Genomic DNA, 55,331 nt, shown 5'->3' with positions numbered 1-55,331 from the left:
GACTGCATAAAAACTCTATTTTTCAATGCTAAGTTTTGGGTGCTAGAACGCTTTCCCACGTAAGCCCCCATGTTTTTAGATAATCCCCACTCTGGCCTTGTTTCAGACCAATCTATAGCTCTTATAAAGATTTTGTCTGGGTTGTCAGCGTAAGGTAGGAGCTTCGCCCTTTCTTCTCTGGTTTTTTGAGATGCCAGTTTAAAATCTTCTAACACCTTTTGAAGATAGGCCTTATGAGATGGTGGTACAAAGTCCAAATCGTAAAGTTCCAATTCATCTGTAGTAGTATCGTGAATACCCGGTATAAAGATAGTATCCTCTGGTATAAATATACCTTTTAGAGCCAGGGCTTCTTTTATCTCTTTTCTATTTGCTATTCTTGCTAATACTCTTACATTGGCAAGACCGTTGTTGCCTCCACATGCACCACAATCAAGGGCAGATTCAAAGGGGTTGTTGTCGGATGTGCTTCCATGACCAAACAAAAATACAAATTTAGGAAAATCCTTCATAAAACCAATAAGCTTTAAGAAGTTGTAAACCAAGCTAACTTGCTCTTCTTTTGTATACCCTATCATAGATAGTTTTTGTTTTTGGAAAAGGTAAGCGTCTTTTGTAATACCGTATTTGGATTTTAAAAGCTCCAAAAATTTGGTATCAAAGGATTTAGCTTTACCATATAAAATAGCGTCAAGGATTTCCAGGGCGTCTTTATATTTTAAATTTTTCTTATACTCTTCATGATAGGCCTCTTGGATCCTTTCAGCAAAGAATCTTTTTGCATACTCTTCTATCTCTTGGTCAGATAGCTTGTCTATAGTAAAGGTTGTGTCTGGTTTCTCTGCTTTTACGTTTTTCATAAACTTTTGGGTAAGCCTAGGAAATAGAGTTTTGCCAAAGAGGTTTATTCCAAACAACCATCCCATTGCCTCTACCATGAAAAACGGCGTATAAGGGTTGTTTTTCAAAGAATCCAAAATCTTTTTGAAGGTGTAGCTTATGTTTTTCTTCTGCTCATACTCTTTGTGGTCATCTTTTGGTAGCTCTAAGATTATCTTCTCAGGTTTCATAATAACTGGACATGAGTAAATTTCATGACCTTTGTCAAACTCTATAAAAGCTATGGGAGTACCGAAAAATCCTGCTACTCCATAGGTGTTGTAATGGCCAAACCTTTCCAAGTTTCTTCTTATGGCTTCTGATCTTACGTCTATACAGAAAATAGCTGTAGCTAAATTTGTCTTTATCTCTTTCTCTTTGGCCATCAAAAACTCTTTAGACAAATCCTTTATGTAAGAGTCTTCCAATGAGACAAGCCATATGTAGCCTTCTTCCTCTTGTAAAAACTCCGTTAGTCTTAAAAGCTCTGCTAGACCCTCGTAGTCAATGCTCATAGCTTGTACTACGTTTTGTAGCAAAGAGGCTCTTTGAACTTCCTCGTAGTGTATATACTCTTCAAAAATAGACTTGTAATTTTTGCTAATCTCCATTTGGTCTACAAATTTTGGGTGTAGCAAGTTTTTGGCTTTTAAAAGCTTCAACGCTACATAGTAAGGGTCTTTTGAAACAATGGCTTTGAAATCGTCAAAACTCTTTGCGGGGGCTTTCTTTAAGTATTTGTTTTCATAGTAAAGCCTTAATCCAAGGTAAGCCATCATGGAAGATGGATATTTTATTTGGAAGTAGTAATCTTGAGATTCGCTTCTATACTTTAGGAAAGATGACCATCCAAAGTCTTTAACAAAGTGATTTAGTATGTATCTTTCAGGGTCCTCAGGGTTTATAAGGCTTAAATGCTTCTCGGCAAAAGCTTCTTCGTCTTTGCTATCTACAATGCCTTCATAGAGTTTAAACGCTTCAAACATACCCCTTTCTCTTTCTGGCATTGACATAGTGGTTTGACCTTCATCCACAAATCTTCCTACAAATTCCACTATCTCTTTTTCTATGATATCAGTATAGTTTTTATCAAATATAGCATCTACTATTTCACAAAGGAGCATATCCTCTGTTAACTCTCTAATGAGCTTATATACGTTTGTATCTTTTTTGCTCTTTACATAGTACAGTATATCTTCGTTTAGGTCTTTTGGTATCTCCTTGTATTCATCCAAAGAAGGGCTTATGTCCACCATATATTTTTTAGCTTCTTGGAAATAGTTTGGAAGCCCTATATTCTTAAGTTCTTCCATGAGATTGTCTTCAAAGATATCCTTTTTGATGATGCCCTCTTTGTAAAGCTCTACATAGTAAGAAGATGGCATATATACTTTTGCTCTAAAGAGTTTAGAGGCTTTTTTCAAAGCATCTCTAAAAGGCATATCTTCAAAACCCATCAAAGGATTTCTAGATATAAAAGTAGTCATGGGCCAGTAATAAGGTATAAGCTTAAGAGCGCTTTGGAATGCATTTCTTATCATAACAACACCTCCATTAAACTATAAAAACCTGCTAAGGTAAGCACCAAAAATAATGCACTAAACACCAAAAGATAAGACTGAGCTATGTCTTTATATTGTACTAGCTCGTTTGGTTTACCAAAAAGCGATTTGCTCATTATTCTAAAAGCCATAAAAAAGTTGGCAAAAAATACCCAACCCATTATCAAATATCCATCCAAGCTAAGATGGGATTTGACTATATCAGCTGTTATTATTAAAGCGTTTGCAAAAGGTGGATACAACCCAAGGTTCATAAGAGAAAACCTTAAAAATAGCGCAAGTTTTGGAGCTTTTAATACGAGACCAGTGATAGAATCTATATTTGCACTACCAAAGGTTTTGTTCATATAAAGAGCTATAAGGTATAAAGAAAACGCGCTCAGTATCATTGAGCCAAAGTAAAGCTCGAACATCCATTTGTCTTTAAAGATAAACAAAGCTACCACATTTACAAAAACAAAGTAATAGCTTAGCTTTATTAGGTTTGTGGTCTTGTAGGATAATAAGAAGGTTAGCACCGATGTTAAAAATGCTATACCTTCAATCGTTTTATACACCATGTCGTTTTGAAGAACATCGTCAAAGTGATAAACGCCAAGCCCAACAAAAGGTAAGGTTAAAAGCGCAACACCGTACCTTTTAAAATCTTTTACCAACAGATAGTAGGGTATCAAACCCATAAGCAACAAGGCTAAGTAAAACATACAACACCTCCTTTTATAGAAGTCTAAAGTACCTTATGAGAAGGTCTGGCAAGAAAAACCCTCTTGAGAAGATTTTGTAAAAAGACCATCTTAGCTTTTCAAACCTTGTACCAGAAGTATCTTTGTAAGATTGATAGTATATGATAGCCCAACCAAAGACTATTATACCTATCAAAATGCCAAGCAACACCAAAAGATATGGCATAGAAAGGCTAGCCGCCTTGTAAAACTCTACGTACTTAGGGCCGTATAGATACTCTTCAAAGGTGGTACCCATAAACTCATAAGTCAACACTATAAAAACGAAAGATACTATAAGACCTAATATTGTTTTCAAAGAAGTGTTTTTTGATACTTTGAAAAAGGATAGGAAAAGCTGAGCACTCGTTAGCCAGCCAAAAGCTAAGAATATAATACCTGCTTGGAATTGAAACTGCACTCTATTTATGAAAAACTCTATGAGTGTAAAAAGTACTATAGGTATTATGGTAAATATTGCTACAATTTCACCTATAGTCTTTCTGTTTTCCTCTGTTTCCTCTGAAAAGAGCTTGTAAGATAGATTCTTTGGAATGTTTGGATCTTTTCTGGCAAGATGTATAACGTTTCCAGATTCTAAGAAAAGGGATGCCTTAAATATACCGTGTACTATAAGGTGATATATTGCTACACTAAAAGCCCCTATACCAGCTTCCATTATCATATACCCCATCTGACCCACGGTAGAATAACCCAATGAACGCTTAATATCTGGTTTTGATAGCATCACCACCGAGGCGGCTATAGCTGTAAGTATCCCGAAGAAAAACGCCGTATTTAGAGCCACAGAAGAAGATAGGTAAAGATAGGGTATCTTGTTTAGAAGTATGCCACCAGCGTTCACTATACCAGCGTGCATCAAAGCTGATACTGGAGTTGGAGCTTCTGAAGTGTAAGGAAGCCAGAAGTAAAAGGGTATTATAGCTGATTTTGCCATAGCAGAAGCCACAAACAATAGAGCTATTGCATTTACCATGGTGCTGTGCTCTATGTTGGTTTGCCAAATATTATAGAGCTCTTGTAAGTTTAGGGTGTGATAAACTTTGTAGGTGAGTATTGTGCCAAGTAAAAATAGAAAATCCCCTATCCTATGCACTGTAATAGCCCAAGAACCAAACCTTACGGCGTCTTTTGATTCTACCCTAAAGGATATCAAAAAGTAAAGACTAAGGCTTAGTATCTGCCAAGCTATAAACATCACCACAAGGTTGTTTGCCATTATCATAAAGTATATGGAGCTAAATATGAAGTTTAGGATGATAAAAAATCTCTTATACCCTTTTTCATCCCACATATAGTTTGAAGCGTACTTTCTTATTACGAGTCCTATCAAAGCTACGTAAGGCACCAATATAGAAGAAAGATGGTCAAATACGATAGTGTTGTAAAACCCAACAATCACTTTGTGAAACATGAACTCATAGGCAGTCCCCAAGAGACTTATAATGGCTATAAGCCCAGAAAAGAACATGCTTATTCTCGGTATAGCCCTCTTGTCATCCACAAAGGATATCAGGGCTGCAATAACAAGCGGGATAAACGGTATGGACACTATCATCTCCATAGACTTTACCTCCTTTTTGGTTTGTAAAAATCTATGCTTATATGGTTTTTTGTCAATAGTTCAAATATGATACAAGACATTGTCATATCCTTCTTTTGCCTTTAAAATTAAGCAGCCCGCTTTTGATATAAAACATTCTTTATGATATATATCTTATTATAATAGTAAAAACAAAAAGTTTTAAAAATGTTTTTATTAAAAGCTAAAGACCAAAAATTAAATAAAATAAACGTCAAAAACAAAAGATAAAAACAAAATTTTTAAGATTTTTAAAGCGATATAAAATTTTACTAAGGTAAAACGCTATGTTGTAAAAACTACGTTATAAAAAAGTTGTAATTATTTTATTTATATATTAAAAACTCTTTATACGTTCTAATATTTTAAGATAGCCTTCTTTTAAATCCCCGAGATCAAACCTAAACCTATCTTTATCTAACTTCTCTCCGGTTCTTTTATCCCAGAGTCTACAGCTATCAGGTGATATTTCATCTATCAAAATAATTTCATCATCTTTTGTTTTGCCAAATTCAAGCTTAAAATCTACGAGGGTTATGTCAAGTTGGTCAAAAAACTCTTTTAAAATGTCGTTTACTTTTAAAGCAGTTTGTTTCATAAAAGCTATCTCTTCTTCTTTAGCTAGATTAAGAAGTTTTACATGCTCTATACATATAAGGGGGTCGTGAAGCTCGTCAGATTTGTAAAAAAGCTCTACCAAAGGAGGATTCAGCAAGGTTCCTTCTTTTATGCCAAGTCTTTTGGAAAGGCTTCCAGCGGCTATGTTTCTTATCACCACTTCTACATCGAAGCGTTTTGCTTTTAAAACAAGCATCGAGTCTTCTGATAGTTTTTTTATAAAATGGGTTTTTATGTTTTTTGCTTTTAAAAGCTCAAAAATAAAGGATGTAATTTCTAAATTTATATGTCCTTTGCCAGAGATGTTGTCTTTTTTTATGGCATCAAAAGCTGTAACGTCGTCTTTAAACTTTATTATGTAAGTATCTTCATCGTTTTCATAGACTATTTTAGCTTTGCCTTCATAGAGTTTGTTCATGATTCTAGCATAGATATTCTAAAAGATGCAACGTTAGCGTAATAGCTGTTGGGGAATGCTTTTAGTATCTCGTTGTATAAGGTTATAGCTTTTACTTTGTTGTTTAGTTTTTCGTAGGATTCCGCTTCTAAAAGAAGTGCTGAAGGTTTGTTGAAGGCGTTATTTGGAATAGTGTTTAATATGCTGATAGCTTGCTGGTATTTGCCCTGTTTGTAGAGGCCGTAAGCGGCTCTTTCTTCGTATAAAAATTTGGCTGGTAGTGTTTTGGCTTTTGATGAGATATCTTGAGATATGGCTACGTCGTTTATTGGTATATTTGCTAAGGTAGATATGCCTATTTCATAAGACATTGCCAAAAGTGCCATCGGGCTTTTAGAATAGTTTTTGGCTACATATTGGGCTTGGTTTAAAGCTCCTTGGTAGTTTTTTTGCTGCAAAAGCTCATCTACTTTAGAGAGTTGATAGCTGGCGGCGTAGTTGTATTCTTTTTCGTGCTTTTTCAAAAAATAAAATCCAACGCTTACAAATATAGCAGTAAGGATAAGGGATATAACACTGTATATCTTACTTTTGCTCATTGGATGCCAAAGCCTTGTTTAAAAGTTGAGTGACTCTTGATACTCTTCTTGCGGCTTCGTTTCTATGAATGGAACCTTTAGAAGCAGCGTGCTGTATCATACTTACTACAAAAGGAAGCTTTGCTTTGGCAGTTTCTAAATCCTTTGCCTGTATAAGTTTCTTAAAGTTTCTTATGGCAGTTTTCATCCTTGATACATGCAAAGCGTTTATCTCTCTTCTTCTTTCATCTCTTCTTGCTCTTTTAGCAGCTTGTCTTTTGTTGGGCATACCAAACCTCCTTAAAAGTTAGTAATATATTATAACAAACAATTTAGTCGTTGTCAAAGATAATCTCTTCTTGTCCTATCCTATAGTACGGATATTCCCAAGAGGAGTAATAGTAAGGAGTATAAGCTTTAAACTCACCAGCGCAGGTATCCACCGCTTTAAAAGTTGGGCTTAAACCTTCAAGTAAATTTTCTATCTCTTTTTCTGTTTTATTAAATTTCTTGGCAATCTCTTTGTTGGAAAAGCCCAATACTTTTAGCTCAAATACGCTTTCTTTATCAAAGGGTATATCCTCTTTATAAGTATCAACAAGTTCTTTTATCTGATATAAAAACCATTTATCTATATGGCTTACTTCATGTATTTTATCTATTGATATACCTCTCATAAAAGCCTCTTTTATGTAGAAAATGCGTTCAGGGGTTGGTATCCTTATGTTTGTCAGAAGCTCTTCGTAAGAAAAAGCTCCGTAATCTTTCATGAAAAGATAAGGGTTGTCAATTTCTAAACTTCTTATGGCTTTCATGAGAGATTCTTTGAAAGTCCTTCCTATAGCCATTACCTCGCCTACAGATTTCATCGTAGTGCCTAAAACTTTGCTGGATTCTTTAAACTTTGCAAAATCAAACCTAGGTATTTTTACCACTACATAGTCAATGCTTGGCTCAAAGCTTATAGGTGTATTTTTTGTGATATCGTTTTTTATCTCGTCAAGAGTATAACCTACCGCCAAAAGAGCTGCCACTTTTGCTATGGGAAACCCTGTGGCCTTTGAAGCCAAGGCTGAGCTTCTTGAGACCCTAGGGTTCATCTCTATAACGTAAAAATTATCGCTGTTTGGGTCCACTGCAAATTGAATGTTTGATCCTCCAGTATCTACACCTATTTTTCTTATAATAGCAAGGCTAGCATCTCTAAGCATTTGATACTGTTTATCTGTGAGCGTTTGGGCTGGAGCTACAGTAATAGAGTCCCCAGTATGAACGCCCATAGGGTCAAAATTTTCTATAGAACACACTATTACTACATTGTCTTTTGTGTCCCTTATAACTTCAAGCTCAAATTCCTTCCATCCTATAAGGGATTTATCTATAAGCACTTGATGTATTGGAGAAGCCTCCAAAGCTGCGCTCAATTTTGAAGGAAATTCTTCTAAATTATAAACTATAGAACCGCCTGTTCCCCCAAGAGTAAAAGCTGGTCTTAATATAGCTGGAAAACCTATATCTTTTATAGAGTCAATACCTTCTTGAAGAGAGTTTACTATTGCATTTGGTGGGACTTTCAAACCTATTTCTTCCATGGCTTTGGCAAAAAGCGCTCTATCTTCACCTCTTTTTATAGCTTCATAGCTTGCGCCTATTATACCAACGTTGTATTTTTCCAATATACCAAGCTCGTATAAATCTTTTGCCAAGTTTAAGGCAGTTTGACCGCCAAGGGTTGGCAACAAGACATCTGGACGCTCTTTTTTTATAATCTCTTCTAATATTTCGGTGGTTAGGGGTTCAATGTAAGTTTTAGTAGTTAGTTCCTCATCTGTCATTATGGTGGCTGGATTTGAATTCACAAGTATAACCTCATAACCTTCTTTCATTAGAGCTTTACAAGCTTGGGTACCTGAGTAATCGAACTCCGCCGCTTGGCCTATAATTATAGGACCGGCTCCTATTATGAGTATTCTTTTGATATTGGTATTTTTTGGCATAAAAATTATTATACTATACTTAATCTGTTGATATAACCTAAGCTCTTTGTATATCCTTTGAAGTATTTTGCTTTTTAACGGCAAATCTACCTATAAATATAGATATTTCATAAAGGGCTATGAGGGGTAAGGCCATGAGGATTTGAGTAGAAACGTCAGGGGCTATCAAAGCGCCTATGAAAAATGCCACCACTATAAAATATTTTCTGAAGGATTTTAGTTGTTTGGTGGATACAATACCAGCTCTTTGAAGCATGAATAAGAATATTGGCATTTCAAAGGCTATCCCAAAGCCAAGTAGCATTTTTAGTAAAAAGTTTATATAGAGCTCTGCTGAAAGCATGGGTTTTGCTCTAAGTTGGCTAAAGCCAATACCTATTAAAAATTTAAGAGCCATTGGAAGTACTGCGAAGTAAGCAAAAGTAGCACCCATCACAAAAAGCACCAATGAGAAGAATACCAAAGGAAAGACAAGTTTCTTTTCTTCTGGATAAAGGGCTGGTTCTACAAATCTCCATATTTGATAAAGTATAATGGGTATGGATAGAATGATGCCTACTATTACAGATATCTCCATCATTATAAACAAAGGCTCAGTAGGCGAAAGAGTGATTAGCTTCATGCCGGGATAGTATATATCTATGGGGTATTTTAAAATCTCAAAAATATATCTTGCGTAAAAAAAACTTATGGCAGAAAATATCAGTACCGCTGCTATAGATTTAAGTATTCTCTGTCGTAGTTCCTGAAGATGCTCCATCAGGGGAGCTTTCGGAAGTTCCTTCTCCATCTTTCTTTTCCTCGGTGTTGGTTTGTTCTTTTTCAAGCTCTAAAACTTTTTTGTTCACACTTTCTATGTAAGCTTGCATCTTTATTTCGTCTATAAACTCCCTTGCTTTTCTAGTAAACTCTCCTAACTTTGTAGCCACGTCCATCATTTTTTCTGGTCCAAGCACTATATACGCTATGACAAGTATTATTATTATCTGGCCTAAATCCATAGTATTCTCTCTACCTGGTTTCCAACAAACATCCATAGTATGGCGCCAATAGACAAAAACGGGCCAAAGGGTATATAGTATTGCATATTTTTATTTTTTATGATTGTGGGTATACTAACTAAAAGTCCTATAATAGAACCAAAAAACATGGCACCTAATACCATATAGACCCCGCCAAAAGCCCCTATCATCGCTAAAAGCTTTATATCACCTATGCCAAGCCCTTCCATCTTTCTTACCTTAAGATAAATATAATATATTGAAAACGGTAGTAAACCACCAAATAAAATTCCTAGTATAGAGCTTTTAACATCAACGAAACCATATGGAGTTAAGGAAAACAAAAGGCCTATCGCCAAGCCCCCGTAGTTGAAACTATCCAAAAGTATAAACCAATCAAGGTCTATAAAAGACTGTACTATTAGTATTGAGCCAAACACCAACGCTTCTACAGTTTTTATAATGTCTTTTATGTTTAAAGCTGATATATCTTGACTGTTTTTTATATAAAAAGCATAAACACAAAGGCTAAAGTAAAGACCAGTAAGAGCTTCTACCAAAGGATATCTAAAGGGTATCTTGGTTTTACAACTGCTGCATCTTCCTTTCAAAAAAATATAAGAAATTATAGGTATGTTCTCATAGGCTTTTATCTTGTGTCCACAGGATGGACATTTGGAACCTGGATAAATTACGGATTCACCTCTTGGAAGCCTGTATATAAGGACGTTAAAAAGGCTTCCAAATATGGTACCAAGTATAAATGACATAAATAGTATGAAAAGTGTCATATCTTTAATATTCTTATTTTGGCTAACATGTCAAGCATAGCTTTTGAGTAATAAACATTTGAAAGAAAAGAGGCTATAGTACCTATGGTTAGGGTGGTAGCAAAACCTTTTACAGGACCACTGCTAAATTGAAATAAAATTAAAGCTGCCACAAGGAGTGTGGCGTGTGTATCGTAAACGGCACTCAAAACTCTTTTATAGCCGTATTCTATGGCTTTTCTTAACGTATTGCCCCTTGCTAGCTCTTCTTTTATACGTTCAAATATCAACACGTTTGAGTCCACCGCTATACCCATATTGAGTATTATACCTGCTATGCCTGGTAATGTAAGAGTGGCTCCTAAAAGCACAAGACCAGCCCAAAGAAGAAGCCCATTCATTACAATGGCTATTGTGGCGGTTATACCAGCTGTTTTATACCTTGATATAATAAGAAATACCACAAAAAGAAATGAAGCTATACCAGCGTATATACTTTGTTTTATTGCGGCTTTTCCAAGAGTAGGTCCTACGACAGCGTCTTGAAGTATATGTAGCGTAGTGGGTAATGCTCCGGCTCTTAAAATAGCTGCTAAATCCCTTACTTGGTCAGGTGTAAAATTGCCGGTTATTTGCCCTTGGTCTGATATTCTTGAACGTATAACAGGAGCGGACATAACCCTATTGTCAAGGACTATTGCAAGTCTTTTTCCTATGTGGCTCTCGGTAAAATTACCAAATATTTCAGCGCCTTTAGAATTAAGTTCAAAACTAACCGCTGGGTTGTTGAAACTATCTGTGCTCTCGTAAGCGGTTTTTAAGTCAGCACCTGTTATAATAGGTTTTTTCTTTACCAAATACCACTCGTGGCCGTCTTTTGATGGGAGGATTTTTTCATCTGGTTTTAGCTCTTTTTGCAATGCATCTAAAGAAGGTGAAGCGTCCACCACTTCCATTAGCTCTAGTTGTGCAGTTTTTCCAAGGACTTTTTTAGCTCTTTCCAAATCCATAACACCGGGTAATTCCACCATAACCTTAGAGCTACCAAGTCTTGTTATTACAGGCTGTACTACACCAAGCTGGTCTACTCTTCTTCTTAAGACTTCCACCGTTTGAGTGATGACGTTTTCTTTGATTTGGCTAAGATACAAAGAACTAAATCTAACCTTTACTTTAAGAGGAGATACCCTTGATACATCTATTCTGTTGGTATAGTATTTTTTTAAAAGCTCGTAAACTTTTTGGTAGTCGGAAGCATTTAAAAGATCTATGTATATACCATCTTGAGAAGGTGTAACATCTAACACGTTTATGTGGTTTTTGATAAAAAGCTTTGATATATCTGAAGCTGTGTTTTCGTATTCTTCTTTTATGACTTTTTCTATATCAGGGGCTAGCACCATGCTTATGCCCCCTTTTAAATCAAGGCCTAAGTTAACAGGCTTAAAAGCCACCACCAGTAAAGAGCCCACAATTATAAAAAGACCTATAAGTATGTTTACAAAGATGTTTTTTGGCATATCTACCCTTTACACCCTAAGTCTATAACGCCAAAACTATCTGATCGTTTCCTATACAATATTTTTACCTTACCATCCTTTATATCCATAAAAGGTAAAAACATCATATGATTGTCTGTTAGTTCTAAAATGGCATCTTCTACGCTCATTGGTTTTTCAACGTAAAAAGTTTCCTCTATTATAAAGGGTTTAGTTTGCTCTTGCTCTTCGACTTGTTCAAACGTGGTTTCATGTATCCCTTCTTTGGCTTTTGAGCTTTTGCGACGATAGTTTAGTCTTCTCTCTTTTAATTTTAAAAGCTGACGCTCTATTTCATCCATCACCCTATCTATTGCGGTATATACATCCTTGTCCTCTTCCCAAGCGTGCACTGTACCACCGCCGTTGTTTTTTATGTATATATCCACATCAACTCTAAAGATAGAGGTTTTGTTTATGTTGTCGTCTGTATGTTTGGCTCTAGCGCTTGTTATAGTGACCACTGTCTCTATTTGGTCTTCTCCGGTTTCTCTTAAAAGCCTTTTAAACTTTGATAATTTAGACTCTACGAAAGCCTTCAGATGGTCTGTAATTTCAAAATGCTTTCCAATAAATTCAATTTGCATATCTATCCTCCTTTAAAATTGATAGTAATTGTACCACTTTCCACAGGTCCATTGATGGGTTCAAACCTAAATCTTCTCACATAGTTTACAACTTCTCTATCAACGTATGCTATGCCACTTCTTTTTAGGATTATTACCCTTGTTACATATCCAGATGGTGATACAAAAATCCTCAAAACCACTGGTGCTGGAAACTCACCTGCTCTTATGATAGGGGCTGGAGGTGCATATATAAGCTTTCTAGAACCCTCATGAAGGTAAGAGCCTCTGGAGCTTATGGTAGCACTTATGTTGCCTATTTGTTTAATGGCTCCTTCTATATCAGTCTGAGCTTGTTTTCTTTGAGCTTCTATTTCTTTTTCTAAAGAAGATAATACGCTTACATTTTTTGGTGGGGCTTTTGGTGGATGATGGACTACTGGTATTTTTATATCTCCTTTTTGAAAAACTTGTCTAGGTCTTAGTGCGCTGGTTTCAAGATGATGAGAACCTATAGATGGTTTATAGCCTTTTGCTGGACTCAAAGGCTTAGAGTAGACTTTTTTCATATGAAACTTTCGTAGTTTTATGGGTTTTGGTGGTGTGGGTACCTCTTTGGGCGGATTTATTAGTTCTACTTTTACAGGTGGGTTTTGATATTGACTTAAAAGAGGTCTCATGGTAAAAAGCATAGCAAGACCAGAGAATAAAAATATGTTTATTAGTATAGATACTACAAAAAACGGTATCTCTTGGGCGTCTTGCTTTAAGTCCATATTAAATATTCTAACATATTTAAATATTTTTAAAAAGAAAATCCTCAAAATTGGAAAAAGAAGATTGTTTGAATTCTAAATATCTGGCTTTTAACCAAAGTTGTATTATAAAACTTTTTGCATCTATGTAATCATGCTTTAGTATATTTTCTATGCCTTTTATACAGCACACCTTCGTATATTCTTTTTCTTCTTCGTTGCCAGCCATCTTTTTGCAAATATGTTTTATCTCTTCTTTTTTGGCTTTTAAAAATAATACATATAAAAATACCTCCTCTGAAGAATCCCCAATGCTAGGATATAAAGATTTTATGAATATTGGTTTTGTTTTTAAAAGCGATTTGTATAAAAGGCTGGTGTCCTCTATGCCAAGCTCTTCTACTATCTCTTTTTTTATGGTATCTTCTATTGATTTTTCAAGGTCGTTGTATTTTATGGAATCTATAAGACCTGCTACTATTTCTTCTGCTTCATCTAATATTGGGTACCTAAATTGTTTAACATTTAGTTGATATATATCGTCTGCTATGGCAAAAACGCCAATAGCTACGGCTTTTTTTCTAAGCGTTATAACTCCTTTGTATAGATTTTTAAACTTTACAAACACTTGAACCCTTCCAAACTCTTTGCCGAAGCGTACCGCATCTTTTCCGTAGATTTTTATATACTCTAAATTTCCTTTATCTTTTAGCTTGTTAAACCAATCCCAGAAGATATAGTTTGATTTGTCTACAAATGCTTTAAGTTTTTTATCTGAAAAGCCAATAAACTTTACATGCTTCAGGTTCATTTGACTATTCTGGCATCAGCTCCGAGATAACCCGGTATGCCAAACGTTTGATATAAAATCTTATAACGCGGTGTATCGTATTCCCATACTGCCATTCTAAGGGGTATTCTAAATATAAGCTTTGGTTTTAGGCTTTTGGCATCTTTTATAAAAAAAGAAGGTGGTGGTAAAATTTTATTTTTGATACTATACTCTTCATAGCATATATTTTGATTGTTAAAAAGAGCGTATATGGTAAAGCCTTCTTTTTGTATTTCCAAAGCTCTGCTGGCTTCTGGTGTTTGGGATTTGTTTACGCTAAGAATTTTAACGTTTTTATACTCTTTTAAAAATTCATCGTAGGAGTCTCCAACATATCCAAAAGCTATTCCCATTAAAAGCCCCAAAACTAAAAAAATCTTCATAAAATCCTCCTCAACCTATCAGAAAAACTAGGAGATTTGATATTTTGAGAGGCTATTAAAGGCATGTTAAAGCTAGAATCACCATAAGTTATTATTAGGTTTGCTATTATTTCGTTTTGCTTTATGGGAAATTTTATATCTTTTATAGGTTCTATAGAATAAGATATTTTCATTCCCGGATATACCACAAGGTTAAAATCTTCTGAAGCCAAAAGAGGTATTTCTTTTTTGTCCCATGGCACCTTTATAAAGCCTACTTGCTCATTTTTTGATATGAGTTTTTGCTCAGACACTTGAGTTTTAGCGGTATCTATAAGTGTTATAGCATCTTTTAGAGCGCTTGTAAGAGGAGATTTACCAGAAGCTCCAAAAATAACCCCAAGTATATCGATATTGCCTTGCTTTGAATCAAATACAAAGTTTGCACCTGCTGGTAAAGAAGAGCCTGTTTTAACGCCAACTATGTTGTCTTTGCCAAGGTCATAGTTTACATTGTATTGTATACCTGCCACTGGTAAGTTTACCTGAGGCATAGCTACTATATGCCTAAAGGTTGGTATTTGCATGGCAAGCTGAGTTAATCTAAACTGGTCTACTGGGCTACTTACAGTACCAGCGTTTGCACCGGCTGGATCTTCGTAGTGAGTATCTTTTAGCCCAAGAGCTTGAGCAGTTTTATTCATTTTATCTACAAAAGCCTTAACGCTACCGGCATCCCATCTTGCTAAGATATAAGCAAAGTTGTTGGCAGATGGTATCATAAGTCCCTCTAATAGCTGTCTTTCCGTTAGTTTTTCGCCTAAGCTTACTTTTACCACAGATTGACCATCTTTTTTGAAGGCTTCGTATTCATTAACTTCTTTTTGAGTGATAGTAAAGCTAGGGCCATCTTGTCCTATGGATAAAGGATGGTCTTTTAAAATAATGTACGAAGTCATTATTTTGGCTACGCTTGCTAGTGGCCACTGTCCTTGGTTTGGGGTTTTTGCTATTATGCCGCTTTGAAGAGTTCCTATTACACCATACCTTATGTCGGTAGGCCAAGATATGCTAAAAGCTCCGGGTATTTGTTGATTTTTTAAAGTAAGCCTAAACTCTGGCTTAGGCCAGCTTCTAAAAAGCTGAAAAAACACATAAAAGACAAAGACCAACACCAAAAGAACGACTATGCGTTTAAGGTTCTTATGTTTTGAAGCTTCACTCTCGTTGTAATACATGAGATTATTATAGCAGACTCTTAGGCGTTGATTTTTTCATATTTTAAAAGCCACAGTATGACGAGCCCAGATAACAATACAAAAGCACCGAAAAACTGCTCTACAGTGATGTTTTTAAAGATAACGTGGCTTGTGCTGTAATACCCTACCACTACGCTTGTAAATCCATAAAATATGAGAAATATAGAAAAAAGTTCTCCTGGAAACCTTTCCTGCTTTTTTATTATATAGTAAATAAGCAATATGCTATAAATTATAAATAGTGTACCATACATAAATTGTACTGGATAAAATGGGATAGAGGGTGGTGCTATTTCTCCAAACTTGTATACTATGTAAAAGAACGGGAATTTCTTTAGCATGTGAAATCCTGGAGTTACGTCTACTTCGGAAGATACTGGTCTTCCAAAGCCAAACCCTACAAAACCAGCAGATATATAACCAAGTCCAAGGGTTAGAGAGCCTACCACAGATGTTATGTCTAGGGCTTTTAGAATGGGTATGTTGTAAAACCAAGCCACTAGCACTACACCAAGTATAGCCCCTACTAAAGTCCCATAATAATCTACCCCGCCGTTCCATATCTGGAAAATACCCAATAAATTTGGTATCTGATCATGGTTTTTGACAATGTAAAAAAACCTTCCTAAAACGATACCAGATAAAGTGCCTGCCAAAAATATGTTTTCTGTTTGAGACTTTAGTATACCAATGTGCTTAGATATCTGTAGAGCTAGCACATAGGATATAAAAAGGGATATCGTCATCATAAGCCCAAAGCTAGATAGAGCAAATCTGCCAACGTTGATATAAAAAGGCATCAGAGTTTTTTCCAGATTGTACCAGCTTTGGTATCTTCAAGCTTTATGCCTTGTTTTAAAAGCTCATCTCTTATGAAGTCCGCTACTTTAAAATCTTTGTTCTCTTTGGCTAAGTTTCTGGCGTTTATCAGAATTTCTAAAAACTCTGTTGATATGTTTACGCTTGAAGCAGGCTCCAAAGTTTTTAACGTTGTGCTTAAGGTGTTCTCTTCTAAAAGCCCAAAAATATCTTTTAACGTTTGTTTTAGGCTGTTGGCTAAAAATATATATCCTTCAAGCTCTTTTGGCGTGATATAACCCACTTTAAAACTTTCTGTCTTTGTTCTATTTAATTCTCCTGCTGCATTAAACACGTGGGCCAAAGCCAGCGATGTGTTGAAATCTTCCGATAGCGCTTTGTAAAATTGTTCTTGGGTAGTTTTTTCTAGGCTGTAAAAATCTATGTTAAGAATTGGGTTTCCTTCTTTTGCTATGGCTTTTAGTGGTTCTATATCTTCTACGGCGCTTTTTAACCTTTCGTAAGCTTTTTTTGTTTCTTCCATTTTTTCAAAAGAAAAATCTAAGGGGCTTCTATAGTGAGTGAAAAGCACTAAAAGCCTTAAAACATCGGGATGATATTTTGTATATATGTCCTTTAACGTGACAAAGTTGCCAAGGGACTTTGACATCTTTTTGCCACCCACTGTTACAAGACCGTTGTGCATCCAATATCTGGCAAAAGGTTTACCTGTTATGCTTTCTGCTTGGGCTATTTCGTTTTCGTGATGAGGAAATACAAGGTCTATGCCCCCAGCGTGTATATCTATCGTCTCGCCTAGGTGTTTAAATATCATAGCTACACATTCTGTGTGCCAGCCAGGTCTTCCGTAAGACCAAGGGGATTCCCACCCTGGTTCGTGGGATTTTGAAGCTTTCCAAAGGGCAAAATCTAATGGATTTTTCTTCTTGGAGGAAGGCTCTATCCTAGCACCTGCTTCTAGTTCTTCTGGACTTCTTTTGGAAAGTTTTCCATATTCTTTAAAGCTATCTATGGAAAAATAAACATCTCCATCGCTTTCGTAGGCTTTACCAACCTCTATTAGCTTCGATATGAGAGATATAATCTCTTCCATGTGTTCTGTAACTCTTGGCTCAACGTTGGCAGGTTTTACATTTATCGCTTCCATGTCAAGGTAATAGCTTGCTATATATCTATTTGCTATGCTCATAAAATCTTTGCCTTCTTCGTTGGCTTTGTTTATAATCTTATCGTCTATATCCGTGAAATTTCTTACAAACTTTACCCGGTATCCCAGCTTTTCAAGGTATCTTCTAAAAGCATCGAAAACTATAAGGCTTCTACCATGCCCAACATGAGAGTTATCGTATACAGTTACACCGCAGGTGTATATGTTTACCTGAGGAGGATTTATCGGTACAAACTCCTCCAAACTAGCGCTAAGCGTATTGTAAAGTACAAATCCCATACTTCTATTTTAACCCAAAATACAAACTATGTTAAAATAAAAGTATGGATAAAAAGAAATTATTTTTTATATTGAGTGGGGTGTCTATTTTGCTTAGTTCTTGTGCACAGCCGGTGCAGCAAGGTCAAAATCCTATAGCTATGTTGCAACAACAATACCAATACCAGCAACAAGAGATAAACGAAATAAATAGAAGGCTTGATTCTTTGGACGAGTCTTTGGCGAAGCTTAGGGTAAAGCTTGGTCTTTCTGCTTACAACAACATAACAAAGCATTTAGGTGAAGAACAACCACCACCTATAAATGAAAATCAAGAGCAGCCTTCAAGCTTAAGCTCTTTACCGGCTATAACACCATCCAAAGGTATTAGGCATCTTTCTAACACTGTCACTATTATAAATTCTACTGCTCCACCTCAAAATACAGGTTCTTCTTCAAATTTGAAGTCTTTGATATCCAATACACCTCAAACACCTCAGGAGCTATATGGAGAGGCGTATAAATATTATCAATCCGGACATTATCAAAAAGCTAAAAGTCTTTTTAAGGAGTTTATCCTAAAGTATCCGCATTCAAAACTTACAAACAACGCATACTATTGGCTTGGTATGAGCGAAAAGGCTATGCATCACAACAACGAAGCTTTGGCTATACTGCTTTCTTTGATAGATAAGTGTAAAAAAGGAGAACTCCCCTCCTGTGACAAGGCACCGTCTGCTTACTTCTCAGCCGCTAACATATACAAAGAGATGGGTCAGAAAAAGATGGCTGTTAAGCTTTATAAAGAGCTCATATCTCTTTATCCTGATAGTATAGAGGCGGCGCTTGCAAGGTCTGAATTAGAAATTCAATGAACAGAGAATACTACGGCTTTCTTGTAGGCGTTGGTACACTTGCTTTTTTGTTGTCATTTAAATTTATAACCCTTTTAGGTTTGATCATACTAAGTTTTTTTGTGGCAAAAGAGCTAAAAGATACATCGAAGGCAAGTACAAATATTTTCCTAGCCCCTATTATAATGCTTATTAGCACTTACAATTTGGCTTACGGTTTTTTGGCTATTTTTTTAGTTGTGTTTTTGGAGCTTTTAATATCAAAAAACATAGATTTTTTTTATAAGAGTTTTTTTATACTAAACTTAAGCTCTATACTTCCAAGTTTTATATATAAAGTTAAAGAACTTGGAAATCATTACGTTTTAGGGCTTCTTCTTAGCGTTTGGATACTTGATACTATGAGTTATTATATAGGTAAAAACTTTGGCAAGCACAAGTTAGCTCCAAGCGTATCTCCCAACAAGACTATAGAAGGTTTTATAGGGGGAAGTACTTTTTGCATTTTGTTTGATATATTTTACTTTGGTTTTTCTAAAGGCCTTATTGTAGGGATAGCTATAAGCCTTGTGGGGGTTTTTGGTGATCTTTTTAAAAGCCTAATAAAAAGGCAATACAATATAAAAGATTTTTCAAATGTCTTTGGACCACATGGTGGTTTTCTCGATAGGTTTGATGCTCTTATGTTTAGTGCCGTTGTATTTTATATGATAAATGCGTCCCATTGACGTGGTTTTAACAATACTTCTTATTCAGATAATAGGTCTTGTAGGAGTTTACAGCTCTACTTACACCAACTATGGGTTTCAATATGGGCTTTTTATAAAACAGCTTATATATATAATATTTAGCTGGTTCATTATGTATGGTATGAGCAAAGTAAAGTTTTCCTCTGTTTTATCGGTAGCTCCTTTGATATACGGTATAAATTTGTTTCTTTTGATAGCGGTTATGTTTGTGGGTAAAACCGTATACGGAGCCAAAAGGTGGATAGGGATAGGACCATTGGGTATACAGCCATCGGAGTTTATGAAAGCCTCCGTTATACTTATAGTGGACTATATAATTTACATAAGCCCCTATCTAAAAGCCCAAAAAATCTTATATATACTTCTTAGTATAGGTATCCCTTTTCTTATCATATACAAGCAACCAGACCTAGGCTCAGCGGTAATAATGCTTCTTCCAGTTATGTCTTTAGTATTTTTTGCTAAATTTCCAAAAAACTTTTTTAGATATGCGATACCAACGCTCATAGTTATACCAATTGTAACTTGGCATTTTATGAAGCCATATCAAAAAGAGCGTATCCTCACCGTGATAAACCCAAAAGCCTACTACGCAAAAGGTGGTTATCAGCTTATACAGTCAATAATATCAATAGGTTCTGGTAGGATATTTGGCAAGGGATTTTTGAAGGGTACCCAGTCGCACCTTCTATTTTTACCAGAAAGGCATACAGATTTTATATTTTCTGTAATAGCAGAAGAGTTTGGCTTTGTGGTATCGGTAGTTATATTGCTACTTTACTTATACTTGGTTTTAAGGCTTTTAAGCATATCTTACTATTTGAGGTTGTATACAGAAAAAATATTCGTTGTTATGGTGGCATCTTTTATATTTTTCCACTCTTTAATAAATTTAGCTATGGCTATGGGTATAATGCCTGTGGTAGGTATACCTTTGCCTTTTATATCTTACGGTGGAAGCAATATAGTGGTTAGCTCTATTCTTCTAGGGCTTTTCTTTTCTATAGTAAATAGCCACAAAGAAGTGAAGTTTAGCTTACTATCCCATGATAAGATTATTCATTATGATATAGGTGAATGATAAATATAATAAATATTTAAAAACTTATAAGAAAAAATTAACTAATGTCAATAAACAGATAATATATGATGGTATGTATTATAGGAGGTGTTAGGTATGGAAATAGAAAATCAACATGATGCTAAAGATAGGCTTTTATCATCTATTGTTAGAATAAGTAATCAGCTTTTGGAAACCATCGACAAAGAATTACAAGAAATTAGCTTGCTGCAGGAAAGCGCTTATGAGGACAAAATAAAGGATAAGGATTTTGTGGTCACTATAATAGATGTGGTAGAGAGCCACAAGATATATGTTAAAAACTTTTTCTCGGTGTTAATAGATAATACGGACTGGGTGCCTCTTGATTATACTGAATGCAAATTTGGGAAGTGGTATTATAGTGTAAGCGAAGAAGATGTAAAGTCTAAGTATGGTGATAAAGCGCTAAAATTGTTTAAGAAGATAGGTGAATCTCATAAAGAATTTCACGAAATAGGTAAAACAATACTTAAATATTATAGAGAAAATAACCTTAGAAAAGTATTGACGCTTATAACCGATTTATCGGACAAAAGTAGAGACATGGTCTACAATTGTATAGCTTTTGCTCAAGTAATATAATATATATCATTTACAATATATTGTATTTATGGTATACTAAAAAACCTATAAGGTAGTCCCCATCGTCTAGCCTGGCCTAGGACACCGGCCTTTCACGCCGGCGACGCGGGTTCGAATCCCGCTGGGGATGCCATCTTAAAATAAATTATCAAGTATCTTTTCAAATCTTAAAAGAATGATAAAAAACTATTGACTTTTTGGGCTTTTATTAAATATTTTATTTATCCTATTTTTGGAGGCTTTTATGAGAGAAGATTGGAGCCTAAGAAGCAGCTGGTCTAACAAAACCCAAATGCATCTTGCTAGGCAAGGTATTATAAGCGAAGAGATGCGCTATGTGGCGAAGGTGGAAGGCCTTCACCCAGAGTTTGTTCGTCAAGAGGTAGCCAGAGGTCGCATGATTATACCTGCCAATATAAATCATAGACACTTAAAACCAATGTGCATAGGTGTAAACTCGAAGGTTAAAGTAAATGCAAATATAGGAAACTCTAAGCTAGCGTCTGATATACCACAAGAGATAGAAAAAGCCAAGCTATCTATAAAATATGGCGCTGATACTATAATGGATTTATCTACTGGCGAAGCTATCAAAGAGACAAGAGAAGCTATTATAAACGCTGTAGATGTGCCTATAGGAACTGTGCCAATATATGAGGCTTTTAAGATAGCAAAAAATAGAATAAAAGATGTTACAGAAGACCTGATATTGGATGTAATAGAAGAGCAGGCCAAGCAAGGCGTATCTTATATGACAATACACGCTGGTGTATTGAAAGAGTTTATACCTCTTACTACCCATAGGGTTATGGGTATAGTATCTAGAGGTGGTGCTTTGATGGCCCAATGGATGTTGGAGCATGGAAAACAAAACCCCCTTTATACAAACTTTGATAAGATATGCGAGATATTTAAAAAATACGACGTATCTTTTTCTCTGGGAGATGGCTTGAGACCAGGCGCTATAGCGGATGCTTCCGACGAGGCCCAGCTTTCTGAGTTGATGGTGTTGGGTGAACTCACTAAAAAAGCGTGGGAGCACGATGTACAGGTAATGGTGGAAGGTCCAGGGCACGTGCCTATGAATCAGATAGAGTTTAATATGAAAATACAGCAAAAATATTGCCATGAAGCGCCATTTTACGTGCTTGGTCCTTTGGTAATAGATGTGGCTCCTGGGTACGATCATATAGCTTCTGCTATAGGTGCTGCGATGGCCGGTTGGTATGGTGCTGCGATGCTTTGCTATGTTACACCAAAAGAACATTTGGGATTGCCTAACTTAGAAGACGTAAAGCAGGGGTTGATAGCTTACAAGATAGCCGCTCATGCTGCTGATGTGGCCAAGGGCTTGCCTGGTGCTAGGGAATGGGACTTAGAAATGTCTAAGGCAAGGTACGCTTTTGATTGGAACCGTCAGTTTGAGCTTGCTATAGACCCAGAAACTGCCAGAGCGTATCACGACGAGACGCTTCCCCAAGAGGGTTATAAAACCGCTAAATTCTGTTCTATGTGTGGTCCAGAGTTTTGCTCTTACCGCATATCTCAGAATGTCCAAATGGACTTTGAAGAAAAGCTAGCCGAGGGTACATGGCAAACTCCTTAGCGAGGAGCATGACCGGCTTTGCTCATAAGAGTTTTGATGTTGATGGCTTTAGCATAGTTATAAGCATAAAATCTTTAAACGGGAAGGGTCTTGACATAGTTGTTAAGATTCCTTCCCCTGAGCTTCAATTTTTAGAACCATATATAAAAGATTATATAAGAAGCTATATATCAAGGGGTACTGTGCTTATCAATATAGATGTTAAGCAAAGGTCTGATATAGAGCACATAAATGTTGAGCTTTTAAAAAATATAATAACAGATGTAAAAAATACCTGTATTGCTCTCAATATAAATATTTCAGAGGACAAAGTTTTTGATATAGCAATGGAAAATTATAAAGCTTCTCAAGAAAAAAAGGAGCAAGACAAAGATTATATCATGAAGCTTTTTGAAGAAACCTTTGAAGAGTTAATGTTTTCTAAAGAAAAGGAAGGGGCATTTTTAATAAAAGATATAAAATCTCGTGTGGAGCTTTTAGAGAAATATTTACAGCAAGCAAAAGATATGTTTAAGGAATATGAAAATTTGATGAAAGAGAAGCTTTTGGAAAAAGCAAAAGCCTTTAACTTGGAAGAGCAAAATCCTATTGTTATAAATGAGCTTATGTTTTTGCTTCAAAGGCTTGATATATCTGAAGAGTTATCTCGCATAGAAAATCATTTAAATCATATGCTTGAAATATTGAATTCTTCTAATGTAGAAAAGGGCAAAAAAATGGAGTTTGTAGCTCAGGAACTTCACAGAGAAATAACTACGATGTCAAACAAAGTTCCAGAACTATCGCGAATAGCGGTGAATATGAAGTATGAAACGGATAAAATAAAGCAACAATCGGCAAACTTAGAATAAAGGAGAGGTTATGGAAAAACTTGAACTACCAAAAGATATGAAGGATAAGATATTAGCCACCTGCGTAAACAAAGTTCTATGTCTTGAAGCTATGAAGTATGTATACCTTGTTAAAAAAGAAGATGGCACTCTTGATGTGGCAGAAGAGTTTGAGAATACCGATTATCATGCTCTTTGGTTTGTGGTGCTTTCTGTGGTAAACAAGGCTAGAAGACTTCTAAATGGCGAATCCATCGAGGATATCTAATGCCTTACGTTGTAAGGGTAAGGAAGAAGTTTAACGCGGCTCATTTTCTTACTTACTACAAAGGTGCTCCTGAACCTCTTCATGGACATACGTTTGGTATAGAGGTGTTCATAGAGGCTGACAGTCTGGATAAAGGCGGCATAGGAGTGGACTTTGTGGATATAGACAACTATCTTGACGATATATTGCCAGACTATAAACTTTTAAATGATATATTTGATTTTTCTCCAAGCGCAGAAAATTTAGCTAAATACTTCTTTGATATACTAAAAGCCAAATACAACGTTAAAAAAGTAATAATATGGGAAACGGAAAACTGCGGTGCTGAATATTACGAATAGTCAAGCCTCTATTTTTGACTTTAGGGATTCAACTTTTTGTTTGAGCCTACCGGTCTTATTGCCTTTTCTGTAGTCTATAGCCATATTTACATATATTCTATTGGAGTCTTCTTTCATCACCTCAAGGCCTTTTTTCACTATATCAAGAAGAGGCTCTATGTCGTTGCTTTCTATCATAGTAGCCATTGGGGTGATAACATAATCTAATCCAGATTCATGGATTATCTTGGATACTTTGGAAACATATTGACTCAATGACTCACCTTTGTCCACCGGAAACATGCTTATAGATAGTATATAGCTCATCGCTTGCCTCCTTTTATATGTGCTTTTAAAATTTAAAGTGCTTTATCTTAAAAGCCATGATAAAGAGCATTTATACCATATAATCTTTGAAATCAAAATAGAAAAATCTTACAAGCTCGTTTAGGTCTTTTTGCATAGGGTATAAAAGCCTTTTTAACTTCTCATACATATCAAATATAGCGTCTTGGTTTTTGCTGGCTTTTACCCATCTTGGTAATACAACATAAACATAGTAAAAAGCTATTTCTATATCGGTAAAGGTTTCCATTAAATCTTTTACTAAAGTTCTACAAAATTCAAACAAATCTACGCTTTGGCAAGCCTCCAATAGATTTGGTATGGCATATGCTACGTAGCTTATGAGAAGGTTCTCGGAAGTGTAAATATCTTTTTTTATTTTTTTAGAGGCGTAAAAAAACATCTTATTTTCTTTGAGCCTTTCTTTTACTTGTTCTGACTTTGCTACTTCTATAAAATCTACTATATAACTATCCAAGGTTTGGACGTATAACGTGACATCGTTTAAAGAGGTTGAAAGCTTAAGGATGCTTGATAACGCTATAAATACCGCTTGTAGCAACGCTTCGTCTTGCTCGTATCTTTGCTTTAGGTTGTTAAAAAGCGCCTCAAAATAATTTTTAACCTCTTCTGAATACCCTTTGTAGTTGTTAATATGAAATAGCACATAGTATGGTGCTACGTACTTTATAAAAGTTTTTACAGTTTCTTTATCGCCTGTTTTGTAGATGTCTATAAAGGCGTTGAAATCTCTTATGGTTTCCATGGCAAAAGCTTCTATATCGTTTTTGTGTTTAATGTATATTTCTACATAAGCCCCAAAAACATTTTCTAAAAACAACAAAACTTCTTGGTTTACTATGCTTCTATAAAACTCTATTATATTTGCAAACTTTGCAAGGTCGTTTTGGACGTTTAATCTTTGAATGTTGTCTATCATCAAAGGTATTAGGAACCTTATTATCACAGAAGGAAGACTGTTGTCTATGACATCTTGTCTATCTATAGCCTCCAAGATTTTCTCAAAGTTGCCTTTCGTCTTTGCTTTTGACATAACTGATTCAAGCAATTTTAATATGTGTTTTTTGTTTCTTTCGGCTTCTTTTACATCAGGGTCTAAGGATTTTAATGTGCTTGGCTCTGCTTTTAGAAGTTTGACAAACACTACATATGCATGGGCAAGAAACTCATATAGATTTTTCATACCGTTTTTAGTTTTTCCCCATTCCAAAAACGTAACATAGAAGAAATCTACATCTTCTTTATCGTTTGGGCTGAATCCAAATTGCTTTATAAAGCTAATTGTTAGTTTGTAAGCGTATTCTTGTTTTGACTCTATTTTAAAAAGTTTTTTTATAAGGTTGATTAGCCAGTTCATAAGTATATCATACCAAATTGGCAATGTCTTCTTCAAATCTCTTTAAAATAGTTTCTTTTGAAAACTTGTTTTTGTAAATATAATAGGAATATTCTTGGGCTTTTGATAGTATATCCTTGTCTTTAAAATAAAGAACGGTTTTTTTCATAATCTCTATATCGGTTGGGTTTACCAAAAATCCGTTTTTACCCTCCTCTATCGCTTCTTTTATACCCCCTACGTAAGAACCAATTAAAGCACAGCCGTTTGCTAAAGCCTCTATCGCCACCCTTGATATAGCCTCATCGTACTTTGATAAGACAAGCACTATATCGGCATCTTGGTAGTATGGATAAGTATCTTTTTGAAATCCTGCAAAGCTTATTCTTAAGTTGTTTTCTTTGGAAAATGCTTTAGCATCCATAAGGGCATCTCCGTCACCTACTACCGTAAACTCAAACTCTTTGTAAGGTTTTAACTCTTTTGCAAGATATAAAAATTCCCATACACCTTTTGATTCGGTTACTTTGCCTATGAAAAGAAGTTTTATGGCATTTTTTGGAGGTTTTTCTACCTTACCCTCATCTACAAGGTTATAAAGGACTTTTACTTTGTTTTTGTCTACACCTTTTGATACGAGCTCGTCCTTTAGCTTTTGACTTACAGCATAGACGATGTCCATTTTTGATAGTATTAGCTTTGCTACAAGCGGATTTTTTAGATTTTCCATATGCCTAAAAGCGATTACTTTTTTTCTTAAAAGCTTTGAAACCAAAAGCCCTATTTCGTATTCTTTGGCGTTGTTTACCACTAATATATCGTGGTTTTGGGTTTTTAAAAAACTATATATATCTTTAAAAGCTTTTATATCAAAAGAATAGTTTGTAGTGGTATAGCATTTTTTAAAACCTTCCGTATGTTTATCTACAAAATTGTCTTTTGAAAGGCAGAGAGTTATATCAAAACCGCGTTCTTTTAGGGCTTTTACAAAGCTTATGCTGTGGAGTTCTATACCACCAAAGTTTGGATTTTTGTTGGTGGCAAGCCATAAAATCTTTTTCATTTTGAGAACTTGTCATACTTAAAAAATTCCTTTAAAAGCCTTTCAATTTTATCTACGGTCTTTTTTATCTCATCTTTAGTGATAGCGTACGGCTCTTCCACTAGCCATGTTTCTCGCCTTTTGTGTGATATGATGTATGGGCATGTTTTGTCAAGCTTGTCACATATTACAACCAACACGTCTAAATCTTCATAAGGTATATCCTCTAAAGCGTTGTTCTTAAAAGCATAATTTAATCCTTTTTCTTTTAAAAGCTCCAAAGTGATTGGTTGTATCTCGGTGTCTGGTTCTAAGCTTGCTGAGTAAACTTCTGCTTTTAAGCCCAGTTCTTTTAATATCTTTATGGCTAACGCCTCTGCTATGATACTTCTATTTGAATGTTTGTCGCACACAAAACCTATTTTCATACTTATATTATAACGTTTTTAGGCTTTTAAAAGCTTAGACATAGCTATTTCGTCGCAGGATGGAAACTTAGAACAATTTATGCACTCTCCCCATATTTTGTGTGGCAAAGTCTCTTTTTGTATAAGTTTAAAACCCATCTTTTTAAAGAAGTCCACTTGGTATGTGAGTACAAAAACGGTTTTTATGTTGTAATACGCTGCCTCTTCTAAACACTTTTCCACAAGGGCTTTGCCTATACCCTTTTTGATGTAGTCTTTTATCACCGCCAAAGATTTTATCTCTGCCAAATCTTCCCATACTATATGAAGAGCGCAGGCTCCCACCACTTTTTCATTATCAATTGCTACAAAAAAATCTCTTATATTTTCATATATTGAGCTAAGTGACCTTGGTAACAATACACCTTCTTTGGCATAATCGTTTATAAGCTCATGTATATATGGGGCATCTTTTATTTTTGCTTTTCTAATGTCCACTCCAGATACTCCTTTAAGACGGCTGCGTTGTTTTGAGGTTCTTTTGAAGCGTATAAAAGTGTTATAGTGTTTTGCTTGGATAAATCTAGAAGTTCTTTTATGTCTTTTTTTTGAAGCTCTTCTACGTAGCTTTTCTTAAAAGCCTCAAAATCTTTCGTCTCATGATAAAACTTTCTAAGCTTATCCGAAGGGGCTATATCTTTTAGCCATAAATCTACCTTGTCTTTTTTTATACCCCTTGGCCAAAGCCTATCTACCAAGATTCTTAAACCATCAGTATCTTCTTTTGGCTCATATACTCTTTTTGTTTTGATCATCTAAATATCTCTTGGAAAAATAAAAGCATGTGGTTCCAGGAGCGTTTATCTGCCAGTTCGTTGTAAGCACTGCCATTTGATTTATTGTCCCCAGCTGCTTTTTCTGTGAAAGAATGCACCGCATCGCTATACATTATGATTTGATAGTCTGCTTTTCTTTCATTCATTTCCTTTATAAAATCTTCCACTTGAGACATAGGTACAAACGGGTCATCTACCCCATGACAAACCAATATCTTAGCTTTTATAGGGTTTCTATTTACATCCAATGTAGAAAGCCCACCGTGGAAACTCACCACACCTTTTATATCTACTCCTTTTCTTGCAAGCTCTAAAACAGCAGTCCCACCAAAACAATATCCAATAGCCCCTATATATCCTTCTTTTAAAAGCTCAAAACTCTTCAGGGCTTCCATAGCATCTACTAGCCTTTTTCTTAAGAGAAGATAGTTTTCTTTGTAAGAGGATGAGAGCTTGGCTGCTTCTTCTCTATTCTTTGGCCTTACGCCTTTTCCATAAACATCCACCGCTAGAGCTATATAGCCTAAAGATGCCAGTTCTCTACACTTTTCTTTTACGAAATCTCCAACACCCATCCAGTTGGGGACCACCAATATACCAGGCCTTTTTATGTCAGAGCTTTCTTCGTAGGCTATATACCCTTCACAAACTATATCGGAAGAATTGTATTCTAAATCTTTAGCTATCATAGTATATATAATATAAGCGTTAAGGTTTGGGGTAGCAAGCGTTTAAGCAGTCTGTCTCACAGTTTTGTGTAAGCCCTTGGCATTGTTCTTTGCAATAATCTTTGCAAGATATAGCCTGAGGTGGCTTTTCTGGGCTTTGGGAGGTGCTTGTGTTTTGATTGTTTTTAGCTTGATGAGAGCATCCGGCTAATACGAGGCTAAAAATACCTAAAATAATAAGCTTTTTTCTCATAGTTAAATATGATAGCACGAAAATTTTTAAGAAGATGCTTTTTTACAGACCAAAATACCCCCTTCGTGACCTACTACGATGAGTTTATCGCCATTTTTCACATCGTCTAAAACTTTGGCGTGCCACTCTGTTACACCTAATATAGGTGATGGAGAGACAACTTCTATCATAGTTTTTGCCTTGGCGTCTTCTTTTGCATAAACTTCTTTGCCAAGTATTGCGTTTTCTGGTTGAGAGGATTTTGGTGTTTTTACGCTTATCCACTCTTTTGAGATTTTACGAAGAAGGAATATATTGATAACGCTAACTATAAAAAATGTGATAAGCTGGGTTATAAGCATATTTTCGTAAGGGATTTTGGTGAAATATTCTAATAAAAGCCCAAAGATACCGGTAACAATGGCGCTTAATCCTATCGGGAAAAGTATCATAGCTGGATGGAGTAGTTCTGCAATAGAAAGTATAATACCAATGCTTATCCATATAAGTGGACTCATTTTTCTATAAGACCTTTAATGGCGTCTATGATATTGTTTGGAAATATTATCACCTTTGAGCTATTTGAAGAAGATAGCTCTTTTATAGCTTCTATATAACGCTCACCCAGTTGTAAAAGACCAGCGGTTTCGCCTGACTCTTGAAGAGCCTTTCCTATCATAGATATAACGTCGGCTTGTGCTTGTCCTACTCTTTTTATGGCTTCTGCTCTGTTTGTTTGTGCTATTAGATAGCCCTCTGATTCTAAACGTTGTTTTTCTCTGTTTGCTTCTGATTGCAGTATTATGGCCCTTTTTTCTCTATCAGCTTGAATTTGTTTTTCCATAGCTTTTACTATAGTTTCTGGTGGTAGTATGTCTTTTATCTCAACTCTTGTTATTACTATGCCCCATTCACTTTCTATGCCTGACAGGTTGTTTCTTAGTTTTCCATTTATCTCATCCCTGTTTGATAAAGCGTGCTCTAACTCCATTGAGCCTATAATGGCTCTTAGATTTGTTTTAGCAAGTTGTATCAAAGATGCGTCTATATTTGTAATGTTGTAAGTGGCGTTGTAGCTGTCCACAACCCTATAGAAAAATACAGCATCTATTTGGACTATAGCGTTATCTTTTGTTATGACGGCTTGGGATGGCACATCCAAGAATTGCTCTCTTACGTTTACCTTGTTTCTTATGAAATCTATAAAAGGGGCTATGAAAGCAAGTCCAGGTTTTAAAGTTCTATGGTATCTGCCAAGCCTTTCTATAATCCATTCCTCTCCTTGCGGTACCGCTCTTACTGAAAATCTTACAAGCACCAAAACGATTATTAGTATAATTAATGCTATTATCATGCAAGCACCCTCCTTTAATTAAAATAAGGTTTAAATAGAAAAAGTCAATCGTTGTTTTTATTGTTAAGCGTCTTGATGCTCTACTTTGTATTGCAACTCTAAAAATGCTTTTCTTATTTCCTCTGGCAAGTCCTCTTTGTACTTTGCTTTATAATACTCTTCATAAAAGTCTATGAGTCTATCTTTTATGGTGTGAAGGTCTACTTCTAAATTGGGCTTTTCATAGGTGCTTTTTCTAATATCTATAACTTTGCTTGTTATTGGTTCTGATTTTAGCATATTTTCTAAGTTTTTTGTATTATCAATGCTATCTTCTATTATAACGCGAACATATCCTTTAACATCTTCTATCTCTTTTACATTAAAATTGTTGGCGTTCACTTTAAAGGTCTTAAGCTGGTTTTTTAAATCCAGTTTTACTTTTTCTACTTTTGCCACAGCGTTTTCTTCCAATATAACAAAGTTAAAGTATTTTTCTTGGCCTTCCTCGTTAAAATCTATCTGATAGCAAGAGCCCGTATAATAAGCTTCTGCGGATGTACTTATTTTTTGATACTTATGGATATGTCCAAGCGCCACATAATCTAGCTCTTTTAGGCTCAGTATGTTGTCTAGGCTTATAGCGTAAAAATCGCTTATTGTGGCTTCTCTTTCTGATTTTGTTGCTATTGCCCCTTTTGCCATCATATGAGAAACCATTATGTTGAATTTGTTTTTTGGGGCTTTTGAGATGATAGTGTTTATGAAATTTTCTACTTTATGTGCGTAATCCGAAGTTGCATTTTCTTCCCATATTTTTACTATGACTTTGGGAGAGATATATGGTACACATATTATGTTTGTATCTTTTATGGTTATCACGTAGTCCGTAGAGGAAGGTTTTATAAAAAGATGCATGTTTGCGTACTTTGCAAGCGTTTTATATCCTTCAAAGAATGCGTGGCTATCGTGATTTCCTGTAATGGCTACTATAGGTACGTTTAAGGCGTTTAACTCTCTTACCATAAAATCAAATATTATTTTTATAGCTTCTGTATCTGGATTGTATTGGTCAAATATATCTCCTGCCAATAAGATAAAATCTAAAGGTTCTTTTTTGGCAAAGTCTATAATCTGAGATATAGCATACTCTGCATCGTCGTTGCGTAATTTGTGCTTAAGATGTTTGCCCGCGTGTATATCCCCAACGTGTATGAACTTTATCATCTTAAGCCTCTTATCTTGGCGGTGTTTTTGTATCTTTCTACTTTTGATACATCTTCTTTTTGCTCTTCCATAATCTTTATCTTTTCTAAAAGGTGTTTGTCTACTATAGATATAGCTTCATCTATGTCGTCTGTGAGATGTATAAGAGATAAATCTTCCTCATCTATCGTGCCATGTTTTATGAGGGTGTTTTTATAAAAATCCACAAGACCCTCCCAAAACTCTTTACCAAAAAGAATAAGCGGAAACTTTGGACTTTTCTTTGTTTGTATCAAGGTTAGAGCCTCCGATAACTCATCCATTGTACCAAAACCGCCTGGAAATACTAAGTAAGCGATGGAATATCTTATAAGCATAACTTTTCTTACAAAAAAATACTCAAAGCTCATAGATAGGGTTTGATAAGGGTTTGGTTTTTGTTCTTTTGGAAGCTTTATGTTTAAACCAACGGATATAACGCCCGCATCTTTTGCACCTCTGTTGGCTGCTTCCATGATACCAGGACCGCCACCGGTTATTACGTTGTAACCGCCTTTTCCAAACTCATAGCTAAGTTGATAGGCTTTTTTGTAGTAGAAGTTGTTTTCATCAAACCTTGCGCTTCCAAAAAATGTTACTGCCGGACTTACATGAGAAAGCGTGTCAAAACCACTTACAAACTCGCTTAGTATTTTGAAGATACGCCACGTATCACCTTCTTTTAACCTTAACTCTTCAAGTATGCTGTTGTTTTCCATAGTTTTTTAAGCTTTTAACATTATCCAAAAGGCATTATTAAAGAAGCGTAGTAAAAACCTTCTTCCTCTAAATTGCCGCAAGAAACCAATATGCCGTTCATAGGGTCATCGGTGGATATGTTTATATAATCAGAAGGGGCATAATCCACGGCTTCTTTGAGATATCTGGCGTTTAAGTCTACGCTAAAGGCATCCCCTACGTAATCTATGTCTATCTCGTCCCTTCCTTCTGTAAATTCCCTGTCCGATGTTTCTCCTATTAAAATGTTGTCAGAAAACGTCAACTTTATGGGTATTACGCTACCTTCTGTGCTAAAAGAGAGTCTTTTTATCATGTCTCTTAACTCTTTTCTTGGTATTTTTGCGTTTATAGGTCTTTCTATGTGCTCAATGTACATTTTGTAGTCTGGAAACTCTCCTTCTAAAAGCCTACTAAACAAAGTCCATCCGGTAATTTTATCTTCGAAGATAAGAAAAGAACTTCCAGCTTTATAATAAACGTTTACAAAAGAGGCTTTGTTCACTATGGTTTTAAGGATTTTTACGGTTTTTTTAGGTATTGTAAAAGACATGTTGTTTAGGGTAAGTTCTTGGTTTGTCTCATCTTGAGGATATTGTCTCTTAAATACAGTCAGCCTGTTGCCATCTGTGGCGGCAAACTCTATTGAGGGTTTACCATTTTGATTGTCAAATATAACGTTAACGCCTGTGAGAGTTGGGTTTGCTGTATCTTCTTTTGCCACTGCGTAGTCAGTCCTCTCTAGCCCTTCTAAGAGTAAAGAGCCTAATATTATGTTTGATATCATATCTTCTTCTATCTCTGGAAAAGCCGGAAACTCGGAAGCCTCTGCCAATGTGAGCTTAAACTTGCTTCTTCCGCTTTGTATTTGAATATAACGGCTTTTATTTGCATCGTCTTCTACAAGCGTTATAGTGAAAGTGGCGGATGAAAGACTCTTTATTATATCGCTTAACTTTTTAGAATTTACACAAAGCAAACAGCTAACATCCGATTGCTCTGCTTTACCTTCTATTTTTATATAGTTTTCTAAGTCTGTGGCTTTTACAAAATATCGAGAGTTCTCTATTTCTATAAGAAAATTAGAGAGTATAGGTAGTATGGATTTTGACTCTGTGGTATTTTTAGCTTTTGATATTATATCGTCAAACTCTTTCTTGTCAAAAGTGACGCTACACTGGTTTTTATTGATATCCATACATCTATTATAGCATAATTTAATTTTTTTACAAAAAATATTCTGGTATAATATAATCTTATGATATGGAGGCTTTTATGTTAAAAGTTGATATAGTGACGCCAAAAGGTGTAGTTTATACTGAAGAAGTAGAATCTGTCAATATACCAGCCTATGATGGGGAAATGGGGGTACTGGAAAATCATATGCTTCTTCTAACTCAAGTAAAACCGGGATTAGTTTATTTTAACAAAGATGATAAAAATGGTATAGCGATAGGGCACGGCTTTGCAGACATAACGCCGGATAAGGTTATAATCTTAACAGAAGAAGCGATACCAGTAGGTAATATAGACTTAGAAGAATACAAAAAAATGTTTGAGGAAGCCACAAGGAAGTTAGCCGATGCAAAGACTGCTGAAGAGATATCAGAGTGGCAGAAAAAAAGAGAGTTGGCAGAAACTTTTATAAATATAGCAAAGCATTTTAGCCCAAAAATAAAAGCCTGACAAGGAGTAAAAGGTGAGATTACCAGAAAGGTTGGTAGATAGAATTATAAATAAGTTGGTATCAGAGCTTTTAACGGAAAAATATATTGAAGTAGAAGATGTGGACATGTTTAAAAGGCAACTTTTAGCGATATTTAAAGAAGCTGATGAAGAAGAAAGAAACCTTGACGAAAAAGCAAAGGAGATATTGAAAGAACAACTATCATATATAGAAAAAGAAAATATAGACTATAGAACCGCTTATAGAACTATAAGGACAAAGCTTGCGGAGGAAATGAAAATAGAAACAAAACCAAGAGAGCGTATGAATCAAATTACAAATAGGATAAGGGATCTCATAAAAAATGATCCAAATATAGAAATTTTTGAAGATATACCGCAAATAAGAAAGGTTGTGTCTTCGATACTAATAGAAGCTGCTAAAGAGGAAGAAGAAATAGAAAAAGAAGTTCGTATGCGTATAAAGAGTTATTCAAAGAAGATTGTGGAAGGCACCTCGGAGTGGAACATCCTTTATAAGAGAATTTATCAGGATACTTTGAAACAAAGGGGCCTTGCCTAATTATAAAAAAAATTAATTTTTTTTTAATAAAATCTTAATACTAAAAATATAAAATAAAGGTTAAAATAATAAAATAAACTTGTTAGGAGGTATTTTACATGGCTGTAAAAGCTGACAGAACATTAGATGCATCTGGTCTTAATTGTCCGCTACCAGTACTTAAAACAAAAAAGGAAATGGCAGAAATGTCATCTGGTCAAATTTTAGAGCTTATTACTACAGACCCAGGCGCAAAAGCTGATATACCAGCGTATTGTAAGAGAACCGGTGATGAGCTTTTGGAAACTGTAGAAGAAGGTGGAAAAATTATATTTTACCTTAAGAAGAAATAAGGAGTTAAAAAATGGAAAGAGTAGCCATAATAGCCACAAAAGGCACATTAGATATGGCATATCCACCGCTTATACTAGCATCTGTAGCAGCTTCTATGGGATTAGAAACAGCTATATTCTTTACATTTTATGGTCTTAACATCATCCATAAAGAAAAGATGAACCAGCTGAAACTAGCCCCTGTTGGAAATCCTGCTATGCCTATGGCTTTCCCGCCATCTATGGAACAAAAATTTCCTTTTCTTAAAAGCGTGTCAAACTTTATACCAGGACCTCCACAACTCATGGGTGTAATACCCGGAATGACGGATTTGATGACAGAGATGATGAAGAAATCTATAAAAGAACATGGTGTAGCTTCCATACCAGAGTTGTTGCAGTTGTGTAAAGAAGCGGACGTGAAGATGATTCCTTGCCAAATGACGATGGACCTTTTTGGTTACAAATATGAAGACTTAATAGATGGCTTAGAGCCACCTGGTGGTGCTATGACATTGTATGATTTTATATTAGAAGCTGATAAACCAATCAGTCTTTTTATATAAGGATTTTAAATGAAGAATGTTAATCTTTATACTCTTTGTATGAAGCTTATAAGATTTTTATTATATTCTTATAAGCAAATCTTAATTGATTTTTTTGATTTTAGGATTAAACTTATTAAAGGAGAGATTTATGGCGGTACCTAATGGATTTGAAAAGATTGTATTTTATATTTTGACTGTACCATTTTTTGAAAGAGCTGATGCTGTAACTGGTGAGCTTATAAATCCTCAAGCAGGTGCTCCTTTCTTTTTAGCAACAGCGGCAACGACGATGGATTTTGAAGTGGAGATGGTGATTACATCAGAAGCAGGCTTCTTGCTCATGAAGGACAACGCTAAGAAGGTTAAGGTAAGACCAGGCGTAGAGCAAACGGTATATGATTTTATAAAAATGGCTAAAGATGCCGGAGTAAAGGTATATCTTTGCGTACCTTCTTTAGATTTAACAGAAGAGTATAAGAGAGAAGACGTAAACACAGAGCTCTGCGATGGCATAATAGGCGGTGCTGCATTCTTAGATAAGGTAATGAGCGGTGAGTACGCCGTTATAACTCTTTAAGGAGGTATTTGTTATGGATGGACACGCTTATGGATACAATCTTCCCATATCACAGAAGACAAAAGATGTGCCATGGGAAGAGAAGGTTAGAATTGTAGAGGAAGTCAAGTCAGACTTTCGCTATCATGAGTATATTTTTGGGTGTTTAAACTGTGGTGTTTGCACAGCGTCGTGCCCATCTAATAGATTTTTTGATTATTCACCTAGAGAGATAGTCCAAAGATTCTTAGAAGATGATGTAGAAGTGCTTTACGATATGATGCACGAATACATATGGGCTTGCTCTCAGTGTTTTACCTGTTGGATAAGGTGCCCGTTTGTAAACAACCCTGGTGGTTTAGTGGCTATAATGAGAGAAGTAGCTGTTAGAAACGCCTTTGACGCCACTAAAGACCTTCTCAAACCTTACGGTCGTGTGCTTTTAAAGGTTATGACCACTGGTAACCAATTATCTGCCGACATGTTACAGCCAGACTTTTTCCCAGACTGGGGACCAAAAATGGCTGACAATATGGAAAATCTCCGTGCAAAGCGTATGGCTATACCATTTGACGTGGGCAAATCAGTTAAAACCGCTTGGGAAGTATCTCTTCAAACTGCTATAGAGCTTTACAGCATATGGAGAGAAACTGGTATATTTGATATGCTAGAAAAAATAGACCCCAACCTCTACAACGTTATTATGGATATGGTAGAGGAAAATGAAGAGCGTTGGGAAGATATGCAGGAAGAATAATTTTACGCAATTTTTGGCGTTGTGCCAAAAAAATTTTTTTAGGAGGTTAGTATTATGAGTTTACTTAGATATGACAAGACCAAATTTCCAATTCAAAATAACCATGCTCACTACGATGAGATTTTTGAGCGCATGGAAGAATTGGAAGCAAAGGGAGAAATCCTTATACACAGGATAACAGATGAACATAAACCTGTAGAGGTTTATACAAGAACCGGACGTATAAAGACTGTACCTACAAATAAACTATGGCATCATAAATCTTGTGGACAATGTGGCAACATTCCTGGTTATCCAGCTTCTATATTCTGGTTTATGAATAAGTTTGGATATGATTATCTTAACGAGCCACATCAAACTTCTTGTACTGCATGGAACTATCATGGTTCTGGTACATCAAACCCCGTAGCGCTAGCCGCTGTATGGCTAAGAAATATGCATCAAGCTTGGAAAACTGGTTATTATCCTTTAATCCACTGTGGTACATCGTTTGGCTCTTATAAAGAAACTAGAGAGCAGCTTATAATGAACAAAGAGTTGAGAGATGCTGTAAGGCCTATACTTAAAAAACTTGGCCGCTTAGGCCCAAACGGAGAGTTGGTAATCCCTCAAGAAGTAGTGCACTACTCAGAATGGGTTCATGCCAATAGATACAAAATTAAAGAGCTATACGAGAAAGAAGGCAAACCAAAGGGTATAGATGTATCCAACGTAAGAGTTGCTATACACAACGCTTGCCACGTTTGGAAGATGATAGCCGATGATTATGTGTATGATCCAGAAATATATGGAGGCCAAAGACCTGCTGCTTCAACAGCTGTGGTAAAAGAGCTTGGTGCTATCATAGCAGATTACTATACATGGTATGACTGTTGTGGTTTTGGATTTAGGCATATATTGACAGAGAGAGAGTTTACGAGATCTTTTGCTATAAACAGAAAATTGAAGGTAATATATGAAGACGCTAAGGCAGACCTTATAGTAACTCACGATACTGGTTGTACGACAACTTTTGAAAAGAATCAATGGATAGGTAAAGCCCACGATATGTACTATCCAGTGGCGGTGATGTCAGATGTTATGTTTTCAGCGTTGGCCTGCGGTGCTCACCCATACAAGATAGTCCAACTATATTGGAACTGCTCAAGCTACGAACCCCTATTGGAAAAGATGGGTATAACCAACTGGAAAGAGCTAAGAAAAGAATGGGAAGATACCGTGAAGTATATCAATGAGCTAGATAAAGCAGGAAAATATGATGAGCTTCAAGAATTCTTTAAAACCTACGACCTATACGAGCCATATAGCAGAACATCCGATGGTAAGCCAAGAGCTAGTGCAACAGCAGATAAAGTATTGTTTAGATCTTAATAAACCTTTAGGAGGTTATATATGTCTAAAAATGTATTGGTAATAGGTGGCGGGCCAGCTGGTATATCCGCAGCTAAAACTCTTGGTAGATTGGGTGTGCCTACCATTTTGGTGGAAAAAGAACAAAAGCTAGGTGGTAGACCGATATTAGAGGACTATCACACCTTAATTCCAAGAAAGTTGAAGCCCTCCCAAGTGTTAGGTCCTGTGATTGATGAGGTAACTAAAAACTCAAACGTGAAGGTGAAACTTGGCACAGAGGTAGAAGCCTGTGAAGGTACTCCTGGAAATTACAAAGTGAAGTTGTCAAATGGTGAAACCGTTGAGGCTGGTGCTATAGTAGTAGCCACCGGTTTCCAGCATTTTAATCCAAGAAGAAAGGGAGAGTTAGGCTACGGACTTTTCCCTGATGTAATAACAAACCTTGAGCTAGAGCAGATGTTTTCTCGTCAAGGAAAGCTCTATAGACCATCAAATGGACAGTTGCCAAAACGCGTAGCTTTTGTATTTTGTGTAGGTTCTAGAGATAGACAGCTTGGAGTAACAAATGTACACTGCTGTAGGTACGGATGTGCTCTATCGGGCTTGCAAGGTACAGAGATAAGAGAACACTATCCAGATGTCGATGTATTTTGTTATTACATGGATGTTAGAACTTACGGTACTTGGGAGTATCCATTCTACTGGGCTCCTCAAGAGAAAGCAGGCGTTAGATACGTAAGAGGTAGGATAGCTGAAATTACATTTAGACCATCTGATGGAAGACTTGTGGTAAAGCATGAAGACACCATAGTTCAAAGACCTTCTGAAGTGCCAATGGACTTGGTGGTTTTGGTGCTTGGAATGGAACCATCAGAAGGTACGAAAAAAGTTGCTAAAATACTAGGTTTAAACCAAGACCAGGACAATAAGTTTTTAATACCTTCAGACAACTCGGGTTCTAATATCATATCTAACAAAGAAGGTATATTTATAGCAGGTGCTTGTAAGGGCCCTATAGATATAGAATCTTCCATGTCTGAAGGCGAAGCGGCTGCAGCAGAAGCAATAGCTTTTGTAGGAGCTAAGGTGAGTGTGTAATGAGCAATCTTAAGCCAAACGAGGGGTTTAAAGCGGCCCCTCTTGATGATTTTTTAGTTAGAGATTATCTTATCAAAATATTGGGTGATGGTGAAGAGTTAGCCCAAGAGTTTTATTCAAGGGTGTTAGAAAAGTCTAACATCTTTAAAGAAGCATTTTCAAAAGATAGACTAGCTTCTTTAGATAAAGATACGCTTTTAGATATATTCTATAGGATGTATCCGGCGCGAAGATTTAGAAATAAAATAGTGGAAGAAACCGGCATAAACAACCTAAAAAAAGCTATTAGTGATTTATTATACGCTAAAGCAGACTCCTGGGAGCAAAGAGTAAACAACTTTACCAGTATCATAAGAGGTGTAAGCAAGAAAAACGCAAGAGATATAGCTGCTGAAATCTTACATTTTACATTTCCAGAGGACTATATACTATTTACATCTTGGATATGGGACCCAGAGTCTGAAAGTGGGGCTATAGTGTTTCTAAAAGAAGAAGCCCCAGTTAATGGTCATGGTAGAGAAATGTATGGTTCTACGTACGAAGAGTTTTATCAGACATATGTACAAGTTTATGAAAAGCTTCTAGAATTCGGTATAAGAGTTAGAGGGTTTTTGTTTGTAGATATATTCCTAGCTATGATTTACGGCACTTATGTAGACTATATGACGTTATCTACGATGCATAGTGCTAAAGGTTTTTTCCCACCGGCAGATTTTATAGCGAAACGTCTGCTTGGTGTTTTAAGAGACGATGAAGTAACTTTTACCTATTGATTAGGAGGTTGTTATGGCTATTCATGAACGTGGCCTTGTAGAACAAGAGCGTATTTTAAAGAAGGACAGAATAGTAATAGACGGTGTAGATGCCTCTGGGGACTGGAACCTTATTATATTGCCTAGGGTGATAGATGATTATGATCTAGATTTTGCTAAAGATATAATAAATCACCCCCAAGGCAAAACCATAAACCAGTGTTATCAGTGCTCTTACTGTACAGCCAGCTGTCCTGTACACAACTATTGGGACGAGAAATACAATCCAAGACATTTTATATACTTGGCTAGATTAGGGATGCTGGACGAGCTTCAGAAAAGGGCTGATGTGATATGGAGATGTGTATCTTGTCATAAGTGTACGCATAGATGCCCAAAAGGCGTATTGGTGGAAGAAGTTTTAAAAGTCATAGTAAACCAGATGTCTAAAAGAGGTCTTATAGAGGAGTATCCATCCAAGAAGTTTGATAAGTTCTTCACCGAAAGCGTTATAGAATACGGTCGTATTGAAGATGGCGAGCTATTGTTTGGATGGATGGAAAAACAGGGCTATAGCGTAATGAAAGATCCTATACTCAAAAAACCTATACCTTTTGCGGGTGGTTTGCCAGATTGGTTGAAAAGCTTGGCGATTAAACCGCTCAAAGGTATGAATATAGACTTCTTGATACTTAACGCAAAACATATGCTTATACATCCTAGAACTCAAAACTGGAACAGATTTAAGCAAGTTTTGGAAAGAGTTATAAGAGAAGAAGGTATAATGACTCACTAAAGGAGGTTTTACATGGGTGTTATTGGTAAGAATGTGGCTTATTATCCAGGATGCTCTCTAGAAGGTGCTGCTAGAGCTTACGATGTATCTTTGAGACTAGTGGCTAAAGATTTAGGTTTAGAGCTTGACTATTTGAAAGATTACAATTGTTGTGGTGCTATGGAATCTAAGAACGTAACTTTCTGGGGTACCATACTCATGAATGCTAGAAATATGTCCTTGGCAAGAAAACAAGGACACGAGGTAATTGTAGCCCCTTGTAATGGTTGTTCGTTTTCTTTACAAAGAGCCTGGTACTTTTTAACTACCGATAACTCGGTATTCACAAAAACTAATGCGCTGTTAAGAGAGGGTGGTGTAGATCCGCTGGATGTGGTACCAGAGACCTATCATGCGTTAGAGTGGTTATATGAAGAAGCTGGACCAGAGAAGATAAAAGAAAAGACCAAGAAACCTTTGAAAGGTTTAAAAGTGGCAAACTACTATGGGTGTCTTTATACAAGACCACACTTTTACGCCAGGACTTATTCTCATGCCGGTGGTCAGGATTTAGATAAAGATAGACCTATGAGAAGAGCTACGGCCGATGATGATGAACATCCATTCTTTCAAAATAAGCTTTTGGAAGCTGCTGGAGCCACTAGCGTAGAATTTGAGCCTATGCACACTCAATGCTGCGGTGGTCCTCACTCGTTGTCTGATGAATCAGTATCTGAAAAGTTTGTTATGATGATACTTCAAAATGCCAAAAGAAATGGTGCAGATGTTATAGCTACCGAATGTCCATTGTGTCATGCCTCTTTAGAGATGTACAGACATAGACTTATGCTTAAAGGAGTACCAGATGTTGATGTTCCAGCCGTATATTTTACGCAGCTTTTAGGTATAGCTTTAGGAAGAAGCGCTTCCGAAGTGAAGCTAAAGGACAATCTATCAGATCCATTACCAGTGCTAAAAAGATACGGTTTGGTATAAAATAAATTAAATAGAGCCCCCTTTTTTATGGGGGCATATATTCTAGAGGTGGAAAACATGGATTTACATGGTAATGTAGATGAGAACATAGTTGATCATAACGGTTGTCTGATACCTAAAAACTTATATTATGATATAGAAAATCAAGTTTGGATTAGGTTGGAACCGGATGGCAATGTTACTTATGGCTTGACGGATGTTGGGCAAACTAGGTCAGGCAAACTTTTGCATATACGCATAAAAGATGTGGGTAAAAAAATACCAAAAGGGAAGCCAGTGGCTTCTTTGGAAAGTGGTAAATGGGCAGGTCCTATTCCATGTATAGTTGAAGGTGAAGTGGTGAAAAGAAATGAAGAATTGTTGGAGCAGGCTGATATAATAAACTACGACCCTTACGGAAGAGGGTGGATAGTTACATTAAAGCCGGTTAATTTAGAAAGGGATTTGAAAGATTTAGTTACAGGCGAAGAAGCCGTTAGGAAAATGAAAGAGTATATTGATAGAGAAGATATTATTTGCATGAGGTGTACGTAGTATGGCAGCTTCTGATAAGCATGTTATACTTTTAGTTTCTCAGTGGTGTGCCACGTGTCCAGATGCGGACGCTCTTTATCAAAAATTACAGGCTGAGTTAGGATTTAAATATGAAGTGTTGGATGTTGCCCAACCAGAAGGTAGAGCTTGGGCGAAAAAATTGATAGTAAGAAGTGTGCCATCTACTATCATAAATGGCAAGTTAACTTTTGTAGGAGTACCATCTGAAGAAGAGGTAAGGAAGGTGTTAAATTCATGATGGAAGCAGAAGGTCAAAAAATATTGATACTTATGACAAGCGGTCCTAAAACTCCTCACAGATGCGCTACGCCGTTTTTCATAGGTGCTCTCATGGCTTCTAACGATGCAATAGTGGAAATATTTTTTAATATGGATGGCACAAATTTGATAAGAAAAGGTATTCCAGAGTCCATATATCCAGGTGGAGATTCCTGTGTGGCAGGTCAAAAACCAAAATCTGTATATGAATTTATGAAAGATGCGAAAGCCGCCGGTGTTAAGCTTTATTCTTGTAAGCAAGCTATAGATTCTTCAGGTCTAAAAGAGGATGAATTGATACCACTCTTAGATGGTGTGGTACCGGCTGGCGAATTTGCTCAGAAGTCTTTAGAGGCAGATAAGGTTTTAATTTTTTAGGATTTTAAAATCTAAAAATTAATTTAGAAAAATTTAAATAGGAGGTTATAAATATGGCAGTAGTAAACGGGTGCAACATCCCAGAAGATTTACTTTACGACGTAGACGCAGAGGCCAACGCCTTCACATGGGCAAAAGATAACGGTGATGGCACGTTTACAGTAGGTCTCACATCTGTGGCGGCGGCTATGGCTGGTAGGCTTGTGGCCTATACACCTAAAAAGCCCGGAAAGGCTGTGGAAAGAAGAAAGTCTGTAGCTACCATCGAAAGCGGTAAGTGGGTTGGTCCTGTTCCATCACCTTTGAGCGGTGAGGTGGTGGAGATAAACGATGCTGTTAAGGCTAATCCAGCTTTGGCAAACGATGACCCATACGGTGCTGGTTGGATAGCTAAGATAAAACCCACCAATCCATCTGAGGTCTCTATGCTTTTAAAAGGTGCTGAAGCAGTAGAGAAGCTTGGTGCCATAGCTAAAGAAAAAGGTATTTCCTGCGGTTAATATAATCTATGCCCTACTCTTTTTGAGTAGGGCTTTTAAATTTAAAAATTAATTGAGGTATATCTAATGAAGAAATTTGCCGTTGTTTTGATGTCCGATGTAAATACAAGTGAATTACGAGTAGAGATGAGTATGAGATTTGCTTTAAGGGCATCGGAAGACTCAAGGTTCGATGTTAGATTTTTCTTTTGGGCTGATGGTGTAAAAGTCCCAAGACAGATAGAAAATATCCCCCATCTCAAAGAGTTGTTTTATAAGCTTTTAGAAAAGGGTATTACCACTATGGCATGTATCAACAACTCTACAAAGCTAGGAGAAAAAGAATACAACGAAGAAAAAGGTATAAATGTATTGGCTATTGGACCAGAACTTTTAGAGCTTATAGACCAAGGAGCCGAAATTATTACATTTTGAGGTGAAGTTTGTATGATAGATGTTGAAATAGATGAATCTTTTTTAGAAAAGCTGAAAACTGGCTTACAAACAAAAGAAAAGCATTTTGGCAAAAATATATTTTTTTATGGTCCTGGTTTTAAACATTACGAAGTAGAAGATTTTAAAACCGTTTCTAAGCCGAGGTTTGTGGATATATCTATCACTGGAAAAAAATGCGAGCTTATGTGCGATCATTGTGCTTCTAAAATACTTCATCACATGATACCGGCCACTTCCCCTGAGGATTTAATAAGAGTATGTGGAGAACTTAAAAAGTCCGGCGTTGGCGGTATATTGATATCCGGAGGCTCAAACAAGGATAACGTGGTAGAATTATACGATTACAAAGATGCTATGATATACGCCAAGAAAGAGCTTGGTCTTACAGTAACATGCCACGTTGGGTTGGTGGATGAGAGATTGGCAAAAACGCTTAAAGAAGCAGAAGTAGACGCTGTGCTTCTAGACATAATAGGAGAGGATGAAACTATACACAAGGTTTATAAACTTCCACATAAAACTACAAAAGATTACGATGAGTCTATGAGGCTTTTAAAAGAATATGGTTTAAAGATAGTGCCTCATATAATAATCGGACTTCATTATGGCAAAATAAGGGGAGAGTTTAACGCAGTAGACATGATAGCCAAATATGACCCGGATGCTTTGGTGCTTGTGGTAGTTATGCCTTATTATGGAAACGCTAGATACCAGCTTGTAAAACCACCGAGTGCAGAAGAGGCTGCAGAGGTTATACTTTACGCTAGGAAGAGAATGCCAAAAAATCCTATAATAATAGGATGTGCAAGGCCTGCAGGAGAATATCGCTTAGCTTTTGATACTTACGCGATGTTAGCAGGAGCAAACGGCATAGCTTTTCCAGCCGAGGGGATAGTGTCTCAAAGCCTAGAATTTGGCATGAAACCTCATATATCACCAAACTGTTGTTCTACTGTTATATTTGATATAAGGGATTTTATAAATGGCTGAAGTGCTTGAGGTTTTAGATATATCTAAAAGCCTAAAACTAATAAAACTAAGAAGCTTGTATCTTTCAAAAGCAAAACCAGGTCAGTTTTTTGTGATGCAATATCAAGAAAAGCCCGAAAGGCTGCCTCTTTTCATAATGGACGCCAGTGAAAATGAAAATACGATAACATTTTTGTTACAAAAATCAGATGATGTTTTAAATATAGAGATATTTGACAATATAAAAGTTGGTCAAAGGCTTTATTATGTAGAAGGACCTGCAGGGAAGCCGTTTCCTTTGTTGGAGGGTAAAAATATACTTTTTGTAAGTATAAATTGGGGATTTGCTGGAATCTATAACATTGCAAAACATCTAAAATCAAAAAACAATATAGACCTTGCTTTTATAGATACTGAAAGCGTGAATCTTGAAGATGTAAAATCTTTTACAACCATATTTAACAACGTATATGAATATAGCAGCATAGATACCTTTGGGCAAAACGGCAAATCCTATGATGTTATAGTAAGCGCAGGTTCTAATGAGTTAGCAAAAGAGTTAGTTAGCATTTATGAAGGCAAAGAGGTTATATGCTCTGTCATTACAAGGATGCTTTGTACAGTGGGGCTTTGTTTGGCTTGTAGGATACAATACGATGGTAAAATAAAACTTCCCTGTGTAGAGGGTCCTTGGCTTGATGCCAGTAAGATAGATTTTGACGATTTAAGTAGAAGGCACCTCATACTAAAAGAAGTGTTGGTGCGTTCTAGGAAGAGCTGAGCTATGAAGAAGATAAGGTATTACGATAGAAACCAAGAAGTTTTGATGCCAGTGGAAAGGCGTACAAAAACCTTTGAAGAGTACGCCCTTGGTTATACAATAAACTTGGCTATAGATGAGGCAAAACGTTGTATACTTTGTAAAGATGCTGATAAAAGGTGTATAAGAGGATGTCCTATAAATGTAGATATACCAGGGTTTATTTCAAAGATAGCAGAAGGTAATATATTGGAGGCTTACAAGATAATTACTCAAACGGATATATTCCCTTCAATATGCGGAAGGGTGTGTCCTCAAGAAAGACAATGTGAAGGTGCTTGTATACTTTATTTTGATACGGTAAGAAACAAAAGAAACAAAGGTTTGCCTGTGAATATAGGTGCCTTGGAAAAATTTGTAGGAGATTTTGTAAGGATATCTGGTATAGAGCCTGATATAGAAGTAGAAGAGAAAAAGGGCTATAGAGTGGCTATAGTGGGTTCTGGACCAGCGTCTTTGGGGTGTGCCTATGAACTAGCTAGGAAAGGTATAGACGTAGAAGTTTACGAAGCCCTTCCTAAGCTTGGTGGTGTGATGTTTTATGGTATACCCAATGCAAGGTTGGATAAATCAGTACTAGAGTATGAAATAAATAGACTAAAGAAAATGGGTGTTGTATTTCATACTGGCGTAGTGATAGGTAGGAGTATATCTTTAAAGGAGTTAAAAGATAATTTTGATGCAGTTTTTATAGGTGTTGGTGCCGGTAGGGGAAATTTAGGTATAAAAGGAGACAATCTAATAAATGTATATTCTGCCATCGAGTTTCTTATGAATATAGCTCTTGGATGTCCTATGGCCGATATAAAAAAAGTAGCTATTATAGGGGGTGGATTTACCGCTGTCGATTGTGCTATAAGCGCTATAAGGTTTGGTATAGAAACTCATGTGGTTTATAGAAGGACTAGAGAGACTTCTTCTGCAAGGGATGAAGAGTGGGACCATATTCAAGAAGAGGGCGCTATAATACACTGGCTCACCCAACCAAAAGAGATAATAGGTGATGAACAAGGGTTTGTAAAGGGGCTTCGTTGTGTGAAGATGGAGCTTGGAGAACCAGATGAATCTGGAAGACCTAAACCTGTTGAGGTTCCAAATTCTGATTTTGTTATAGATTGTGATGCAGTAGTGCTAGCCATAGGACAAAAACCAAATCCAATAGCTTTTGAGGAGTTAAATTTAAAAACCACAAAGTGGGGTACTTTGGAAGTGGATGAACACTATATGTGCTCAGTAGATGGTATATTTGCATCTGGAGATGTGGTAAACGGTGGTGATACGGTAGTAAGAGCTTTAAAAGAGGGCAAAGAAGCTGCAAAGCATATTTACAATTATCTTATCAATAAATCTAGGAGGTCCTAAGCATGTCAAAGAAGAAAATCGTTATAGGAATAGTAGCCTTAGGGGCTGTCTTTTTGCTTTTTAGAGCTTGTGGTTCTTCACCTCAAGGCATTTCAAGGGACTTGGTGTCTGATTTTGTATCAAATCTAAAAGACCACCATCCTATGAAAGCCATAAGAAAGCTTGACCCAAGTCTTAGAGAAAATTTAGAATCTCAAGTGAAGCTTCCGTTAGCGTTGGTAGAGATGAAGCCTTACGAAGCTTTAGGAGCCACGTTAGAGGGGCAAATGTCTTTTGTAAAATCTTGGAAAATTAAAAATGTATCAAAAATATCTGACTCAGAGGTAAAGGTTACTTTGGAAACTAAGGACAATGAACGTATGGAGCGTGATATAACCTTTACGGTATCAAAAGAAGACGGCTCTTGGAAAATAACCGCTATAAGCTTTTAAAAGTTATTGAAGGTACTAATTTGGCAAACGGCTTATTTAGGGGATGTGGTTTTGGCCACGTCTCTTTTGCAAAATGCCTTAGAAATATTTGGTGATTACAACGTTGGTTTTGTAGGAAGACCGTTTGTAAAGGATGTTTTACAAGGCTATAAAATAAATCTTCATCCTTACGACAAGACTTGGAAAGAATCCTTTTATATGTTAAAAGCTATAAAACGTTATGACGTAGTTTTGTCTTTACATATGTCTTTGAGGAGCGCTCTTATATTGTATATGTCTGGTATTAAAAGACGTATAGGTTTTGACAGGTCTGAGGGTAAGCTTCTTTATACAGATTTAGTGCGTTATCAAGAGAAAGGTGTCCATGAAATACAAAGAAATATACAACTTCTAGAGCTTTTAACATCAAAAAAAATAACACCAAAACCTCCAAAGCTATATATAGAAGATGATGCGCTTTGGCTTGCAAAAAGTAAGTTTGATTTGCCGTCATCTTTTGTAGTTATTGCCCCAAAATCTAATTTTTTTCTAAAAACATGGAAACAAGAGTATTTTTTAGAGCTTGCAAAAGCACTTGATAGGCCTGTAGTAATATTGGCTGATACTTGTTTAGAAGCTTTTAATAACATTAAACATGTGAAAAATCTTTCCGGGCTTACCTCTTTGAAAGAGTTTATGGCCATAATAAGTTTATCCGATTTTGTGATTGCAAACGACTCATCTTCTATACACATAGCAAATGCCTTTGGTAAAAGGGCTATATCTATATACTGTGCTACATCATCGTCCTATGGATTTTATCCTATCTTAGGGACCTATCTTGAGCCAAACCTTTTCTGTCATCCTTGCTCTATAAATCCTAAAAGCTGTAAAACAAAAACCTTTGAGTGTTTGAGTTTTGTAAAACCAAAAGATGTTTTGGATAAAATGAAAGAGTTTTCATAATATGTTCATCTTTGTATGATATAATGGCTTATCAGCATATAGGAGGTTTAACATGTATAAAAAGTTGTTTGTTGGTTTGAGTATTATGGGAGCTTTGTTGGGCAATGCTTATGCCTCTAGTTGTCCCTCAAAAACTAAGGTGCAAAATGTGTTAAAAGAATTTAACCTTCCATCTTCTATGAATATAGTAGATATATCTCCCTCAAAAAGGCTTAAAGGTTTTTGTGAAGTGGTGTTTAAAGTGTCTCCTTTAAATGCTCAATATTTTTTTATAAGCAAAGACGCACACTACATAATACAAGGCCAAGTGATAGACTTAAAGCATAAATCCTTGGTAGCCCCTAATTTATCAAAATACGAGAAACTATCAAGCGCTCAGTTAAAAGAGCTAGAAGAGCATGTGGATTTTGTATACAACTCTAAAAACGCTAAGAATTTTATATACTTTATTACAGATCCTCAATGCCCATTTTGTCATGAAGCCGAAAATCCTCTTAAAGAATGGGCTAAAAAGAATCACATAGCAATCAAAGTCATTTTGTATCCTGTGCAAACTCCAAATGGTTCTTTGCATCCTGGTTCTATAAGAAAATCTGCAGAGCTTTTGTGTGATAACAACTCTAGCTACAGTATGTTGGAATTTATGTACAGTGCTCCAGTGCCAAAAAATCCCTGTAAAAAAGGTGTAGAAAAAGTAAAGAGCAATATAGAATTTTTGCAACGTTTAGGGGTAAACGGGACACCTACTTTTGTGGGTCCTAAAGGGAATGTAGAAACAGGTATAGCAAACTCTAAGGAAGCGATGTACAAAGAGTTTGACAATCTGATAAAATAATTTTTATGATTGCTTACTTTGTAATGGAATGTGGGGTAGAGCCATATATCCCCACTTATAGCGGTGGATTAGGAGTATTGGCAGGGGATACTCTTCAAAGTCTTGCAGATTTGAAGATACCTTCAGTAGGCGTGACTATACTTTGGAGAAAAGGGTATACTTCTCAGCATCTAACAGCCCACGGGGCCCAGACGGATTTTCCCCAAGCATGGGACCCGGCAAAATATTTAAAACCTATAGATATAAAGGTTAAAATCCCAATAAACGGTCAAGATGTATATGTGACTGCCTGGAAGTACGATATGATGGGCATAGGTGGTCATGTGGTGCCTGTGATATTTTTGGATACAAATCTAAAAGAAAATACGCCCGAGATAAGACAGATATTTGATAGGCTTTATCTTGCTCAGGGTAAAGATAGAATGCTTCAAGAGATAATATTTGGGATAGGTGGGTATGAACTTCTAAAAGCTTTGGGCTATAAAATAATGGTTTATCATATAAATGAAAGTCATTCTGCGTTTCTTACTATAGGGCTTTTAAAAGACCTAAAAGACATAGAAAAGGTTAAAAATAGGGTGGTTTTTGTAACGCATACTCCTGTGGCTGCTGCTTTTGATAAGTTTCCTATAGAAGATGTTAGAACTTATTTGAAAGATTATATAAAAGATGTAAACATGGACCCGCTTTTTGACCACGACCAAGAATTCAATCTATCTTGGGTGTCTTTAAAAGCATCTAGGACTGTGGCGGCGGTTTCAAAAAAACATAAATATGTATCGGAAAGCATCTTTGAAGGGCATAAGTTAGAGTATGTAACAAACGGCATACATCATATAAGGTGGGTTTCTCCTCATCATAAAAAGCTTTATACAGAGTTTGTAAGAGGCTGGGAAGAAGACCCATCTTTGTTGAGACAAATAGTAAACTTGCCAGACCAAAAGTTTGTAGAAGCCCATCAAAATGCCAAAGACGACCTTATAGATCTTGTAAATTCCCAAACCGATGCTTCCTTTTCAAGGGACTGGTTTACTATAGGCGTAGCAAGGCGTGTTACCGCTTATAAAAGAAATCATATGATTTTGAAAGAATTAGACTGGCTTATAGATATAGCAAACGATTTTAACGGTCTTCAAATAGTGTTTTCTGGTAAAGCTCATCCTCTTGATGGAGAGGGTAAGGCAATTATAAAAGAAATATTTGATGCTAAAGACTACGCAAAATCCAAGACCAACAAGCTGAAGATAGCTTTTATAGAAAATTACGACATGAACAAAGCAAAAGTGATTGTATCAGGCGTTGATATATGGCTCAATACACCTCAAAGACCTTTAGAAGCATCTGGTACTAGTGGTATGAAAGCCGCTTTAAACGGCGTTCCCAACTTTTCTATACTAGATGGATGGTGGATAGAAGGATGTATGGAAAATATAAATGGATGGTCCATAGGTAAAAAAACCTCTTGGGAAGATATAGCACTAGAACCAGAATGGGATAAAGAGGAAATCCACGACCTTTACAACAAGCTTAGGTATATAATACTACCCACTTATTACAACAGTTTTGGTAAATATCTAAATGTAATGAAGATGTCCGTGGCAACCGTTGCTACATATTTTAATACAAATAGAATGGTGATGGAATATATCACAAAATTATATTTAAAGAATACCTTGGCGGAGTGAAAAATTACAAGTTTACCATATCTTTTTTAGGTACCAACTACAGCGGTTGGCAATATCAACCAAACGTACCCACTATCCAGGGAGAGGTAGAAGAGAAGCTTTCCTATATAGTAAACAAGAAAAAACCCATAAAACAAAAGATAAGAGCCATAGGATGCTCAAGGACAGACAAAGGAGTACATGCTGTAGAGTTTGTTTTTAACGTTAAGATGGATTACGATAAAGACTTAAGCTTTTTAAAAAGAGCCCTAAATAGTGCGTTGCCAAAGGATATAAAAGTGCATAATATAGAGGAAGTGCCTTTGGTCTTTAACGCTCGTTTTGATGCTTTTAAAAAAACATATATGTATAAGCTTTTTTTTGACGAAAAGAATTCACCATTTTTGCAAGATAGAGCTATGCTAGTTTATAAGCCCACAGATTTGGAAAAATTTATAAGCATTGGAAGCATGTTTTTAGGATATCAAGATTTTAGAGGATTTGCAAAAGAACCAGAGGATGACAATACGTTTTGCTTTGTAGAACATATAAACGTTAAGATAGATTACCCTTTGGTGGAGATATCCATTACTGCAAATAGATTTTTGAGGTATATGGTAAGGCGCATTGTGGGGACTATGCTATCTTACGCTCAAGGTGATATATCTATAGATGATATAAACGATTTTTTAAAAGCCAAAAAAATATCAAATTATACTGCAAAGGCACATGGATTATACTTAAAGAAGGTTTATTACGATGGAGATAGGTGATATAGTTTTAGATATGTATAGGATAGTAGGTATCCTTGGAGAAGGTGAGTTTGGTAAAGTATACAAAGTGGAGGGGCTCAAAGGTAAATACAAGTGGAAAGAGTTTGCTCTTAAGATAGCAAAAGATGACTATGCTATAGAGTATCTTTGGAAAGAAGTTCAGTCCTTGATACTTTTAAGACATCCAAACATAATATCTTTGATAAGCTATCTTTATAAGAAAGATGAAAAAAAGCTGTATGTGATATACGAGCTAATGGATACTGGGAATTTAAAAGAATACATAGCAAATCAAACACTTACAAAAGAAAATGTTTTAAAAATTTTTACAGACACGACAAACGGTCTTGCTTTTTTGCATCAGATGGGTTACATACACAGCGATATAAAACCCGACAACGTGTTTGGTAAAAAGATACTAAAGGGTCTTGTTTGGAAGTTGGGGGATTTTGGGCTTTTAAAAACAAAAAAGGGCCAATCTTTGATATCGGTAAAGGGCACCATAGGTTATATAGCGCCTGAGATATTCAGAAACGAGATATACCCATCAAGCGATATATTCTCAATGGGAGCTTTGCTTCACTATATTCTTACAAAGAAAGATCCATTTGAGATAGAGAGCGATGTTCCAAAGCTAAAAAGAAACAAAAACTGCGATTACAAAATATCAGAAGATATACCGCAAAAGACCAGAGAGTTTATAAAAATGCTTTTAGAATGCGATTACAACAAAAGATTTCAAAATGCTATAGAACTAAGAGAGTATCTTAAAACTCACGAGATTTTATGAAGATAGTTTACGAATGTGGACAAGTGATAGGAGAGAAGAATTATCAAAGCGATGAAATGCTTGTAAAAGATAATGTGTTTGCAGTGGCGGATGGCATGGGAGATAAAAACTCTGGGAAGCTGGCCGCTAAGGTGGCAATACAAGTTTTAGAAAAAAACTTAGAGGATTTAGACAAGACTTTTATAAAAATAAATAAAGAGATAATAAATAGGCTCAGTAAATATGCAGATGGATTTATATGTGGGACCACTCTTAGCGTATTAAAATGTGATTTGACTTCTTCTAAGTACTATGTGTATCATGTGGGTGATTCAAAGATATTTCTCATTCGTGATAAAAGCCTAATACAGCTTACTAAAGACCAAAGCAGCGTAGAAAACAAAAAAAAGTATGTAAAAGCACTTGGCATAAATTGGAATATAGATGTTTATAAAAATGAAGGGGATATAAAAAAAGAGGATATCTTTTTTGTGTCTACAGATGGTATATGTGATATAAAAGGTATATTGGAGGATATAGCCAACAAAGAGCCAAAGGATATAAAGGATTATATTTTATCTTATCAAAACCATTTAAAGGACAACCTATCTTTTATAGTGTTAAAAGTGTTTTAGCTTTTGGTAAGTAGCAACATTGTTAAGTATAAAGCTTTTAATACCATCTTTTGTGAGCTTAAACATCTCTCTTAACTCTTTTTGGGAAGCGTGCTCTATAAACTTATCGGGTATACCTATCCTATAAACATCAACTTTTATCATGTTATCGTTGTAAAATTCTATCACCGACGCTCCAAAACCGCCTTTTAGTACGTTGTCTTCTATCGTAATAACCGTGTTGAATCTTTTTGCTATATCTAAAAGCATGTGTTCATCTAATGGTTTTATAAACCTTGCGTTTATTACCTCTGTATCTATACCATCTTTAACCAAATCATAAGAAGCTTCCAACGCCTCTTTTACGAGGTAGCTATGCGTGAGTATTGCAACGTCCTTACCGGGTTTTACAATCTCCCATTTACCTATATCTAAAAGCTTTGGTTCTCTTTTCTCTTTAGATAGAATAGCTTCTCCTCTTGGATATCTAACGACAAAAGGTTTTCTTGCGTTTATTCCAGTATACAAAAGGTCCAACAACTCTAAATCGTCTTTTGGAGAAGATATGATAATGTTTGGTATGCAGCTTAAAAAAGATATATCGAACACACCGTGATGTGTAGGGCCATCTTCTCCCACCAAACCAGCTCTATCTACAGCAAATACTACATTTAGGTTTTGAAGTGCTATATCGTGTATTATCTGATCGTAAGCTCTTTGCATAAAAGTAGAATAGTAAGTTAAGATAGGTTTCAAGCCACCTGCGGCAAGACCAGCGGAAAAAGTGGCTGCATGCTGTTCTGCTATACCAACGTCAAAAAACCTATCTGGGTATTTTTTGGCAAAATCCACAAGACCAGAACCTTCTTTCATAGCTGGTGTTATGGCTACTATTTTGTTATCTTTTTCTGCTAGTTTAATAAGTGCTTCCGAAAAGCATTGGGTCCAAGATTTACCGCCTGATATTTTAGAGGCCTCTCCGGATTCTTTTTTGTAGGGGGCAACACCGTGCCACTTAACTGGGTTTTCTTCTGCTGGTTCATAGCCTTTGCCTTTTTTAGTCACGATATGTACTATTACTGGTCCTTCCATAGCCTTAACGTTTTTCAGAGTGGTTTCTAAGGCTTCTTCATCGTGGCCGTCTATGATACCTATGTAGTTTAAACCAAGCTCTTCAAACAATATACCTGGTGTGGCAAACCCTTTTACAAACTCTTCTGTAAGCTTTGCAAAGCGTTTTGGTACAAAACCAGCCTTATCTAATATATGTTTTATTTTTGTTCTGGTATCCTGAATGTATTTACCTGTTATAAGCTTGTTGAAATATGTAGATATGGCACCTATATTCTTGGATATGGACATCTCGTTGTCGTTTAATATTATGATAAATTTATCGTGGTGTAGATGTCCTATGTTGTTTAAAGCTTCGTATACCATGCCGGCAGTCATGGCTCCATCTCCTATAACAGCTACAGTGTAGGAATCATCCTTTAAAAGGTCTTTGGCCACTCGAAAACCTTCTGCCGCCGATATAGATGTAGAGCTATGCCCAGCTCCAAAAGCGTCGTAGATGCTTTCATCCCTTTTTAAAAAACCAGATATACCGTCTTTTTTTCTTAGTGTATAGAATACATTTTTTCTGTCTGTTAGTATTTTCCATGGATAGGCTTGATGGCCTATATCCCATACGATTACATCTTTTGGCACATCAAACGCTCTCAAAAGAGCTATAGTTAGTTCTACGCTCCCAAGCCCTGGGGCTACATGACCCCCGTTTTTAGAAGTAACTTCTATAATAAGGTCTCTTACCTCTTTGGCTAAAATGCTAAGCTCCTCTTTTGAAAGCTCTTTTATATCCAAAACACTGTTTATACGTTCTAATACACTCATTTAAGTTAATATATTATCTTGCTACAAAATCAAATATGATATCAAGCCCTAAAAATACTGTTAAAAGACAGAAAAACAAGCCTGTTACAGCTATTGCTATACCTTTTATCCTGCCAGCTTCTTCTTGTTTTATCCAAAGGTACATAAAAGTGCCTATTAGATAAAGAGCCGAGAATATCGCAATCCACTTGTGCAAAAACAAAAACAGTGCTGGTGCTTTTACCATAACATAGGATATTCTTTGAGCACCAAAGCCAGTTAGTACCGCTAAGACTCCAAAAATTACTGACAATCCATGGTTTGTAAGCCCAAAGAGCATAATGGATTTCTTTTTATAAAGTGTAAATACTAGAAGATAGGCAACAAAAGCCGTTAGGGCATAAACGCCGGTAAACATCGCAAAAAAGGCATGTAGCATGACTTATACCTCCATAAGTATTAGAATATAATTATAAACCATAAACTAAAGAAGGATATAAAAATGTTCTTATAAAAAGCTCAAAAACGCTTATACTATAAAAAGACATATTGACACTCTGAA

The 55,331-nt window shown here is 36.1% G+C and carries 67 protein-coding genes and 1 tRNA gene (1 of these 68 cut by a window edge); 35 read left to right on the top strand and 33 right to left on the bottom strand.

Features of this window, described 5'->3' with window-relative positions; genetic code table 11:
• From ACYQZV_RS00665 to cysS, 18 genes are all read right to left on the bottom strand, one after another.
• Window positions 1-2,420, bottom strand: partial view of a DUF2309 domain-containing protein gene (locus ACYQZV_RS00665; protein WP_459892147.1) — the 5' portion only. Its footprint begins 448 nt before the window's first position; the window shows 2,420 of its 2,868 coding nt (coding positions 1-2,420); the start codon lies at window positions 2,418-2,420; its stop codon lies off the left edge, out of view.
• Complete coding sequence (locus ACYQZV_RS00660; RefSeq protein WP_459892145.1) at window positions 2,417-3,145, bottom strand: hypothetical protein; 729 nt, start codon at window positions 3,143-3,145, stop codon at window positions 2,417-2,419. Before ACYQZV_RS00660 ends, ACYQZV_RS00665 begins: the two co-directional genes overlap by 4 nt.
• Window positions 3,146-3,158: 13 nt before the next feature.
• Window positions 3,159-4,748 (bottom strand): proton-conducting transporter transmembrane domain-containing protein, encoded by a 1,590-nt coding sequence (locus tag ACYQZV_RS00655; RefSeq protein WP_459892143.1) that lies wholly within the window; start codon window positions 4,746-4,748, stop codon window positions 3,159-3,161.
• A 355-nt stretch (window positions 4,749-5,103) separates the two neighbouring features.
• Window positions 5,104-5,802: a phosphoribosylaminoimidazolesuccinocarboxamide synthase gene (gene purC / locus ACYQZV_RS00650; RefSeq protein ID WP_459892141.1), complete on the bottom strand. Its 699-nt coding sequence runs from the start codon at window positions 5,800-5,802 to the stop codon at window positions 5,104-5,106.
• Complete coding sequence (locus tag ACYQZV_RS00645) at window positions 5,799-6,380, bottom strand: tetratricopeptide repeat protein (RefSeq protein ID WP_459892139.1); 582 nt, start codon at window positions 6,378-6,380, stop codon at window positions 5,799-5,801. The genes purC and ACYQZV_RS00645 overlap by 4 nt, the downstream gene beginning before the upstream one ends.
• Window positions 6,367-6,648 (bottom strand): 30S ribosomal protein S20, encoded by a 282-nt coding sequence (gene rpsT, locus ACYQZV_RS00640; protein ID WP_459892137.1) that lies wholly within the window; start codon window positions 6,646-6,648, stop codon window positions 6,367-6,369. Before rpsT ends, ACYQZV_RS00645 begins: the two co-directional genes overlap by 14 nt.
• 43 nt (window positions 6,649-6,691) lie before the next feature.
• A complete protein-coding gene (carB, locus tag ACYQZV_RS00635) occupies window positions 6,692-8,356 on the bottom strand; it encodes a carbamoyl-phosphate synthase large subunit (RefSeq protein ID WP_459892135.1) in 1,665 nt (554 codons plus the stop codon).
• Between the two features lie 37 nt (window positions 8,357-8,393).
• Window positions 8,394-9,116, bottom strand: coding sequence for a twin-arginine translocase subunit TatC (tatC, locus tag ACYQZV_RS00630; RefSeq protein WP_459892326.1), 723 nt, complete (start codon window positions 9,114-9,116; stop codon window positions 8,394-8,396).
• Window positions 9,079-9,357, bottom strand: a complete 279-nt coding sequence (locus ACYQZV_RS00625) for a twin-arginine translocase TatA/TatE family subunit (RefSeq protein ID WP_459892133.1) — start codon at window positions 9,355-9,357, stop codon at window positions 9,079-9,081. The genes tatC and ACYQZV_RS00625 overlap by 38 nt, the downstream gene beginning before the upstream one ends.
• Complete coding sequence (locus tag ACYQZV_RS00620) at window positions 9,348-10,148, bottom strand: prepilin peptidase (RefSeq protein WP_459892131.1); 801 nt, start codon at window positions 10,146-10,148, stop codon at window positions 9,348-9,350. Before ACYQZV_RS00620 ends, ACYQZV_RS00625 begins: the two co-directional genes overlap by 10 nt.
• Window positions 10,145-11,647: a protein translocase subunit SecD gene (gene secD / locus ACYQZV_RS00615; RefSeq protein ID WP_459892129.1), complete on the bottom strand. Its 1,503-nt coding sequence runs from the start codon at window positions 11,645-11,647 to the stop codon at window positions 10,145-10,147. Before secD ends, ACYQZV_RS00620 begins: the two co-directional genes overlap by 4 nt.
• 2 nt (window positions 11,648-11,649) lie before the next feature.
• Complete coding sequence (hpf, locus tag ACYQZV_RS00610; RefSeq protein ID WP_459892127.1) at window positions 11,650-12,252, bottom strand: ribosome hibernation-promoting factor, HPF/YfiA family; 603 nt, start codon at window positions 12,250-12,252, stop codon at window positions 11,650-11,652.
• Window positions 12,253-12,254: 2 nt separating this feature from the next.
• On the bottom strand, window positions 12,255-13,007 hold the full coding sequence (locus tag ACYQZV_RS00605) for an energy transducer TonB family protein (protein ID WP_459892125.1): 753 nt from the start codon (window positions 13,005-13,007) through the stop codon (window positions 12,255-12,257).
• A gap of 19 nt (window positions 13,008-13,026) precedes the next feature.
• The gene (locus ACYQZV_RS00600) at window positions 13,027-13,797 is read right to left on the bottom strand and encodes an NUDIX hydrolase (RefSeq protein ID WP_459892123.1); all 771 of its coding nucleotides are present in this window, start codon (window positions 13,795-13,797) and stop codon (window positions 13,027-13,029) included.
• Complete coding sequence (locus ACYQZV_RS00595) at window positions 13,794-14,201, bottom strand: hypothetical protein (protein ID WP_459892121.1); 408 nt, start codon at window positions 14,199-14,201, stop codon at window positions 13,794-13,796. Before ACYQZV_RS00595 ends, ACYQZV_RS00600 begins: the two co-directional genes overlap by 4 nt.
• Window positions 14,198-15,418, bottom strand: a complete 1,221-nt coding sequence (locus ACYQZV_RS00590) for a D-alanyl-D-alanine carboxypeptidase family protein (RefSeq protein WP_459892119.1) — start codon at window positions 15,416-15,418, stop codon at window positions 14,198-14,200. Before ACYQZV_RS00590 ends, ACYQZV_RS00595 begins: the two co-directional genes overlap by 4 nt.
• A gap of 20 nt (window positions 15,419-15,438) precedes the next feature.
• The gene (locus ACYQZV_RS00585; protein WP_459892117.1) at window positions 15,439-16,239 is read right to left on the bottom strand and encodes a prolipoprotein diacylglyceryl transferase; all 801 of its coding nucleotides are present in this window, start codon (window positions 16,237-16,239) and stop codon (window positions 15,439-15,441) included.
• Window positions 16,239-17,705: a cysteine--tRNA ligase gene (gene cysS / locus ACYQZV_RS00580; protein ID WP_459892115.1), complete on the bottom strand. Its 1,467-nt coding sequence runs from the start codon at window positions 17,703-17,705 to the stop codon at window positions 16,239-16,241. The genes ACYQZV_RS00585 and cysS overlap by 1 nt, the downstream gene beginning before the upstream one ends.
• A gap of 44 nt (window positions 17,706-17,749) precedes the next feature.
• Between cysS and ACYQZV_RS00575 the strand changes: the two genes are divergently transcribed.
• The 9 genes from ACYQZV_RS00575 (at window position 17,750) to ACYQZV_RS00535 (ending at window position 24,016) form a co-directional block, all read left to right on the top strand.
• On the top strand, window positions 17,750-18,559 hold the full coding sequence (locus tag ACYQZV_RS00575) for a tetratricopeptide repeat protein (RefSeq protein WP_459892113.1): 810 nt from the start codon (window positions 17,750-17,752) through the stop codon (window positions 18,557-18,559).
• A complete protein-coding gene (locus ACYQZV_RS00570) occupies window positions 18,556-19,266 on the top strand; it encodes a phosphatidate cytidylyltransferase (RefSeq protein WP_459892111.1) in 711 nt (236 codons plus the stop codon). The genes ACYQZV_RS00575 and ACYQZV_RS00570 overlap by 4 nt, the downstream gene beginning before the upstream one ends.
• Window positions 19,253-20,368: an FtsW/RodA/SpoVE family cell cycle protein gene (locus ACYQZV_RS00565; protein ID WP_459892109.1), complete on the top strand. Its 1,116-nt coding sequence runs from the start codon at window positions 19,253-19,255 to the stop codon at window positions 20,366-20,368. The genes ACYQZV_RS00570 and ACYQZV_RS00565 overlap by 14 nt, the downstream gene beginning before the upstream one ends.
• A gap of 96 nt (window positions 20,369-20,464) precedes the next feature.
• Entirely contained in the window at window positions 20,465-20,971 is a 507-nt protein-coding gene (locus tag ACYQZV_RS00560; protein WP_459892108.1) for a CZB domain-containing protein, read from the top strand.
• A 55-nt stretch (window positions 20,972-21,026) separates the two neighbouring features.
• Window positions 21,027-21,104 (top strand) — tRNA-Glu (locus tag ACYQZV_RS00555).
• Between the two features lie 111 nt (window positions 21,105-21,215).
• On the top strand, window positions 21,216-22,577 hold the full coding sequence (gene thiC, locus ACYQZV_RS00550) for a phosphomethylpyrimidine synthase ThiC (RefSeq protein ID WP_459892106.1): 1,362 nt from the start codon (window positions 21,216-21,218) through the stop codon (window positions 22,575-22,577).
• 8 nt (window positions 22,578-22,585) lie between these two features.
• Window positions 22,586-23,428, top strand: coding sequence for an endoribonuclease YicC domain-containing protein (locus ACYQZV_RS00545; protein WP_459892104.1), 843 nt, complete (start codon window positions 22,586-22,588; stop codon window positions 23,426-23,428).
• A 10-nt stretch (window positions 23,429-23,438) separates the two neighbouring features.
• A complete protein-coding gene (locus ACYQZV_RS00540) occupies window positions 23,439-23,675 on the top strand; it encodes a hypothetical protein (protein WP_459892102.1) in 237 nt (78 codons plus the stop codon).
• A complete protein-coding gene (locus ACYQZV_RS00535) occupies window positions 23,675-24,016 on the top strand; it encodes a 6-pyruvoyl trahydropterin synthase family protein (RefSeq protein WP_459892100.1) in 342 nt (113 codons plus the stop codon). Before ACYQZV_RS00540 ends, ACYQZV_RS00535 begins: the two co-directional genes overlap by 1 nt.
• Here the strand turns inward: ACYQZV_RS00535 and ACYQZV_RS00530 are convergent, their stop codons facing one another.
• The 13 genes from ACYQZV_RS00530 to dnaN form a co-directional block, all read right to left on the bottom strand.
• A complete protein-coding gene (locus ACYQZV_RS00530) occupies window positions 24,017-24,322 on the bottom strand; it encodes an MTH1187 family thiamine-binding protein (protein ID WP_459892098.1) in 306 nt (101 codons plus the stop codon).
• 70 nt (window positions 24,323-24,392) lie between these two features.
• Window positions 24,393-25,718: a hypothetical protein gene (locus tag ACYQZV_RS00525; protein ID WP_459892096.1), complete on the bottom strand. Its 1,326-nt coding sequence runs from the start codon at window positions 25,716-25,718 to the stop codon at window positions 24,393-24,395.
• 7 nt (window positions 25,719-25,725) lie between these two features.
• Window positions 25,726-26,760: a glycosyltransferase family 4 protein gene (locus ACYQZV_RS00520; RefSeq protein ID WP_459892094.1), complete on the bottom strand. Its 1,035-nt coding sequence runs from the start codon at window positions 26,758-26,760 to the stop codon at window positions 25,726-25,728.
• Window positions 26,757-27,167: an arsenate reductase/protein-tyrosine-phosphatase family protein gene (locus ACYQZV_RS00515; RefSeq protein WP_459892092.1), complete on the bottom strand. Its 411-nt coding sequence runs from the start codon at window positions 27,165-27,167 to the stop codon at window positions 26,757-26,759. Before ACYQZV_RS00515 ends, ACYQZV_RS00520 begins: the two co-directional genes overlap by 4 nt.
• A gap of 18 nt (window positions 27,168-27,185) precedes the next feature.
• Window positions 27,186-27,644, bottom strand: coding sequence for an N-acetyltransferase (locus ACYQZV_RS00510; RefSeq protein ID WP_459892090.1), 459 nt, complete (start codon window positions 27,642-27,644; stop codon window positions 27,186-27,188).
• Window positions 27,620-27,961: a DUF488 domain-containing protein gene (locus ACYQZV_RS00505; RefSeq protein ID WP_459892088.1), complete on the bottom strand. Its 342-nt coding sequence runs from the start codon at window positions 27,959-27,961 to the stop codon at window positions 27,620-27,622. Before ACYQZV_RS00505 ends, ACYQZV_RS00510 begins: the two co-directional genes overlap by 25 nt.
• Window positions 27,958-28,671, bottom strand: coding sequence for a dienelactone hydrolase family protein (locus ACYQZV_RS00500; protein WP_459892086.1), 714 nt, complete (start codon window positions 28,669-28,671; stop codon window positions 27,958-27,960). The genes ACYQZV_RS00505 and ACYQZV_RS00500 overlap by 4 nt, the downstream gene beginning before the upstream one ends.
• Window positions 28,672-28,690: 19 nt before the next feature.
• Window positions 28,691-28,903: a hypothetical protein gene (locus tag ACYQZV_RS00495; protein ID WP_459892084.1), complete on the bottom strand. Its 213-nt coding sequence runs from the start codon at window positions 28,901-28,903 to the stop codon at window positions 28,691-28,693.
• Window positions 28,904-28,929: 26 nt separating this feature from the next.
• The gene (locus tag ACYQZV_RS00490) at window positions 28,930-29,400 is read right to left on the bottom strand and encodes an NfeD family protein (RefSeq protein ID WP_459892082.1); all 471 of its coding nucleotides are present in this window, start codon (window positions 29,398-29,400) and stop codon (window positions 28,930-28,932) included.
• On the bottom strand, window positions 29,397-30,236 hold the full coding sequence (locus tag ACYQZV_RS00485; protein ID WP_459892080.1) for an SPFH domain-containing protein: 840 nt from the start codon (window positions 30,234-30,236) through the stop codon (window positions 29,397-29,399). The genes ACYQZV_RS00490 and ACYQZV_RS00485 overlap by 4 nt, the downstream gene beginning before the upstream one ends.
• Window positions 30,237-30,299: 63 nt before the next feature.
• Window positions 30,300-31,442 (bottom strand): metallophosphoesterase family protein, encoded by a 1,143-nt coding sequence (locus tag ACYQZV_RS00480; RefSeq protein ID WP_459892078.1) that lies wholly within the window; start codon window positions 31,440-31,442, stop codon window positions 30,300-30,302.
• The gene (locus ACYQZV_RS00475) at window positions 31,439-32,179 is read right to left on the bottom strand and encodes an LOG family protein (RefSeq protein ID WP_459892076.1); all 741 of its coding nucleotides are present in this window, start codon (window positions 32,177-32,179) and stop codon (window positions 31,439-31,441) included. Before ACYQZV_RS00475 ends, ACYQZV_RS00480 begins: the two co-directional genes overlap by 4 nt.
• A gap of 20 nt (window positions 32,180-32,199) precedes the next feature.
• Window positions 32,200-33,396: a DNA polymerase III subunit beta gene (gene dnaN / locus ACYQZV_RS00470; RefSeq protein ID WP_459892074.1), complete on the bottom strand. Its 1,197-nt coding sequence runs from the start codon at window positions 33,394-33,396 to the stop codon at window positions 32,200-32,202.
• A gap of 77 nt (window positions 33,397-33,473) precedes the next feature.
• Here dnaN and atpC point away from each other — a divergent pair, with 77 nt between their 5' ends.
• The 26 genes from atpC (at window position 33,474) to ACYQZV_RS00340 (ending at window position 52,921) form a co-directional block, all read left to right on the top strand.
• On the top strand, window positions 33,474-33,884 hold the full coding sequence (atpC, locus tag ACYQZV_RS00465; protein WP_459892071.1) for an ATP synthase F1 subunit epsilon: 411 nt from the start codon (window positions 33,474-33,476) through the stop codon (window positions 33,882-33,884).
• A gap of 13 nt (window positions 33,885-33,897) precedes the next feature.
• Window positions 33,898-34,446, top strand: a complete 549-nt coding sequence (locus tag ACYQZV_RS00460) for a DUF507 family protein (protein ID WP_459892069.1) — start codon at window positions 33,898-33,900, stop codon at window positions 34,444-34,446.
• Window positions 34,447-34,544: 98 nt separating this feature from the next.
• Window positions 34,545-34,778, top strand: a complete 234-nt coding sequence (locus ACYQZV_RS00455) for a sulfurtransferase TusA family protein (RefSeq protein ID WP_012514127.1) — start codon at window positions 34,545-34,547, stop codon at window positions 34,776-34,778.
• Window positions 34,779-34,789: 11 nt separating this feature from the next.
• Complete coding sequence (locus tag ACYQZV_RS00450; protein ID WP_459892067.1) at window positions 34,790-35,323, top strand: DsrE/DsrF/DrsH-like family protein; 534 nt, start codon at window positions 34,790-34,792, stop codon at window positions 35,321-35,323.
• A 130-nt stretch (window positions 35,324-35,453) separates the two neighbouring features.
• Window positions 35,454-35,882, top strand: coding sequence for a DsrE family protein (locus tag ACYQZV_RS00445; protein WP_459892064.1), 429 nt, complete (start codon window positions 35,454-35,456; stop codon window positions 35,880-35,882).
• Between the two features lie 13 nt (window positions 35,883-35,895).
• A complete protein-coding gene (locus ACYQZV_RS00440) occupies window positions 35,896-36,618 on the top strand; it encodes a 4Fe-4S dicluster domain-containing protein (RefSeq protein WP_015419666.1) in 723 nt (240 codons plus the stop codon).
• Between the two features lie 54 nt (window positions 36,619-36,672).
• A complete protein-coding gene (locus tag ACYQZV_RS00435; protein WP_459892062.1) occupies window positions 36,673-37,989 on the top strand; it encodes a heterodisulfide reductase-related iron-sulfur binding cluster in 1,317 nt (438 codons plus the stop codon).
• 21 nt (window positions 37,990-38,010) lie between these two features.
• Window positions 38,011-39,069 (top strand): CoB--CoM heterodisulfide reductase iron-sulfur subunit A family protein, encoded by a 1,059-nt coding sequence (locus ACYQZV_RS00430; protein WP_459892060.1) that lies wholly within the window; start codon window positions 38,011-38,013, stop codon window positions 39,067-39,069.
• Window positions 39,069-39,842: a hypothetical protein gene (locus ACYQZV_RS00425; protein ID WP_459892058.1), complete on the top strand. Its 774-nt coding sequence runs from the start codon at window positions 39,069-39,071 to the stop codon at window positions 39,840-39,842. Before ACYQZV_RS00430 ends, ACYQZV_RS00425 begins: the two co-directional genes overlap by 1 nt.
• A 13-nt stretch (window positions 39,843-39,855) precedes the next feature.
• Window positions 39,856-40,617, top strand: a complete 762-nt coding sequence (locus tag ACYQZV_RS00420) for a 4Fe-4S dicluster domain-containing protein (RefSeq protein ID WP_459892056.1) — start codon at window positions 39,856-39,858, stop codon at window positions 40,615-40,617.
• 12 nt (window positions 40,618-40,629) lie between these two features.
• The gene (locus ACYQZV_RS00415; protein WP_459892054.1) at window positions 40,630-41,592 is read left to right on the top strand and encodes a CoB--CoM heterodisulfide reductase iron-sulfur subunit B family protein; all 963 of its coding nucleotides are present in this window, start codon (window positions 40,630-40,632) and stop codon (window positions 41,590-41,592) included.
• 57 nt (window positions 41,593-41,649) lie between these two features.
• On the top strand, window positions 41,650-42,126 hold the full coding sequence (gene gcvH, locus ACYQZV_RS00410; protein ID WP_459892052.1) for a glycine cleavage system protein H: 477 nt from the start codon (window positions 41,650-41,652) through the stop codon (window positions 42,124-42,126).
• A gap of 1 nt (window position 42,127) precedes the next feature.
• Complete coding sequence (locus ACYQZV_RS00405; RefSeq protein WP_015419659.1) at window positions 42,128-42,385, top strand: thioredoxin family protein; 258 nt, start codon at window positions 42,128-42,130, stop codon at window positions 42,383-42,385.
• Window positions 42,382-42,783, top strand: coding sequence for a DsrE family protein (locus ACYQZV_RS00400; RefSeq protein ID WP_459892050.1), 402 nt, complete (start codon window positions 42,382-42,384; stop codon window positions 42,781-42,783). The genes ACYQZV_RS00405 and ACYQZV_RS00400 overlap by 4 nt, the downstream gene beginning before the upstream one ends.
• 53 nt (window positions 42,784-42,836) lie before the next feature.
• Window positions 42,837-43,283, top strand: coding sequence for a glycine cleavage system protein H (gcvH, locus tag ACYQZV_RS00395; RefSeq protein WP_459892048.1), 447 nt, complete (start codon window positions 42,837-42,839; stop codon window positions 43,281-43,283).
• A gap of 66 nt (window positions 43,284-43,349) precedes the next feature.
• Window positions 43,350-43,697: a DsrE family protein gene (locus ACYQZV_RS00390; RefSeq protein ID WP_459892046.1), complete on the top strand. Its 348-nt coding sequence runs from the start codon at window positions 43,350-43,352 to the stop codon at window positions 43,695-43,697.
• Window positions 43,698-43,709: 12 nt separating this feature from the next.
• Window positions 43,710-44,708 carry a LipS1 family lipoyl synthase gene (gene lipS1 / locus ACYQZV_RS00385; RefSeq protein WP_459892044.1) on the top strand — a complete coding sequence of 333 codons (999 nt, stop codon included), beginning with the start codon at window positions 43,710-43,712 and terminating at the stop codon, window positions 44,706-44,708.
• Window positions 44,701-45,468, top strand: coding sequence for an iron-sulfur cluster-binding protein (locus ACYQZV_RS00380; RefSeq protein ID WP_459892042.1), 768 nt, complete (start codon window positions 44,701-44,703; stop codon window positions 45,466-45,468). Before lipS1 ends, ACYQZV_RS00380 begins: the two co-directional genes overlap by 8 nt.
• Window positions 45,469-45,471: 3 nt before the next feature.
• Window positions 45,472-46,869, top strand: coding sequence for an NADPH-dependent glutamate synthase (gene gltA / locus ACYQZV_RS00375; protein WP_459892040.1), 1,398 nt, complete (start codon window positions 45,472-45,474; stop codon window positions 46,867-46,869).
• A 2-nt stretch (window positions 46,870-46,871) separates the two neighbouring features.
• Window positions 46,872-47,300 carry a DUF4878 domain-containing protein gene (locus ACYQZV_RS00370; protein ID WP_459892039.1) on the top strand — a complete coding sequence of 143 codons (429 nt, stop codon included), beginning with the start codon at window positions 46,872-46,874 and terminating at the stop codon, window positions 47,298-47,300.
• 6 nt (window positions 47,301-47,306) lie between these two features.
• Window positions 47,307-48,245: a glycosyltransferase family 9 protein gene (locus ACYQZV_RS00365; protein WP_459892037.1), complete on the top strand. Its 939-nt coding sequence runs from the start codon at window positions 47,307-47,309 to the stop codon at window positions 48,243-48,245.
• Window positions 48,246-48,297: 52 nt separating this feature from the next.
• A complete protein-coding gene (locus ACYQZV_RS00360; protein ID WP_459892035.1) occupies window positions 48,298-49,080 on the top strand; it encodes a DsbC family protein in 783 nt (260 codons plus the stop codon).
• A gap of 5 nt (window positions 49,081-49,085) precedes the next feature.
• A complete protein-coding gene (gene glgP / locus ACYQZV_RS00355) occupies window positions 49,086-50,765 on the top strand; it encodes an alpha-glucan family phosphorylase (RefSeq protein WP_459892033.1) in 1,680 nt (559 codons plus the stop codon).
• Complete coding sequence (gene truA, locus ACYQZV_RS00350) at window positions 50,762-51,517, top strand: tRNA pseudouridine(38-40) synthase TruA (RefSeq protein WP_459892031.1); 756 nt, start codon at window positions 50,762-50,764, stop codon at window positions 51,515-51,517. The genes glgP and truA overlap by 4 nt, the downstream gene beginning before the upstream one ends.
• Window positions 51,504-52,307, top strand: a complete 804-nt coding sequence (locus tag ACYQZV_RS00345) for a serine/threonine-protein kinase (RefSeq protein ID WP_459892029.1) — start codon at window positions 51,504-51,506, stop codon at window positions 52,305-52,307. The genes truA and ACYQZV_RS00345 overlap by 14 nt, the downstream gene beginning before the upstream one ends.
• Window positions 52,304-52,921 (top strand): PP2C family protein-serine/threonine phosphatase, encoded by a 618-nt coding sequence (locus tag ACYQZV_RS00340; RefSeq protein WP_459892027.1) that lies wholly within the window; start codon window positions 52,304-52,306, stop codon window positions 52,919-52,921. The genes ACYQZV_RS00345 and ACYQZV_RS00340 overlap by 4 nt, the downstream gene beginning before the upstream one ends.
• Here ACYQZV_RS00340 and dxs read toward each other — a convergent pair.
• Both dxs and ACYQZV_RS00330 read right to left on the bottom strand, forming a co-directional pair.
• Window positions 52,907-54,790 carry a 1-deoxy-D-xylulose-5-phosphate synthase gene (dxs, locus tag ACYQZV_RS00335; protein WP_459892025.1) on the bottom strand — a complete coding sequence of 628 codons (1,884 nt, stop codon included), beginning with the start codon at window positions 54,788-54,790 and terminating at the stop codon, window positions 52,907-52,909. The genes ACYQZV_RS00340 and dxs overlap by 15 nt on opposite strands.
• 13 nt (window positions 54,791-54,803) lie before the next feature.
• Complete coding sequence (locus tag ACYQZV_RS00330) at window positions 54,804-55,208, bottom strand: hypothetical protein (protein ID WP_459892023.1); 405 nt, start codon at window positions 55,206-55,208, stop codon at window positions 54,804-54,806.
• Window positions 55,209-55,331: the final 123 nt, after the last annotated feature.

The sequence above is a fragment of the Hydrogenobaculum acidophilum genome (assembly GCF_054656715.1).
This window is presented reverse-complemented; position numbering and strand designations above follow the sequence as displayed.

Excerpts from the sequence above, each read along its gene's own strand:
- cysS (WP_459892115.1), bottom strand. The coding sequence starts at position 17,705 with ATGGGATTTGTACTTTACAATACGCTTAGCGCTAGTTTGGAGGAGTTT.
- ACYQZV_RS00625 (WP_459892133.1), bottom strand. The coding sequence starts at position 9,357 with ATGGATTTAGGCCAGATAATAATAATACTTGTCATAGCGTATATAGTG.
- ACYQZV_RS00330 (WP_459892023.1), bottom strand. The coding sequence starts at position 55,208 with ATGCTACATGCCTTTTTTGCGATGTTTACCGGCGTTTATGCCCTAACG.
- ACYQZV_RS00525 (WP_459892096.1), bottom strand. The coding sequence starts at position 25,718 with ATGAACTGGCTAATCAACCTTATAAAAAAACTTTTTAAAATAGAGTCA.
- ACYQZV_RS00540 (WP_459892102.1), top strand. The coding sequence starts at position 23,439 with ATGGAAAAACTTGAACTACCAAAAGATATGAAGGATAAGATATTAGCC.
- ACYQZV_RS00450 (WP_459892067.1), top strand. The coding sequence starts at position 34,790 with ATGGAAAGAGTAGCCATAATAGCCACAAAAGGCACATTAGATATGGCA.
- ACYQZV_RS00490 (WP_459892082.1), bottom strand. The coding sequence starts at position 29,400 with ATGAGTCCACTTATATGGATAAGCATTGGTATTATACTTTCTATTGCA.
- carB (WP_459892135.1), bottom strand. The coding sequence starts at position 8,356 with ATGCCAAAAAATACCAATATCAAAAGAATACTCATAATAGGAGCCGGT.
- ACYQZV_RS00605 (WP_459892125.1), bottom strand. The coding sequence starts at position 13,007 with ATGGACTTAAAGCAAGACGCCCAAGAGATACCGTTTTTTGTAGTATCT.
- ACYQZV_RS00590 (WP_459892119.1), bottom strand. The coding sequence starts at position 15,418 with ATGTATTACAACGAGAGTGAAGCTTCAAAACATAAGAACCTTAAACGC.
- ACYQZV_RS00485 (WP_459892080.1), bottom strand. The coding sequence starts at position 30,236 with ATGATAATAGCATTAATTATACTAATAATCGTTTTGGTGCTTGTAAGA.
- ACYQZV_RS00500 (WP_459892086.1), bottom strand. The coding sequence starts at position 28,671 with ATGATAGCTAAAGATTTAGAATACAATTCTTCCGATATAGTTTGTGAA.
- purC (WP_459892141.1), bottom strand. The coding sequence starts at position 5,802 with ATGAACAAACTCTATGAAGGCAAAGCTAAAATAGTCTATGAAAACGAT.
- ACYQZV_RS00595 (WP_459892121.1), bottom strand. The coding sequence starts at position 14,201 with ATGAAGATTTTTTTAGTTTTGGGGCTTTTAATGGGAATAGCTTTTGGA.
- secD (WP_459892129.1), bottom strand. The coding sequence starts at position 11,647 with ATGCCAAAAAACATCTTTGTAAACATACTTATAGGTCTTTTTATAATT.
- ACYQZV_RS00435 (WP_459892062.1), top strand. The coding sequence starts at position 36,673 with ATGAGTTTACTTAGATATGACAAGACCAAATTTCCAATTCAAAATAAC.
- ACYQZV_RS00480 (WP_459892078.1), bottom strand. The coding sequence starts at position 31,442 with ATGATAAAGTTCATACACGTTGGGGATATACACGCGGGCAAACATCTT.
- hpf (WP_459892127.1), bottom strand. The coding sequence starts at position 12,252 with ATGCAAATTGAATTTATTGGAAAGCATTTTGAAATTACAGACCATCTG.
- ACYQZV_RS00390 (WP_459892046.1), top strand. The coding sequence starts at position 43,350 with ATGAAGAAATTTGCCGTTGTTTTGATGTCCGATGTAAATACAAGTGAA.
- ACYQZV_RS00380 (WP_459892042.1), top strand. The coding sequence starts at position 44,701 with ATGGCTGAAGTGCTTGAGGTTTTAGATATATCTAAAAGCCTAAAACTA.
- ACYQZV_RS00545 (WP_459892104.1), top strand. The coding sequence starts at position 22,586 with ATGACCGGCTTTGCTCATAAGAGTTTTGATGTTGATGGCTTTAGCATA.
- glgP (WP_459892033.1), top strand. The coding sequence starts at position 49,086 with ATGATTGCTTACTTTGTAATGGAATGTGGGGTAGAGCCATATATCCCC.
- ACYQZV_RS00455 (WP_012514127.1), top strand. The coding sequence starts at position 34,545 with ATGGCTGTAAAAGCTGACAGAACATTAGATGCATCTGGTCTTAATTGT.
- ACYQZV_RS00570 (WP_459892111.1), top strand. The coding sequence starts at position 18,556 with ATGAACAGAGAATACTACGGCTTTCTTGTAGGCGTTGGTACACTTGCT.
- thiC (WP_459892106.1), top strand. The coding sequence starts at position 21,216 with ATGAGAGAAGATTGGAGCCTAAGAAGCAGCTGGTCTAACAAAACCCAA.
- ACYQZV_RS00515 (WP_459892092.1), bottom strand. The coding sequence starts at position 27,167 with ATGAAAATAGGTTTTGTGTGCGACAAACATTCAAATAGAAGTATCATA.
- ACYQZV_RS00505 (WP_459892088.1), bottom strand. The coding sequence starts at position 27,961 with ATGATCAAAACAAAAAGAGTATATGAGCCAAAAGAAGATACTGATGGT.
- ACYQZV_RS00445 (WP_459892064.1), top strand. The coding sequence starts at position 35,454 with ATGGCGGTACCTAATGGATTTGAAAAGATTGTATTTTATATTTTGACT.
- ACYQZV_RS00475 (WP_459892076.1), bottom strand. The coding sequence starts at position 32,179 with ATGGAAAACAACAGCATACTTGAAGAGTTAAGGTTAAAAGAAGGTGAT.
- ACYQZV_RS00600 (WP_459892123.1), bottom strand. The coding sequence starts at position 13,797 with ATGAACCTGAAGCATGTAAAGTTTATTGGCTTTTCAGATAAAAAACTT.
- ACYQZV_RS00420 (WP_459892056.1), top strand. The coding sequence starts at position 39,856 with ATGGCTATTCATGAACGTGGCCTTGTAGAACAAGAGCGTATTTTAAAG.
- dnaN (WP_459892074.1), bottom strand. The coding sequence starts at position 33,396 with ATGGATATCAATAAAAACCAGTGTAGCGTCACTTTTGACAAGAAAGAG.
- dxs (WP_459892025.1), bottom strand. The coding sequence starts at position 54,790 with ATGAGTGTATTAGAACGTATAAACAGTGTTTTGGATATAAAAGAGCTT.
- ACYQZV_RS00660 (WP_459892145.1), bottom strand. The coding sequence starts at position 3,145 with ATGTTTTACTTAGCCTTGTTGCTTATGGGTTTGATACCCTACTATCTG.
- gcvH (WP_459892048.1), top strand. The coding sequence starts at position 42,837 with ATGGCAGTAGTAAACGGGTGCAACATCCCAGAAGATTTACTTTACGAC.
- ACYQZV_RS00360 (WP_459892035.1), top strand. The coding sequence starts at position 48,298 with ATGTATAAAAAGTTGTTTGTTGGTTTGAGTATTATGGGAGCTTTGTTG.
- ACYQZV_RS00565 (WP_459892109.1), top strand. The coding sequence starts at position 19,253 with ATGCGTCCCATTGACGTGGTTTTAACAATACTTCTTATTCAGATAATA.
- ACYQZV_RS00440 (WP_015419666.1), top strand. The coding sequence starts at position 35,896 with ATGGATGGACACGCTTATGGATACAATCTTCCCATATCACAGAAGACA.
- ACYQZV_RS00575 (WP_459892113.1), top strand. The coding sequence starts at position 17,750 with ATGGATAAAAAGAAATTATTTTTTATATTGAGTGGGGTGTCTATTTTG.
- ACYQZV_RS00425 (WP_459892058.1), top strand. The coding sequence starts at position 39,069 with ATGAGCAATCTTAAGCCAAACGAGGGGTTTAAAGCGGCCCCTCTTGAT.
- atpC (WP_459892071.1), top strand. The coding sequence starts at position 33,474 with ATGTTAAAAGTTGATATAGTGACGCCAAAAGGTGTAGTTTATACTGAA.
- ACYQZV_RS00530 (WP_459892098.1), bottom strand. The coding sequence starts at position 24,322 with ATGAGCTATATACTATCTATAAGCATGTTTCCGGTGGACAAAGGTGAG.
- ACYQZV_RS00560 (WP_459892108.1), top strand. The coding sequence starts at position 20,465 with ATGGAAATAGAAAATCAACATGATGCTAAAGATAGGCTTTTATCATCT.
- ACYQZV_RS00430 (WP_459892060.1), top strand. The coding sequence starts at position 38,011 with ATGTCTAAAAATGTATTGGTAATAGGTGGCGGGCCAGCTGGTATATCC.
- gcvH (WP_459892052.1), top strand. The coding sequence starts at position 41,650 with ATGGATTTACATGGTAATGTAGATGAGAACATAGTTGATCATAACGGT.
- ACYQZV_RS00400 (WP_459892050.1), top strand. The coding sequence starts at position 42,382 with ATGATGGAAGCAGAAGGTCAAAAAATATTGATACTTATGACAAGCGGT.
- ACYQZV_RS00340 (WP_459892027.1), top strand. The coding sequence starts at position 52,304 with ATGAAGATAGTTTACGAATGTGGACAAGTGATAGGAGAGAAGAATTAT.
- lipS1 (WP_459892044.1), top strand. The coding sequence starts at position 43,710 with ATGATAGATGTTGAAATAGATGAATCTTTTTTAGAAAAGCTGAAAACT.
- ACYQZV_RS00585 (WP_459892117.1), bottom strand. The coding sequence starts at position 16,239 with ATGCCTTTTTATATCAACGTTGGCAGATTTGCTCTATCTAGCTTTGGG.
- gltA (WP_459892040.1), top strand. The coding sequence starts at position 45,472 with ATGAAGAAGATAAGGTATTACGATAGAAACCAAGAAGTTTTGATGCCA.
- ACYQZV_RS00535 (WP_459892100.1), top strand. The coding sequence starts at position 23,675 with ATGCCTTACGTTGTAAGGGTAAGGAAGAAGTTTAACGCGGCTCATTTT.
- ACYQZV_RS00345 (WP_459892029.1), top strand. The coding sequence starts at position 51,504 with ATGGAGATAGGTGATATAGTTTTAGATATGTATAGGATAGTAGGTATC.
- ACYQZV_RS00620 (WP_459892131.1), bottom strand. The coding sequence starts at position 10,148 with ATGACACTTTTCATACTATTTATGTCATTTATACTTGGTACCATATTT.
- ACYQZV_RS00495 (WP_459892084.1), bottom strand. The coding sequence starts at position 28,903 with ATGAGAAAAAAGCTTATTATTTTAGGTATTTTTAGCCTCGTATTAGCC.
- ACYQZV_RS00370 (WP_459892039.1), top strand. The coding sequence starts at position 46,872 with ATGTCAAAGAAGAAAATCGTTATAGGAATAGTAGCCTTAGGGGCTGTC.
- ACYQZV_RS00405 (WP_015419659.1), top strand. The coding sequence starts at position 42,128 with ATGGCAGCTTCTGATAAGCATGTTATACTTTTAGTTTCTCAGTGGTGT.
- ACYQZV_RS00655 (WP_459892143.1), bottom strand. The coding sequence starts at position 4,748 with ATGGAGATGATAGTGTCCATACCGTTTATCCCGCTTGTTATTGCAGCC.
- tatC (WP_459892326.1), bottom strand. The coding sequence starts at position 9,116 with ATGGAGCATCTTCAGGAACTACGACAGAGAATACTTAAATCTATAGCA.
- ACYQZV_RS00520 (WP_459892094.1), bottom strand. The coding sequence starts at position 26,760 with ATGAAAAAGATTTTATGGCTTGCCACCAACAAAAATCCAAACTTTGGT.
- rpsT (WP_459892137.1), bottom strand. The coding sequence starts at position 6,648 with ATGCCCAACAAAAGACAAGCTGCTAAAAGAGCAAGAAGAGATGAAAGA.
- ACYQZV_RS00415 (WP_459892054.1), top strand. The coding sequence starts at position 40,630 with ATGGGTGTTATTGGTAAGAATGTGGCTTATTATCCAGGATGCTCTCTA.
- ACYQZV_RS00645 (WP_459892139.1), bottom strand. The coding sequence starts at position 6,380 with ATGAGCAAAAGTAAGATATACAGTGTTATATCCCTTATCCTTACTGCT.